This window comes from Enterococcus aquimarinus (genome assembly GCF_001885765.1).
GTDB classification, from domain to species: domain Bacteria; phylum Bacillota; class Bacilli; order Lactobacillales; family Enterococcaceae; genus Enterococcus_I; species Enterococcus_I aquimarinus.
This window is the reverse complement of record NZ_JXKD01000004.1, coordinates 1-57,671: the sequence shown is the minus strand read 5'-3', so window position 1 is coordinate 57,671 and position 57,671 is coordinate 1. Positions and strand designations below refer to the sequence as shown.

Annotated in this window: 49 protein-coding genes, 1 pseudogene and 2 other annotated features (1 of these 52 running past the window's edge); of the genes and pseudogenes, 6 read left to right on the top strand and 44 right to left on the bottom strand. The window is 38.3% G+C overall.

The window, feature by feature from the left end; genetic code table 11:
- On the bottom strand, nt 1–659 hold the start of the coding sequence (locus tag RU93_RS04260; protein WP_071874372.1) for a DUF1846 domain-containing protein. Its footprint begins 859 nt before the window's first position; only the first 659 of its 1,518 coding nucleotides appear in the window; its start codon is at nt 657–659; the stop codon falls past the left edge of the window.
- Nucleotides 660–996: 337 nt separating this feature from the next.
- On the opposite strand from RU93_RS04260, the gene RU93_RS04255 reads away from it, so the two are divergent.
- Nucleotides 997–1,416: a DUF2871 domain-containing protein gene (locus RU93_RS04255; protein ID WP_071874371.1), complete on the top strand. Its 420-nt coding sequence runs from the start codon at nt 997–999 to the stop codon at nt 1,414–1,416.
- Nucleotides 1,417–1,549: 133 nt separating this feature from the next.
- On the opposite strand, the gene RU93_RS04250 is transcribed toward RU93_RS04255, so the two are convergent.
- From RU93_RS04250 to metE, 7 genes are all read right to left on the bottom strand, one after another.
- Nucleotides 1,550–3,733: an alpha-galactosidase gene (locus tag RU93_RS04250; protein WP_071874370.1), complete on the bottom strand. Its 2,184-nt coding sequence runs from the start codon at nt 3,731–3,733 to the stop codon at nt 1,550–1,552.
- A 42-nt stretch (nt 3,734–3,775) separates the two neighbouring features.
- Nucleotides 3,776–4,600 (bottom strand): carbohydrate ABC transporter permease, encoded by an 825-nt coding sequence (locus tag RU93_RS04245; RefSeq protein ID WP_071874369.1) that lies wholly within the window; start codon nt 4,598–4,600, stop codon nt 3,776–3,778.
- A 14-nt stretch (nt 4,601–4,614) separates the two neighbouring features.
- Nucleotides 4,615–5,487, bottom strand: a complete 873-nt coding sequence (locus RU93_RS04240; RefSeq protein ID WP_071874368.1) for a carbohydrate ABC transporter permease — start codon at nt 5,485–5,487, stop codon at nt 4,615–4,617.
- A gap of 19 nt (nt 5,488–5,506) precedes the next feature.
- Entirely contained in the window at nt 5,507–6,754 is a 1,248-nt protein-coding gene (locus tag RU93_RS04235) for an ABC transporter substrate-binding protein (protein ID WP_071874367.1), read from the bottom strand.
- Between the two features lie 130 nt (nt 6,755–6,884).
- Nucleotides 6,885–7,913, bottom strand: coding sequence for a LacI family DNA-binding transcriptional regulator (locus RU93_RS04230; RefSeq protein ID WP_071874366.1), 1,029 nt, complete (start codon nt 7,911–7,913; stop codon nt 6,885–6,887).
- A 284-nt stretch (nt 7,914–8,197) separates the two neighbouring features.
- On the bottom strand, nt 8,198–9,058 hold the full coding sequence (gene metF, locus RU93_RS04225) for a methylenetetrahydrofolate reductase [NAD(P)H] (protein ID WP_071874365.1): 861 nt from the start codon (nt 9,056–9,058) through the stop codon (nt 8,198–8,200).
- Nucleotides 9,059–9,061: 3 nt separating this feature from the next.
- The gene (gene metE / locus RU93_RS04220) at nt 9,062–11,308 is read right to left on the bottom strand and encodes a 5-methyltetrahydropteroyltriglutamate--homocysteine S-methyltransferase (protein ID WP_071874364.1); all 2,247 of its coding nucleotides are present in this window, start codon (nt 11,306–11,308) and stop codon (nt 9,062–9,064) included.
- A 133-nt stretch (nt 11,309–11,441) separates the two neighbouring features.
- Between metE and RU93_RS04215 the strand changes: the two genes are divergently transcribed.
- Nucleotides 11,442–12,371 carry a LysR family transcriptional regulator gene (locus RU93_RS04215; protein ID WP_071874363.1) on the top strand — a complete coding sequence of 310 codons (930 nt, stop codon included), beginning with the start codon at nt 11,442–11,444 and terminating at the stop codon, nt 12,369–12,371.
- 33 nt (nt 12,372–12,404) lie between these two features.
- Here the strand turns inward: RU93_RS04215 and trpA are convergent, their stop codons facing one another.
- The 13 genes from trpA to RU93_RS04160 all read right to left on the bottom strand — a co-directional run bounded on the left by trpA (nt 12,405) and on the right by RU93_RS04160 (nt 24,443).
- Nucleotides 12,405–13,184 carry a tryptophan synthase subunit alpha gene (gene trpA, locus RU93_RS04210; protein ID WP_071874362.1) on the bottom strand — a complete coding sequence of 260 codons (780 nt, stop codon included), beginning with the start codon at nt 13,182–13,184 and terminating at the stop codon, nt 12,405–12,407.
- Complete coding sequence (trpB, locus tag RU93_RS04205) at nt 13,174–14,376, bottom strand: tryptophan synthase subunit beta (RefSeq protein WP_071874361.1); 1,203 nt, start codon at nt 14,374–14,376, stop codon at nt 13,174–13,176. Before trpB ends, trpA begins: the two co-directional genes overlap by 11 nt.
- A 2-nt stretch (nt 14,377–14,378) precedes the next feature.
- Complete coding sequence (locus RU93_RS04200) at nt 14,379–15,002, bottom strand: phosphoribosylanthranilate isomerase (protein WP_071874360.1); 624 nt, start codon at nt 15,000–15,002, stop codon at nt 14,379–14,381.
- Nucleotides 14,999–15,757, bottom strand: coding sequence for an indole-3-glycerol phosphate synthase TrpC (trpC, locus tag RU93_RS04195; RefSeq protein ID WP_071874359.1), 759 nt, complete (start codon nt 15,755–15,757; stop codon nt 14,999–15,001). The genes RU93_RS04200 and trpC overlap by 4 nt, the downstream gene beginning before the upstream one ends.
- Before the next feature lie 11 nt (nt 15,758–15,768).
- Nucleotides 15,769–16,773, bottom strand: coding sequence for an anthranilate phosphoribosyltransferase (gene trpD / locus RU93_RS04190; protein ID WP_071874358.1), 1,005 nt, complete (start codon nt 16,771–16,773; stop codon nt 15,769–15,771).
- Complete coding sequence (locus RU93_RS04185; protein WP_071874357.1) at nt 16,770–17,339, bottom strand: anthranilate synthase component II; 570 nt, start codon at nt 17,337–17,339, stop codon at nt 16,770–16,772. Before RU93_RS04185 ends, trpD begins: the two co-directional genes overlap by 4 nt.
- The gene (gene trpE, locus RU93_RS04180; protein WP_071874356.1) at nt 17,336–18,724 is read right to left on the bottom strand and encodes an anthranilate synthase component I; all 1,389 of its coding nucleotides are present in this window, start codon (nt 18,722–18,724) and stop codon (nt 17,336–17,338) included. Before trpE ends, RU93_RS04185 begins: the two co-directional genes overlap by 4 nt.
- Nucleotides 18,725–18,784: 60 nt before the next feature.
- Nucleotides 18,785–19,025: a binding site (T-box leader), on the bottom strand.
- A 61-nt stretch (nt 19,026–19,086) separates the two neighbouring features.
- Nucleotides 19,087–19,320: a binding site (T-box leader), on the bottom strand.
- Nucleotides 19,321–19,397: 77 nt separating this feature from the next.
- Nucleotides 19,398–20,387 carry an LLM class flavin-dependent oxidoreductase gene (locus tag RU93_RS04175; protein WP_071874355.1) on the bottom strand — a complete coding sequence of 330 codons (990 nt, stop codon included), beginning with the start codon at nt 20,385–20,387 and terminating at the stop codon, nt 19,398–19,400.
- A 26-nt stretch (nt 20,388–20,413) separates the two neighbouring features.
- Nucleotides 20,414–20,575 carry a hypothetical protein gene (locus RU93_RS12060; RefSeq protein ID WP_169818087.1) on the bottom strand — a complete coding sequence of 54 codons (162 nt, stop codon included), beginning with the start codon at nt 20,573–20,575 and terminating at the stop codon, nt 20,414–20,416.
- A gap of 80 nt (nt 20,576–20,655) precedes the next feature.
- Entirely contained in the window at nt 20,656–20,829 is a 174-nt protein-coding gene (locus RU93_RS12155) for a hypothetical protein (protein WP_211272553.1), read from the bottom strand.
- A 1,051-nt stretch (nt 20,830–21,880) separates the two neighbouring features.
- Nucleotides 21,881–22,852, bottom strand: a complete 972-nt coding sequence (locus RU93_RS04170; protein WP_071874354.1) for a diaminopimelate dehydrogenase — start codon at nt 22,850–22,852, stop codon at nt 21,881–21,883.
- Nucleotides 22,853–23,055: 203 nt separating this feature from the next.
- A complete protein-coding gene (locus RU93_RS04165) occupies nt 23,056–23,526 on the bottom strand; it encodes a YehS family protein (protein ID WP_071874353.1) in 471 nt (156 codons plus the stop codon).
- Between the two features lie 77 nt (nt 23,527–23,603).
- Nucleotides 23,604–24,443, bottom strand: a complete 840-nt coding sequence (locus RU93_RS04160; RefSeq protein ID WP_071874352.1) for an alpha/beta hydrolase — start codon at nt 24,441–24,443, stop codon at nt 23,604–23,606.
- 196 nt (nt 24,444–24,639) lie between these two features.
- On the opposite strand from RU93_RS04160, the gene RU93_RS04155 reads away from it, so the two are divergent.
- Together RU93_RS04155 and RU93_RS04150 are read left to right on the top strand one after the other, a co-directional pair.
- Nucleotides 24,640–26,292 (top strand): phosphoenolpyruvate carboxykinase (ATP), encoded by a 1,653-nt coding sequence (locus tag RU93_RS04155; protein WP_071874351.1) that lies wholly within the window; start codon nt 24,640–24,642, stop codon nt 26,290–26,292.
- Between the two features lie 139 nt (nt 26,293–26,431).
- Entirely contained in the window at nt 26,432–27,139 is a 708-nt protein-coding gene (locus tag RU93_RS04150; protein WP_071874350.1) for a pseudouridine synthase, read from the top strand.
- 125 nt (nt 27,140–27,264) lie between these two features.
- Here RU93_RS04150 and RU93_RS04145 read toward each other — a convergent pair.
- Together RU93_RS04145 and truA are read right to left on the bottom strand one after the other, a co-directional pair.
- A pseudogene (locus RU93_RS04145) lies at nt 27,265–28,044 on the bottom strand (family 1 glycosylhydrolase); the annotation flags it as partial.
- Nucleotides 28,045–28,422: 378 nt separating this feature from the next.
- The gene (gene truA / locus RU93_RS04140; protein WP_071874349.1) at nt 28,423–29,166 is read right to left on the bottom strand and encodes a tRNA pseudouridine(38-40) synthase TruA; all 744 of its coding nucleotides are present in this window, start codon (nt 29,164–29,166) and stop codon (nt 28,423–28,425) included.
- Nucleotides 29,167–29,417: 251 nt separating this feature from the next.
- On the opposite strand from truA, the gene RU93_RS12055 reads away from it, so the two are divergent.
- Nucleotides 29,418–29,564: a hypothetical protein gene (locus RU93_RS12055; protein WP_169818086.1), complete on the top strand. Its 147-nt coding sequence runs from the start codon at nt 29,418–29,420 to the stop codon at nt 29,562–29,564.
- 486 nt (nt 29,565–30,050) lie between these two features.
- Here the strand turns inward: RU93_RS12055 and RU93_RS04135 are convergent, their stop codons facing one another.
- The 19 genes from RU93_RS04135 to heR form a co-directional block, all read right to left on the bottom strand.
- A complete protein-coding gene (locus RU93_RS04135; RefSeq protein ID WP_071874348.1) occupies nt 30,051–30,821 on the bottom strand; it encodes an ABC transporter permease in 771 nt (256 codons plus the stop codon).
- Nucleotides 30,814–31,749: an ABC transporter ATP-binding protein gene (locus RU93_RS04130; RefSeq protein WP_071874347.1), complete on the bottom strand. Its 936-nt coding sequence runs from the start codon at nt 31,747–31,749 to the stop codon at nt 30,814–30,816. Before RU93_RS04130 ends, RU93_RS04135 begins: the two co-directional genes overlap by 8 nt.
- Nucleotides 31,750–32,089: 340 nt before the next feature.
- Complete coding sequence (locus RU93_RS04125) at nt 32,090–32,560, bottom strand: GNAT family N-acetyltransferase (RefSeq protein ID WP_071874346.1); 471 nt, start codon at nt 32,558–32,560, stop codon at nt 32,090–32,092.
- Between the two features lie 89 nt (nt 32,561–32,649).
- A complete protein-coding gene (locus RU93_RS04120; RefSeq protein WP_071874345.1) occupies nt 32,650–35,739 on the bottom strand; it encodes a hypothetical protein in 3,090 nt (1,029 codons plus the stop codon).
- Complete coding sequence (locus RU93_RS04115) at nt 35,736–37,154, bottom strand: glycosyltransferase family 2 protein (protein WP_071874344.1); 1,419 nt, start codon at nt 37,152–37,154, stop codon at nt 35,736–35,738. The genes RU93_RS04120 and RU93_RS04115 overlap by 4 nt, the downstream gene beginning before the upstream one ends.
- A complete protein-coding gene (locus tag RU93_RS04110; protein ID WP_211272552.1) occupies nt 37,151–38,155 on the bottom strand; it encodes a HEAT repeat domain-containing protein in 1,005 nt (334 codons plus the stop codon). The genes RU93_RS04115 and RU93_RS04110 overlap by 4 nt, the downstream gene beginning before the upstream one ends.
- A gap of 41 nt (nt 38,156–38,196) precedes the next feature.
- On the bottom strand, nt 38,197–39,066 hold the full coding sequence (locus RU93_RS04105; protein WP_071874342.1) for a response regulator: 870 nt from the start codon (nt 39,064–39,066) through the stop codon (nt 38,197–38,199).
- A gap of 141 nt (nt 39,067–39,207) precedes the next feature.
- Complete coding sequence (locus RU93_RS04100) at nt 39,208–39,699, bottom strand: cupin domain-containing protein (protein ID WP_071874341.1); 492 nt, start codon at nt 39,697–39,699, stop codon at nt 39,208–39,210.
- A gap of 45 nt (nt 39,700–39,744) precedes the next feature.
- Nucleotides 39,745–40,857, bottom strand: coding sequence for a YcjF family protein (locus tag RU93_RS04095; protein ID WP_071874340.1), 1,113 nt, complete (start codon nt 40,855–40,857; stop codon nt 39,745–39,747).
- A 266-nt stretch (nt 40,858–41,123) separates the two neighbouring features.
- Entirely contained in the window at nt 41,124–42,650 is a 1,527-nt protein-coding gene (locus tag RU93_RS04090) for a flavocytochrome c (RefSeq protein WP_071874339.1), read from the bottom strand.
- Nucleotides 42,651–42,827: 177 nt separating this feature from the next.
- Nucleotides 42,828–43,787: a beta-glucanase gene (gene bglS / locus RU93_RS12345; RefSeq protein ID WP_071874338.1), complete on the bottom strand. Its 960-nt coding sequence runs from the start codon at nt 43,785–43,787 to the stop codon at nt 42,828–42,830.
- 235 nt (nt 43,788–44,022) lie between these two features.
- Nucleotides 44,023–46,176 carry a glycoside hydrolase family 3 N-terminal domain-containing protein gene (locus RU93_RS04080; RefSeq protein ID WP_071874337.1) on the bottom strand — a complete coding sequence of 718 codons (2,154 nt, stop codon included), beginning with the start codon at nt 46,174–46,176 and terminating at the stop codon, nt 44,023–44,025.
- A gap of 31 nt (nt 46,177–46,207) precedes the next feature.
- The gene (locus tag RU93_RS04075) at nt 46,208–46,795 is read right to left on the bottom strand and encodes a YesL family protein (RefSeq protein WP_071874336.1); all 588 of its coding nucleotides are present in this window, start codon (nt 46,793–46,795) and stop codon (nt 46,208–46,210) included.
- 45 nt (nt 46,796–46,840) lie between these two features.
- Nucleotides 46,841–48,499, bottom strand: a complete 1,659-nt coding sequence (locus RU93_RS04070; RefSeq protein ID WP_245785366.1) for a type 2 periplasmic-binding domain-containing protein — start codon at nt 48,497–48,499, stop codon at nt 46,841–46,843.
- 78 nt (nt 48,500–48,577) lie between these two features.
- Complete coding sequence (locus RU93_RS04065; RefSeq protein ID WP_071874334.1) at nt 48,578–49,456, bottom strand: carbohydrate ABC transporter permease; 879 nt, start codon at nt 49,454–49,456, stop codon at nt 48,578–48,580.
- 20 nt (nt 49,457–49,476) lie between these two features.
- Nucleotides 49,477–50,403 (bottom strand): ABC transporter permease, encoded by a 927-nt coding sequence (locus RU93_RS04060; protein ID WP_071874333.1) that lies wholly within the window; start codon nt 50,401–50,403, stop codon nt 49,477–49,479.
- A complete protein-coding gene (locus RU93_RS04055) occupies nt 50,404–51,354 on the bottom strand; it encodes an ROK family protein (protein WP_071874332.1) in 951 nt (316 codons plus the stop codon).
- Nucleotides 51,355–51,369: 15 nt separating this feature from the next.
- Nucleotides 51,370–52,380 carry a LacI family DNA-binding transcriptional regulator gene (locus RU93_RS04050; RefSeq protein WP_071874331.1) on the bottom strand — a complete coding sequence of 337 codons (1,011 nt, stop codon included), beginning with the start codon at nt 52,378–52,380 and terminating at the stop codon, nt 51,370–51,372.
- A gap of 406 nt (nt 52,381–52,786) precedes the next feature.
- A complete protein-coding gene (gene heR / locus RU93_RS04045) occupies nt 52,787–53,578 on the bottom strand; it encodes a heliorhodopsin HeR (protein ID WP_071874330.1) in 792 nt (263 codons plus the stop codon).
- A 288-nt stretch (nt 53,579–53,866) separates the two neighbouring features.
- On the opposite strand from heR, the gene gloA reads away from it, so the two are divergent.
- The gene (gloA, locus tag RU93_RS04040; protein WP_071874329.1) at nt 53,867–54,247 is read left to right on the top strand and encodes a lactoylglutathione lyase; all 381 of its coding nucleotides are present in this window, start codon (nt 53,867–53,869) and stop codon (nt 54,245–54,247) included.
- 88 nt (nt 54,248–54,335) lie between these two features.
- On the opposite strand, the gene RU93_RS12050 is transcribed toward gloA, so the two are convergent.
- Together RU93_RS12050 and RU93_RS04035 are read right to left on the bottom strand one after the other, a co-directional pair.
- A complete protein-coding gene (locus RU93_RS12050; RefSeq protein ID WP_169818084.1) occupies nt 54,336–54,491 on the bottom strand; it encodes a hypothetical protein in 156 nt (51 codons plus the stop codon).
- A gap of 4 nt (nt 54,492–54,495) precedes the next feature.
- On the bottom strand, nt 54,496–57,483 hold the full coding sequence (locus RU93_RS04035; protein ID WP_071874494.1) for an HsdR family type I site-specific deoxyribonuclease: 2,988 nt from the start codon (nt 57,481–57,483) through the stop codon (nt 54,496–54,498).
- Nucleotides 57,484–57,671: the final 188 nt, after the last annotated feature.

The following is a 57,671-nucleotide window of genomic DNA, read 5'->3' as shown; positions in this document are numbered from 1 at the left end:
AGTGGGTGTTTTAATGGGATATTCCAAACAGGGAATGTCTCAAACTTCGAATAACCACCTGTATGTCCATAACGACTCTCGTGATACAGTTGATTCAAACAAGTTGCAAGTTTGCCACTGCCAGCTCCTGGTCCCGTTACAACCACAATTGGTTTCGTTGTTGGAATGTAATCATTTTGTCCAAATCCTTCGTCACTCACGATTTGATCGACATTCACAGGATAGCCTTCAATCTCACGATGCGTATACACTTTCATCCCACGTTGCTCTAATTTATTAATAAAAATTTTCGTTGAGGGTTGACCACGATAGCGGGTAATTACTACGCTATTGACGGCTAGTTCGTAATCACTCAATTCATCAATTAAACGCATAATATCCATGTCGTATGTAATCCCATAATCCCCACGAATTTTGTTACGTTCAATATCACCTGAATAGACACAAATGATAATTTCTGTTTGATCTTTTAGTTTATGTAATAACTTAATTTTTGCATCTTGATCAAAGCCCGGCAATACTCGTTTCGCATGCATATCACCAATGAGTTTCCCTCCAAATTCAAGATACAACTTATCATAATGATTCACACGCTCTAAAATATACTTCGATTGCTCTTCGATATATTTTTTTGGATCAAAACCGATTTTCTTTACCATTTTCCACATACCCCTCATCTATATTGAAAACAAAAGAAATGCTCTTGTACTATTCAAACAGAAAAAACCAAAATTGACAACTAATAAATGAAGGATCTGAAAAAAAATTCTGAAAAGATTACATCAAGGATAATTGAAAGCGAATCCTTTTTTGTGAGGAAGAAATCACGGCATTGCATCCTCTTTTGATTGTTGCACGAGACTAGACAAGAAAGACAAGATATGCTAGATTTAATGAGTAGTGACAAAATGTCACTTTAGTCTTAATCACTCGTATGAACTTCTTATACGAACCGATTAAAGCAACCGAAATTGGATGATAGAGAGGGTTATTTAATTGAAAAAAATCGCGCAAGCCAGTATGTCGTACACTATTTTAGGACTCGTGTCAGGTATTTTTTACCGTGAGTTCACCAAGATGAATGAGTTTACCGGAGTGACACAACTCAGTGTTTTACACACCCATTTATTAGTATTAGGTATGTTCTTTTTCTTAATTGTTCTATTGTTAGAAAAAGCCTTCCATCTCTCCAAAGAAAAAAACTTTAAAAAATTCTATATCCTGTATAACAGTGGTCTTGGATTAACGGTTTTAATGATGATCATCCGAGGTAGCATGCAAGTGTTAGGAAAAGGTGAACACGCAGCGATTAGTGGTATGGCTGGACTAGGACACATCATTTTAAGTATCGGACTGTTCTTCTTCTTCCAAAGCTTATTATCTGCGGTAAAAAAAGCCGAAGCAATCGAACAATAATTGATACAGCATTGAGTAACAAATGACTTTTCAAAAAAGATTTATCCTGCGATGAATCTTTTTAAACAAAATCAAAAGCGATAGCAAGACTGCCTAAACAGTCTTGCTATCGCTTTTGTGTTGATGTGCTTTTTTACTTCGCTTTTAAAATAAAGGCTTGTGTTGCATAGTCACCATGTAATTTCGGATCGATGTACATGCCGATATTCATTAACGCATCACCTGAAATCACGTGATTCGCAATTTGATATTCTAGTGTTTCATCTAAATGTGCTAACTTCAATGTGACATAAGGTGCTGAAGCTTCGACAAGAACGCGGAAATAAAAGACAATGGCTTCTTTTTTATCTTTTGAGACAAACATCCAAGCCACTTCATTTTCTTCATACGGACTTTTCAGACGAACGAAATCTCCAAATTGCAGTAATTGACGGTGTTCTTTATAGAAGTCAACTTGTTTCACAATTAAGGCTTTTTCTTCCTCGGATAGCGTCGTTAAATCAAGTTCATAGCCTAAGACACCAGACATTGCGACATTGCCGCGAATATCCAGGCTTGTTTCACGTCCCGTTTGATGATTTGGAATCGCCGAAACATGTGCGCCCATTGTTGAGATCGGATAAACAAGACTCGTACTATACTGAATCTTCAAGCGTGCAATTGGATCGGTATTATCACTTGTCCATGTTTGTGGCATGTAATAAAGCATTCCCGCGTCATAGCGACCGCCACCACCTGAACAACTTTCAAATAATATGTGTGGATATGCTTGGGTTAATTTCTCCATGAATTCATATAATCCTAAAATATAGCGATGAGAGACTTCTCCTTGCATCTCAGGATCTAGCAACAGAGAATAAACTTCCGTCATATTCCGGTTCATATCCCATTTAATATAATCAATCGGCACACGATCTAAGATGGCTGTCATTTGTTGATAGATATGGTCTCTGACATCCGCACGCGAGAAATCTAAGACATGCTGTTGACGACTCAATGAACGCGGTCGTCCTGGAACACTTAACACCCAATCAGGATGCGCTCGGTGTAAATCACTATCTTTGGAAATCATTTCAGGCTCAAACCACAAGCCGAATTTCATGCCTTTATCGTGAACATATTGGGCAATCCCTTCTAATCCTTGTTCAAGCTTGCCTTCAAACTCATACCAATCACCTAACGAACGATGGTCATCTTTACGTTCACCAAACCATCCATCATCTAAGACAAACATCTCAATTCCTAACGCTTGTGCTTCATCAACAATACCGTGAATTTTAGCATCGTCAAAATCAAAATACGTTGCTTCCCAGTTATTAATTAAAACGGGACGTTCTTTTAATTGATGTTCTCCACGAATGAGATGATGATTGAATAAATCATGGTATGTTTTTGACATTTGATTTAACCCTTGATTACTGTACACATTCACGACTTCTGGTGAGTGGAAGCTTTCACCTGCTGGTAATTGCCATGCAAAGTTAAAAGGATTCATGCCCATCACTACCCGCGTTTGACTATAGTTGTCTTTTTCAATAACGGTTTGATGGTTTCCGCTATAAACCAAACAAAATCCATAGGCTTCCCCTTGAAATTCGGTTGTTGTTGGTTCGACAAGTGTCACAAATGGGTTTTGATGATGGCTACTAGAACCTCGTTTACTATCCAAGACTTTCGTTCCAATTTCAATCTTTTCTCTGGTTAATTGACGTTCTCTTCCCCAAGCGCCATTCAAATGAATCAATTCAAATGAACGATTCGGAAAATCGAGTGCTTGACTCGCTAATTGATTGATTTCAACCGTCTCTGCGCTATCGTTAATTAACGTTGTGGATCTGATCACGGTTGCGTAATCTTGATAAATCGTATAGTTCAATTTCAAGCGTAACTTGGCTACGTCATCTTTTAAGGTAATGATTAAGGTTTCAGCTTCCGTCTCTTGATTCGTATATAAATGGGGCAATCCTTCAATCGTACATTTCCCTTGGACAATTTCGAAAGAGTCATAACGAAAATCAGTTATTCGACTACCATCTTTCAACTTGAAATTATAGGCCGGTTCACGAAAATCACCAAAGCCATAACCTGGGTATTCTAACATGACCGTATCTAACGAAAAAGTATCGTGGTCAGCTGCTTCTGGATAGGGACCAAAGGAGCGCATATCGCGCACATACTGGTAGTGACCTGAATAATGGTTAATTTTTTTTCCGAAGTAAAGATGCGCTAAATACCCATGTTCTTCCACTTCAATTAAGTAACTAATTTGATTATTACACAGATGAAACACTTGTTGTTCCTTATTAAATGTAATCATTTTATAGACTCACTTTCATTTATTTTTCGATTTGATAAGCGATTATTTAACCGATCCATTCGTCATCCCTGAAATAATGTTACGTTGGAAAACTAAGTAAACAGAGAGAATGACAATAATTCCGACGACATAAGAAGCAAATGATGGTCCATAATCACTGAAGTACTGCCCTTGATAGTTATATTGGAAGAGCGGTAATGTCCAGTTCGAATCATCTTTATTCAATAACAATAACGGGAGTAAAAAGTCGTTCCAAATCCATAATGCATTGATAATTAAAGTCGTCGCATGCATTGGTTTCATTAAAGGAAACATAATTTGGAAATACATCCGGAATTTGCCACAACCATCAATTTCAGCAGCTTCGTCCAGGTCAACCGGAATAGCTGTTTTAATGTAACCAACGTATAAAAATAAGGTTTGTGGCACAGCGTAAGCTAAGTATAAAATAATCAATCCTGTAATATTTGATAGTCCTAATTTTGTCATCATCGATGTAATCGGAATCATAATAACTTGGAAAGGAACAAAGATACCAAGAATTAAAAACGAATACATTAACGCAAAGGCTTTTTTCTTAGAAATGTTTCTGGCAATTGAGAATGCCGCCATTGGGACAAAAAAAGTAATGAGCGCAATGGATACTACGGTAATGAGCGTCGAATTCCAAAAATATTGGCCAATCCCATCTGAAATGAGTCGTTGAAAATTATCGGTTGTAAATGGATTCGGAAGTCCGAAAAAGTTCCCCGTAATTTGATTTGTTTCTTTAAATGAGCTGATCACCGTTAAATATAAAGGAACAAAAATCACAACAAAACCGACACTTAAAAATAAGTAATTAAAAAATGAACCTTTTTGTTTCATGTTATTTTCTCCCCTTACACTTCAAAACGTTTAGACAAACGTATTTGGATAATCGAAATGACGGCAATCACTAGGAATAAGACCACGGCAATCGCATTGGCATACCCATATTGATTACTCTTGAACGCATAATTATAGACTAATAAACCGAGTGTCGTTGTTTTATCACTTGGTCCACCACCTGTTAAAGCAAAAATCAAGTCAAAAGCTGTTAAGCCAGATTTTAGTGCCATAATAAATACCATGCTCAATGAAGGTAGTAAATAAGGCAATTCGATATGACGAAACTTCTGACGATTCGTTGCACCATCGATTGAAGCAGCTTCCAAAATTTCTTCTGGAATACTTTGTAAGCCCGCTAAAAAGATGACAATTGGCATCGCTACTCCTTGCCAAAGTGCGACGAACAAGACGCCCCAAAAGACTGTTTTCTCGTTCGCAATCAGGTTTTGTTCTAAAAAGCCAATCCCTAATTTCTCTCCTAATTGAGGTAAGCCGTAGTTAAATACTTGTTTAAAAATCAGTCCTAGTGTCACGGTACTTAGAACGGCTGGAAAGAAATACGCTGTTCTGAAAAAACCGACACCTTTGATTTTGCGATTTAAAAAACGTGCCACCATGATCCCAATTAAAACCTCACCCACAATCAAACCAATGGTGAAGATAACGGTAAAACTGACCGACTTCATAAATCGCTGATCACTTAAAATGGCTTGATAGTTTTGAAAACCGATTAAGTCATAATTATTCGTTAAGCCCGTCCAGTTAGTAAAACTATAATAAAATCCTTGTGCCATTGGTGCGTAGAAAAAAATCAATTGTAAGGCGATAGGAACTAGGACGAATAAATACGCCCAGTTCCGATTGAGTACACTACCTTTTTTCATTATAATCCCCTCTTACTATCTACTTCATTGTGTCAAAGAAGTTATTTAAGTTTGTTGCTAACTGTTCTCTATCTTGATTGTTCACATATTCAACGGTTAAATGATGGAATGTTTCTTCTGATGTCCATTCTTTTTGTAACCACACGATTTGTTGATCCGTGAAGACATATTGAGTAACGCCTTCTGTTTCTGGGAAGCGGCCTTCTGTTTCTACTGCCGTCACTGAAGTTGGTGCGCCGTCAACATCGTAATATTTTTGCATTGCTGCTTTTGTCGTCATATATTCCACAAAGGTATTCGCTGCTTCTTTGTTTTCTGAGCTTTCAGAAATCGATAGTGCTAAGTCTGCCGCCCCAACAGTCATCGCTTCATCAGCGGATTGACCAGGATAAGCAAACATGCCAATTTCAAAACTTGGGCTTTGATTTTTAATTGCTGGCAATGCCCAAATGCCGTTCGGGAAGATTAACGCTTCTTCTTTCGCAAATGTTGCTACCGCGTCATCATACGTTGCGCCATTCGCATTTTTTTGACCCGTTCCGTTTAATAAGTCTAATTGATCCGCTACTTTATCAAAGTCTGCATTACCGACTTGAATGCCGCCTTTAGGACTGCGAACGAGTGCATCGTTTGCCCCTTCAAAACCGCCATTCACTGTTCCCCAAGCTAATTGATGGTAGCCATTTAGCGTCCAAGCATCTGCTTGTGTTAATGATAAAGCAAAAGGAACTTCGTCTTTATCTTGGATTGTTTGCACAAGTGTTTCAAATTCTGCCCAAGTGGTCGGTGTTTCTAATCCAAGTTCTTCAAATTTATCTTTATTATAGAAGAATCCCCAAGCATTACTTGTTAGAGGGACTGAATAAATTTTGTCGTTAATCGCGTAGGTTTCGCCCGCGCCTTCGGATAAATTAGTTAAATATTCTTTCTCGGTTAAATCTGCGAAAACATCATTTTTTGCCCATTCTTGAAAATCCGCATTTTGTGGGAAGACGTTAATCACATCAGGTGCATCACCACTTGAAATCCGTGTTTTTAAAACAGTACCCGCATCCGGTACATTGGTAAATTTGACTTTAATATCTGGATTTTCTTTTTCAAAATCATCGATAATTTCTTGTAATGTGGCTTGCATTTCTTTCTTTTGACTAAAAAATTCAATTTCTGTCTTGCCATCATCTGCCGAGTTGCCGTTGCCGCATGCCCCTAGTAAAAGTGTCACTCCAAACATCGCCATTGCATAAGTCATTTTTTTGTTGATTTTCATTTGTATTTCCCCCTCATAATGTGTTAGCGTTTTCTTTGATAGTTATATCATAATGTTAACCAGTTAAAATGTCAACTATTTTAGTTAAATAAAAGTAAACATTTTTGGTTAACACTTTCTGAACTGTTAACTATAAAGAACGAACTTCTTTCTCGCTCTCACGCACAATCATTTCATACGATACAATGACATGAACCGGTATCTTTTTATCTTCTGTTAGCATCTCCTTGGCTAAGCTAACAGCTAATTTACCAATTTCTTCTGTATGAATACTCACTGTACTTAACGATGGCGTTAAATACTCTGCAACTTCAATATTATCAAAGCTAACAATCGAGACATCCTCTGGTATGCGAATATTATTTTTTTTCAAGGCGCGGTAAACACCTACTGCAATCGGATCATTCCCTACCATAATGGCACTCGGTAAAGACTGCGCTTGTGCTTGAATTAATTCTTCGCCTGCTTTCATGCCATCTAACGTACTCCAACCATTTAAGTAAACGTGTACATAATCATCCAAGCCTTTTTCGCGCATCCACCACTCATAGGCTAGTTGTCGTTGATCTTCCTCGCACTCATAGCGTGTTCCTTTGGCATCAAGTAAGATTCGCTTGCCCCCAATAAACGCAATATTGCGATGTCCTTGTTGATATAAGCGATCTAAGTGGGCATAGGTCGCCGCTTGAAAGTTCGTGTAAATCGCATCCACTTGTGGATCCGTTTGGGGATCGTCAATCACGATTAACTTCGGATTCAGTTGTTTCACTAAGGCGGTCACTTCCGGTAAAACTTGTCCAATCATTAAAACTGCCCCACATTTTTTAAGTTCCTCTTCGTCTAATGGCGTTTCACTCAAACGGATTGTTTGTTTAATCGCAATTTTACGTGCCTCCGCCGCCATTTGAATTCCTCGCCGAATCCGACGAAAATATGGATCTTCGAGTTCATCGCTTTCGGAAACCGTTGTGATGATGATAATACTGTCTTTCATCTTTGTGTTTGATACTTTCTTTTTATAATTTAAAAATGCTACGGCTTCAGCGATCTTTTCTTTTGTTTCATCCGTCACGGATAACGTTGGATCTTCATTTAAAACGCGCGAAACGGTTGCAATCGATACACCCGCTCTTTTTGCTACATCTCTAATTCCAGCCATGATTTCACCTTTCCTTTAAGTGTTTACTAAAATTTAACCACATAAACTAGTAAAAAGCAATTCCATTAGCGAATTCTTTTCAGCCTTTCGTTCGAATTTTATCAAAAGAATGGCTCGTTTGAATTATTCACAAGGAATGGTGACGAAAATGTTACTAAATCAATCGGAAAGGCATCCGTTCACTCATTTTTATTTCGAGTGATGTTTTTACTTCGCACGCGATAGCCTCGATCCCACAAAAAAACAAGAAACATTCGCCTTATCAAAAGCGAACATTTCTTGTTTCATCCAACTCGTACTTTATTCTCGCCAAAAAGAGAATGCGTATTTTCGACAATGCGTTGAGCGATTTGAGCATCATTCATCGTATACAAATGAATTCCTGAAACATCTTGTGTCACAAGATCGACAATTTGATCCACCGCATAAGCGAGTCCTGCATCACGCAACGCAATCGGATTGTGTTCATATTTTTCTAAGATGGCCAAGAATTTACGTGGCAATTGCGTTTGGGTTGTCTTAAGCAAACGCAACGCTTGATTACGATTGACGATTGGCATAATCCCTGCCAAAATCGGCACATCAATTCCTGCTAAATAGCACGACTCTTGGAAACGATAGAACAACTCATTGTCTAAGAAAAGTTGGGTAATCAACTGCGTACAACCGGCATCGACTTTTTTCTTTAAGTTTTGAATATCTGTAATCCGACTACTGGATTCGGGATGCATCTCTGGATAACAGGCCCCCGTTAGTTGAAACTGAGGGGCTTGCTCCTTAATGTAACGAGTCAGTTCGTCGGCATATTTAAAATCAGCTTTTGGAACTACATCCGTTAAGATATCGCCACGTAAAGCTAAAACTTGGTGAATCCCCAACTGGTCCAGCTGCTGCAACACTTCATCGACTTCCTCTTTTGACAAATAGGTTGCCGGTAAATGAGCAATGGTTGGAATATGCAATTCTTGATGGATGTAACTCGCCACTTTAACCGTGGTATCTGCCACATGATTCGTTCCATTGCTACACGTCACACTAATAAACGCTGGTTGTAACTGTTGCAACTCCTTTAATGTCTGGGTTAATTTATTTACTCCGATTGTGGTATTCGGAGGAAAAACCTCAAAAGATAAGCCTTGAAGCATTGACTACAGCCCCTTTCTAATCTCTTTCACTGCTTCCGTCATGTTGGCTAAACTTGCCCGGGTTTCTGGCACTCCACGAGTTTTTAAGCCACAGTCTGGATTAATCCAAACTTTTTCTAATGGTACTTTCGTTAAAATCGTCTCAATGGTTTGCGTAATCTCTTCCACAGATGGTACTCGCGGTGAGTGAATATCATAAACGCCTGGTCCGACTTGGGTTTTAAAGTTTTGGCGTTGTAATTCATCAAGAATCGCTAAATTGGAACGTGAAGCTTCAAAAGAAATCACATCGGCATCCATTTGATCAATCGCTGAAATGATATCCGTGAACTCGCTATAACACATATGCGTATGGATTTGCGTCTTCGCTTGGACTTTATTATGCACTAAGCGAAATGCGGGAATGGCCCACTCTAAATACTCCTCGTACCAATCGGTTTTTCTAAGTGGTAATTTTTCACGTAACGCCGCTTCATCAATTTGAATCATTTGAATGCCATTTGCTTCTAAATCAAGGACTTCTTCTTGAATCGCAAACGCAATTTGCAAGGTAGACTCTCTCAAAGAAATATCTTCTCGAGGGAACGACCAGTTTAAGATTGTTACCGGACCTGTCAGCATGCCTTTGACAATTTTATCCGTCTGACTTTGCGCATATTGCGACCATTTGACAGTAATGGCTTGTTCTCGTACAACGTCACCCCAAATGATTGGTGGCTTCACTCCACGAGTCCCATAAGATTGTACCCATCCATTTTGACTAAATAAGTAACCCGATAAGTTTTGACCAAAGTATTCCACCATGTCATTGCGCTCAAATTCTCCATGGACTAAGATATCTAAATCAATCGATGTTTGCCATGCCAACCAGTCGTCAATCTGGGCTGCGATATAATTATCGTAAGCTTCTTGGGTGATTTCTTGGCGAGTAAATTTCGCACGGGTTTGTTTAACCTCTTTCGTTTGTGGGAAAGAACCAATCGTCGTTGTTGGTAAAACAGGTAGGTTAAATTGTGCTTTTTGTAAGACTTCACGCTCAGCAAAAGCTGGCGTACGAGTGAAATCTTTTTCTGTTAAGTTTGCAATTTTTTGACTTAATGCTTTATTTTTTACAAATCGTTCTTTCGTGAATAAGGCTTGGTTGGCTGCTAATTCATCTTGCCCATTACCAGCCAGAATCGCATTTAATTCCAAAAGTTCTGTTAATTTTTCTTTTGCAAAAGCGAAATGCTCTTTGATTTCAGCTGGGAAAGTTTCATTTTCTGTTGTAAAAGGCACATGAAGTAAGGAGCATGACGTCGATAACACCACATTTTTCACGTCTAATTCGGTTAATAGATCCAATGTTGTTTGATAGTTATTGCGCCAAATATTTTTCCCGTTGACCACTCCTGCAACTAAGATTTTGTCTTTAGGAAATCCTTTTTGAACAAGTGCTTTATTTTGAATCCCTTCAATAAAATCTAAACCAATTCCAGCAAAAGGAAGTGCAATGAGTGTCTCGTAAATATCACGAACATCGCCAAAATATGTTTGTAATAAGACTTTGATGGTCTCGTCAGCTAACAAACTTTGATAAATCCCTTCAAATTCAGCAATTTCATCCGACGTTAAATCTTTGACTAAAGCCGGTTCATCTAGTTGAATCCACTCAGCTCCTAGCGTTGTTAAGCGAGTGAAGACTGCTTTGTATGCTACAACGAAAGCCTCGATAACCGCTTGGCGATTCACCCCTTCATCCAGTTCACTGAGATGCAGTAAGGAATAAGGACCTAAAATCACCGGTCTCGTTTCGATTCCTAACTCTTTTGCTTCAACATACTCATCGAAGATTTTTGTGCCGACTAATTGAATGTCTGTGTTTAGTTCAATTTTTGGTGCAATGTAATGATAGTTCGTATTGAACCATTTTTTCATCGGTCGTGCTTTGATGTCGCCCTTTTCTCCTTGGTAGCCACGCGCCAAAGCAAAATATTTATCTAAATCGGATAATTCAATCGTCGCTAATACTTCAGGGACTAAATTCAGTAAAAAGGCGGTATCTAATGTCGTATCATAAAAAGAAAAGTCATTACTTGGAATCGTATCAACTCCGCTGTCTTTTATTAAGTTCCAATGTTTTTGACGTAAGCTTTTCCCAAACGCTTCTAATTCTTCTGCGTTCATTTCATGACGGAAATATTTTTCAGTCGTATATTTTAATTCACGTTGTTCGCCGATTCTTGGAAAACCGATAATCGTTGTTGTCATAAGTTATTCCCCCTTGAGTTGTTAGGTAATAATCTATCACGCTTTTTGATTTCCCGATAATTGTAAAAAACAGGACCTGGCTATAGCTTTAAACTATACCTTCTGCTATAGTATGAAAAAAAGGAGGGTTTTCATGCGCTTAGAACAGTTACTCTACTTAGAAAAAATTGTCGAAAAAGGTTCCATTAACGAAGCAGCCAAAGAATTATTTTTAACGCAACCAAGTATTTCCAATGCCATTAAAGAACTTGAAAGTGAAATGGGCGTCCAACTTCTCTTACGTAATCCACGAGGCGTCACCTTAACCGAAGAAGGACGGGAATTCTTAGCTTATAGTCGACAAATCCTTGATCAAGTCAATTTATTAGAAGAAAAATATAAAAATAAACAATTGCGTAAACAAGCATTTTCCGTTTCTGCCCAACATTATGCATTCGTTGTGCATGCGTTCGTCGAACTCATTCATAGTGTGGATACCGATGAATATAGTTTTACGTTACGAGAAACAGAAACTGAAAATATTTTTAATGACTTAACTAGTTTTCGGAGTGAACTCGGCATTTTGTATTTAAATTCCTTTAACAAACAAGTGATGACCAAACTCTTTAAAGAAAAAAATCTCGTCTTTACGCCCCTTTTTGATGCGAAACCCCATGTTTTTGTCAGTCGCGACAATCCTTTAACACAAAAAAAATCCCTGACATTAGAAGATCTGGAAGACTATCCTTATCTTTCCTATGAGCAAGGAGAAAATAATTCCTTCTACTTTTCAGAAGAAATTTTAAGCACGTTAGTTCGTAAAATGAACGTCCAAGTCAGCGACCGTGCGACGATTTTTAATTTAATGGTGGGACTGAATGGGTATACGATTAGTTCCGGTATTATTAGTAGTGAGTTAAACGACGATAAAATTGTCGCCATCCCTTTAGAGTACGATGATACGATTACGCTCGGTTGGTTGACACAAAAACAAAAAGAGCTCAGTCCGATTGCGCGGTCGTATTTAACGATGTTGAAGAATCATATTAAAGGTTTTGGGTTTGAGATCTATGGGGAGGAATAAAAAAAGCGAACAACGAATCGTTCGCTTTTTTTGCTATTCATTCTTCCCTGTCAGTTCTGCCACCAGTCTACCTGTTGCTTCCACGCCCTCTTCGGCTAAAGAAGCAACGAGTTTTGAGCCAACAATTGTCCCATCGCAAAATTCATTAAATCGTTGCACTTGCTCGCGCGTTGAAACGCCAAAGCCTGCTAGAACAGGAATGGAACTCATTTGCGTAATAAAGGCTAAGTGTTCATTTAACGAATCCCGATACGTTTGACCAATGCCGGTTGTCCCATTGACTGTCACGGCATAAATAAAGCCTTCGCCAACCTCGACTAATTTTTGCATCCGTTCTTTCGTACTTGTTAAGGTCACTAACTGAATCAAAGCGATATCTGTCTGCGCTAGTTTCGGCAAAATTAGTTCGCGATGTTCATAAGGGACGTCAGGAATAATCAATCCTTTCACATCGGTCTTCTCTAAATCAACCAACAACTTTTCTAACCCGTAATGAAAAAATGAATTCGCGTAGCCCATTAAAACAATTGGAACCGGCGAATGTATGACTTGTAATTTTTCGATAATTTTTTGGAACGTGACATTATGCTTAAAGGCTTCTAACGCGGCCTTCTGGATAATCGGACCGTCCGCCACAGGATCAGAAAAAGGAATTCCAAGTTCGATTGCCGTAGCACCATTTTCAGCTAACGTCTTGATTTCGTCTTCTAAGCGTTCCAGTCCATTTCCCCCAGCCACAATATACGGCACAAAAATTTTCTGTCCGGCTGCTTTTTTTTCTTGTAAATAGACGGTTAAACTTTTATCGACCATTCGTCTCGGCCTCCATTTTTTCTTTTATTTGTTGAACATCCTTATCACCACGTCCAGAAAGGCAGACTACGATAATTTGTTCTTTATCCATCGTTGGTGCGAGTTTGGTTACCTGCGCTAAAGCATGAGAACTTTCCAAAGCCGGAATAATACCTTCGGTTTGCGACAGTAGATGGAACGCTTCTAAGGCTTCCTCATCGGTCACTGCCACGTACTCTGCTCGTTTGACTTGTGCTAAATAAGAATGTTCGGGTCCGACACCGGGATAATCCAGACCTGCTGAAATCGAATACGGTTCAATGACTTGCCCGTCCTCATCTTGTAGTAAATGCATACGAGCCCCATGGAGTACGCCAACTTCTCCTTTTGTCATCGTCGCCGCATGTTCATCCGTTTCTACACCCATTCCACCGGCTTCGACACCAATTAAGCGAACCGATTCGTCATTGATAAAAGGATAAAAAAGACCAATCGCGTTACTACCACCCCCAATACAAGCCATCGCAACGTCTGGTAAACGGCCTTCTTTTGCTAGAATTTGTTGGCGGGCTTCTTTGCCAATCACGCTTTGAAAATCCCGGACCATTTCAGGAAATGGATGAGGTCCTAGCGCGGATCCTAAAATATAATGCGTATCTTCCACATTGGCGACCCAGTAACGCAAGGCTTCATTGACCGCATCCTTTAACGTGTTATTTCCCGCTGTCACACTTTCGACTTTTGAACCAAGTAATTCCATCCGAAAGACATTCAAGGCTTGGCGTTTGACATCCAGTGCGCCCATAAAAATAGTACATTCCATACCGAATAAAGCCGCAGCAGTAGCGGTCGCAACCCCATGTTGTCCCGCACCTGTTTCAGCAATAATTTTCTTTTTCCCCATCTTCTTTGCCAGTAACACTTGACCTAACGCATTGTTGATTTTATGGGCTCCGGTATGATTTAAATCTTCTCTTTTTAGATAAATTTTAGCCCCGCCGAGTTTTTTTGTTAATTGTTCGGCGAAATAAAGTGGTGTTTCTCTTCCGACATAATCGCTTAAGTAAGCGGCTAATTCTTTTTGAAACGCTTCGTCTTCTTTTGAATCTTCGTACGCGGCCGTCAATTCTTTTAAGGCAAACATGAGTGTTTCAGGAACAAATTGTCCGCCAAAATCACCGTAAAAGCCTTTTTCATCTGGTTGTTGATACATCTTTATTGCTCCTTCACTGCCTTGATAAAGGCTTTTATTTTCGTTACATCTTTCACGCCATCTGTTTCCACACTGCTTGAGACATCAACTGCAAAGGGTTCAAAGAATTGAATCGCTTCTGTCACATTGGCTTGGGTTAATCCTCCGGCAATAAAAAATGGTTTTTTCTTTAATTGTTTTTGACTTTCTGAACTGATTTTTTGCCAATCGAAAGTCTTGCCGTTGCCCCCTGCATAGGTTTCATTCGTAATCGGGGCATCCAGTAGGTAAAAATCAGCGGTACTACTAGCGAGTAAGGAGGGGAGTTCAGGACTTTGACCATCGAAACTTTGAATCACAGGGATAGAGATGCGCGACACGATTTCTGGGAACAACTCTCCATGAATTTGGACCAAATCAAGTTTCGCGATCCGAATGACGGCTTCCAGTTCCTTCAAACTTGGCGAAACAAATACACCCACTATCTTGACTTTCTCGGGTACATTTCGGGTGATGGCTCGAACTTTCTCAGGTGTGATGTTTCGTTTGCTTTTGGCAAAAACAAAGCCCAGGTAATCTGCCCCCGCCTGAACCGTTTCATCGACCGTGACTTGATCCATTAAGCCACAAATTTTCACCTTCGTCATACGCGACTCACTTGTAGCGCTTGTGCTACTTCTTTCGCCTTTTCAGCGCGCATTAGCGTTTCTCCGACTAACACTGCGTCATAGGCTTTGGCTACTCGGGCTACATCATCCGCGGTTTTAAATCCTGATTCGCTAATATATAAAATTTCGCTTGGTTCTGGGGCTAACGTTTCACTTGTTGCAATTGAAACGTCAAAAGTTTTTAAACTCCGATTATTGACCCCAATGATTGTTGCGCCTAACGCTTGAGCAATCGCTAATTCCTCCCCGTCATGCGTCTCAACTAAGACTTCTAAATCGAGCGCTCGCGCTGCACGATACAGTTCAGTTAATTTTTCTTTTGTTAACGCCGCTACAATTAATAAAATCATGCTTGCTCCAGCATTCTTAGCACGAATCAGCTGCTTTTGATCAATAATAAAATCTTTACAAAGCAAAGGAACATCGACCACTTCACTGACCGATTTCAAATCTTCGATGCTTCCTTTGAAAAAGACTTCATCGGTCAAAACGGAAATTCCGCTCACACCGGCTGTTTGATACTTCTTCGCCTGTGCTAAAATATCGATTTCGGTATTAATATTCCCTTTTGATGGAGAGGCTCGTTTAATTTCACCGAGTAAATGGACTTTTTCTGGACTCTTTTTAACCGTTTCATAAAATGAAGGTCGTGTCTTCACTTGCTTTACTTCTTCTAACGGCATGTTTTCTACTTCAATTGCTTTTTCAGCAAGGATTTTCTCTAAAAAATTCATGCGACTTCCTCCTATTTTTGCGCTTGGATAAGGGCTTCTAATTTATTGAACGCCGCTCCCGTAGCTAGGCATTCTCTGGCTAGAGTAAAACCATCAGCGAGACTCGTTACTTTGCCATTCGCATAAAAGCCCAATCCGGCATTTAACACGACAGTCTCTAGATAAGGAGAGGGTTGGTTTTTTAAGACATTGCGTAAAATTTCAGCGTTTTCTTTGGGACTCCCACCGGTAATGGCACTCATCGGTGTTGGGCTAAAGCCATATTCTTCTGGCACTAATTTAAATTCGTGTACTTGACCGTTTCGGAGCATCGCGCACTGCGTTGTACCCGATAAATTAGCTTCGTCCATCCCACCTGCACCATGAATGACGATTGCTTGTTTACGCCCTAAATTTCCTAACGTTAAGGCCGTCTCGACTAGAGTTTCTCCTGCGTAAGTGCCCATCAATTGGGTTTCTAATGGTACGGGATTAATCAGCGGACCAATTAAATTAAAAATAGTCGGTGTTGCCAATTCCTGCCGAATTTTCATGACGGCTCTCATGCTCGGATGCATAGCTGGAGCAAACAAAAATGCAATCCCAACCTGATTGAGTAGCGCGCCTAGTTCTTCTGGTGTCGCGTCTAAACGAATCCCTAATACTTCTAACGTATCTGCACTTCCTGAACGACTAGAAATACTACGATTGCCATGTTTGGCCATCACAATGCCACCTGCTGCTAAGACAAAAGCCGCTGTCGTTGAAATGTTAAAACTGTTGGAGTGATCGCCACCCGTTCCACAATTATCCATGGAATTGAGGGGAGCGTTCGTAATCGTTACCGCGTTTTTTTGCATGACTTGCGCTAACGCTGAAAGTTCGGCAACATTGACGCCGTTATACTTTAAAGCAACAAGGAATGCACCTAATTGACCTTCAGACAGTTGGCCATTAAAAATCGTTTCTGCTATCGCGGCCATTTCCTCAAATGATAAGTGTTCGCCTCTATATAATTGTTCAAATATTTTTTTCATTGACTCTCCTCCACAATCTCGATAAATCGCTGAATGAACGCTTGGCCCTTTGGTGTTCCTAATGATTCGGGATGAAATTGTAATCCAAACACCGGAAATTCTTTGTGTTGAATCGCCATAATTGCATCGGGCGTCTCCGCAACTTGTTCTAGTACTTCGTGTGGAAACGTCTTTGGATCAATCACTAAAGAATGATAACGCATAACTTGTAATTCGCCCTCTAACGCCTGGAAGACTCCCATCGGACGATACGTCACCAGCGATTGTTTGCCGTGCATGATGTTCGCAGCTTTCGTAATCGTTCCCCCAAAGACTTCCCCAATCGCTTGATGGCCTAAACAAATCCCTAAAATCGGAGTTGTTTGATAAAATCTTTCGATGATTGCTTTTAGAAAACCCGCCTCTGCTGGATGGCCCGGTCCGGCCGATAGGACAATCCCGCGAGCCTCTTTTGCGACTTCGAATAACGTCGGATCATCATTTCTTAGGACGATGATTGGTTGGTCTTTAAATTGCTGCACTAAATTAAAGGTAAACGAATCATAATTATCTACGACTAAAATCATTTCTTTCCCACCTCCAAGAGGGCTTTGGCTTTTTGTAACGTCTCAAAATATTCAGAAGTCGGATCGGAATCATAGACGATTCCGGCTCCTGCTTGTACGTACGCCATTTGGTCTTTTAAAACGAGAGTCCGAATCCCAATCGCAAAATCCGCTTGATTGTCTTGCGAAAAATACCCGACTGCCCCCGCATATACCCCTCGACGAACCGGTTCCCATTGATAAATGCGCGTCATTGCGCGAATTTTTGGCGCTCCACTCACGGTTCCTGCTGGCAACGTCGCTTTTAAGGCGTCCATTGCACTTAAGCCTTTTTTCAACCGGCCTTCAACGAGAGATACAATATGCATCACATAACGATATTTTTCAATCACCATATAAAGCGGCACCGTCACACTCCCAATCTCAGCAATTTGACCGATATCGTTTCGTCCTAAATCAATCAACATCAAATGCTCTGCTCGTTCTTTTTCATCATTTAGTAATTCTTCTGCCAAACGATTATCTTCTGCTTTAGTGGCGCCCCGTTTTCTGGTCCCGGCAATCGGATTCGTCGAGACTTTCTCTCCTTTGACTTGTACGAGACTTTCTGGTGATGTCCCAATGACTTTGGTGGTTTCGTTAAAATCTAAATAATATAAGTAGGCAGAAGGATTCGACAAACGTAATTTCCGGTAATAATCAAAAGGACTTTGTTTAAAACGAGCTCGTAGGCGTTGAGAAGGCACAACTTGGAAGAGATCACCCGCTGTGATTAAGTCTTTGGCTTCTTGAACGACCGCTTCAAACGCTTCTTGCGTAAAATTACTCGTAAAATGTAACGTTTCATCGGCTAACGGTGCTTGTTCTTTGGGCGTTGGCGTCCCTAATTCTCTAGCTAACATTTCGAGTTGACTCTCTAACTCCGCTTCACCACAATCACTATATGTATTCTCAACGACCAAGGTCATTTCTTCTGTCTGATGATCGAAAATCACGAAGCGTTCAAACAATAATAAATCGAGTGCCGGAATCGCTAGTTCATCGGGTGGCAATGTTCCAATGTCTTCATAACAAGCAATCACATCATAGCCCACGTAGCCAATCGCTCCTCCTTGAAAAGGTAAGTCTTCGAGTAACGCCGTCTCTTTTAAGACATATCGTTCAATTTCCTTCAACGGATCGGTTGTCTGATACGTTTTGCTCGTACCAGTTAATTGATTGCTAACTATAAAAGTCCCTTCTTGATATTGCAGTTCTAACACAGGATCATAGGCAATAATCGAATAGCGACTCGTCTCTTTTTCTCGAGGGATACTTTCTAGTAAACATTTATTTTTTCCTCGAATTCGTAAAAAAGCCGAAACTGGCGTGACACAATCACCATTCATTTTTTTGATTTTCCTCATCTGTACACACTCCCTCAATGTAATAAAAAAAGCCCTCAAACACATGCTTAAAAGCATGTGTTTGAGGGCGAAAATACGCGGTACCACCTCAATTCATAACAACCAAAAGGCTCTTATGATCTCTATCGACTGTCTATCAACAATCTTTCTCTATAACGGGAGTTCCCGGAAATCCCCTACTTTTCTTTCAAGGATTCTTCTACCAAGCCCATTCACCAAAGCGGATGTATCTGCTTCTCACCAAACGCAGACTCTCTACAACATCGCATTCTTTGACTACTCTTCTTAGTTATGATTTCTTTCTATTATTATTGAAATATTATTGAAAAAAAACACCCTCAACCATGCTAAATATCCGCATGGTTGAGGGCGATGAATTCACGGTGCCACCTCAATGAATGAAAGTTTCTCTCTCATTTTCTCTCTCAAGTATCACATAATACTCTTCCTCGTTAACGGGAGTTCCCGGAAAAAACCTACTATTTTCAGTCTTTCAGCACAAAAGTCCATTTCGCTCTATTGACTTACCGATTCTCACCACCATCAGCTCTCTGCAAAGTCTATCTAAAGTTACTTCTCTTTTGTATCGCTTTTTATTTGATTTGAAATCATATTACATGAGAATAAAATGAAAGTCAACGATAAAGATTCATTTAATTTTAATGTAAGGGACTTATGAAAGCAAACCAAATTCTTTTGCCAAGGACTGATACGTCTTTAAGCGAGACGTTCTCGAATAATGAATCGCTACAATCATCGCTTCTTGAATACCATATTTTTGTTCATTTTGTCTTAAGGTTTCAGCCACTTCTTTCGTTGTACCGACTATCATCCGACGACGATTGGCTTCTATACGCATTTTATCCATCTCACTGTAAGGTCGACTTAAAGCTTCTTCCGGAGAGACTAGCGGACCTGAAATTCCTTTTTCGATATTCAAAAACATTAAATCCAAACTAGCCGCTTCAAATTCAGCCTCTTCTTTCGAATCTGCCGTAATCGTCGCATAGCCCACATTCATTTGGGGTTTTTCCATAAAATAGGAAGGTGTGAAATGGTGACGATACTGTTCAAAAATGGTCGTCTCCAATTGTCCACCGATAAAGTGCGCATAAGAATACCCCATTCCTAATTCTGCAGCTTGGCGAGCACTATTCCCACTCGACCCAAGTAACCACGCTTCCGGTAAAGAGGATGCGATTGGGCCGGCAAACGCTTGAGTATTCGGATGCTTTTGATTCATGTATTGCAATGTTTCTTCGATTTTTTCATAGATATTGTCTAGTTCGGGTCTTTTCCCTTGAGACAACGCCAACATGGCACCGTAATCGCCCCCAGGAGCTCGACCAATTCCCAGATCAATCCGATGCGGATGCAACGTCGCTAACGTATTAAAAACTTCCGCAACTTTATATGGCGCATAATGCATTAACATGACGCCACCTGTCCCGACACGAATATTTTTGGTAACAGAAGCAATATGCGCGACGACGATTTCAGGGGCAGTACTTGCCAGGCCACGACTCGAATGATGTTCGGAATACCAAATCCGGTGATACTCTAATTCATCTACTGCTTTTGCCAAGGCCACTGTTTGAGCGAGTGCTTGCTCAGCAGTCTCACCTTTTGCAATAATCCCTTGGTCTAATACACTTAATTTCATCAAGTAAACATCCTTTCTATATTCTATTAGTAAAAATCTTTCTCTTTTTTATAGTAATATGCCAAACTAACTAAATAAAATACTCCTAAAATAATAGACAACCACTTTTTTTCAGTACTATAAGGTAAAAGATAGAGTACTATAAACAAAGGAATTACTATGGCGGTTACTTTCCCAGACTTTTTCATTTTTATCCACCCCAATATGTTTCATTGATAGTATTAATAAGTTTGGTTCTCTTACTATCAGAATAATAATTTACTTTTGTTCATTGTCCATTTATAGCTTCATATCCAACAAGTGTTTTAGCTACTATGTTTCTAAGTTTCGAAACTGACCAGATATGAGCTTTTTGATCTTTAAGTAATTGACCTACATCATATAGTGCTAAGTCAATTTTTACAAGACTCCCCAGAATTAGAGCAATCATACTTACTACCATAAATTCTATAATTCTAGTTATCTTTGTGCCAAGACAGGCCTTATCTCTAGCACAAGAACTGTAAGTAAAATTAGCGTATCCTAATTTTTGGTAGTTTTCTATGGTACTAGGAATCTCACAATAAAATCTGCTGAAGAGCTCTCCTAGTAAGTGAGATATCTCTTATAAGGCTATTTGATTAGATAAAATTTCTTCATATAGATTATTTACATTTTCAGATATGTCATTTGCATATAATACAGATACCTGTCTGGTTGGTAAAATTAATGATGATAACATGATCACGAACAACCTTATTGTTGTAATAATTTTATTCGTGATTACATTTGAATTCCTTCTTTCTACCACTTTATTTTTTTAGCGTATTAATCTTAACACAAAGAGATTGTTTATGATCAATTTCACCCTGAACGGTTGAAATTGATGCCTGAATGGTCAAATATACTTTTATAGCTTCAGAAAACACCAGACAAATGTGCAGTTTAGCAATCTGATTGTATCCTTCAAAAGTCCTCTAAGGTAACACAGTACACGACCATTTTTTACTAACCGAATGAAAATTGGCTGTATAACTTTTAGTGTTGATGACTAAAATTCGTATTATTCCTCAACATTTTTTTCGGATAGATTATTTTTTTTGATGATAGACTCATCGCTTAAACATTATCTTTTATCATTTCTTTCATTGTTTGACGAAATAGCCATCAAAAAGAGTTGAAATACTAGCGGACCTGAGAAAAACATCCTGTGTCAGCTGCGTCAAAAGACGAAATGTGAATTACTCTAGGTTTGTGCTTTAGCACTTACCTAGAGTTTGAAGCTTTCGAGCTGAGAGACTACAGGCTCGATGCGGTCTCGCAGCCCCCACACAAGGCGATTTTTCATAGGGTAGCGCGAAATGTCATCCACATTATTTGGTGAAGAGCCTGAAAATTTCAAAAAAAACCAATCAATCTTTCTAACGCTTGAAATTTTAACCTTTCTTTAAATACAAAAAACGACAATCCCCTTTTAATTAAATTTGGAGGATTGCCATTTTTATAGGTGATTTTTACAATAACTCTTTACGAAGTGTTTCCACATCGATTGGTGATAAATATTTTGGTGCAATGTCTAAGACGGTAAAGGCACCAAATTGTTTTTCGTTTGCTAAGCGAACAGCCGCTCTGGCATACGCTACTAAGACACTCGCAGTAAACTCAGGATTACTTTCCAAATCTAAACGATATTCAATGACTTGTTTCGTATTCTCATGCGTAGTTCCAGTATGTAACACGGTCCCACCATGAGGAGCTGCTTTATGATCACGATTCAGTTCTTCTTGAGAAATAAAATGAACCGTTGTGTCGTAATCCGAAAAGTAGTTGGGCATCGTCACGATTTCTTCCGTAATTTTTTCCTCATCGGCGCCTTCTTCTAAGACCACAAAACACTCACGTAAATGTTTATCACGCGTGGTTAAGGTTAGTTTTTCGCCGGCTTTTAATCGTTCAATGATTTCCGTATTCGGAATGGTATATTGCGTCGCATCTGCAATTCCCTCAATTCTTCTTAACGCATCTGAGTGGCCCTGGCTCACGCCTTTCCCCCAAAACGTATACGTTTCGCCTTGTGGTAAAATCGCTTGCGCATATAAACGGTTTAAACTAAATAAACCTGGATCCCAACCAGTGGAAATCACTGATACTGTGTGATTTTCTTTTGCCACTTGATCGACTGCCGCAAAATGTTCTGGTATTTTCGCGTGTGTATCAAAACTATCGACCGTATTAAAGTGTTGCGTGATTTCTGGTGTCTGAACGGGTAAATCTGTTGCGGAACCACCGCATAAGATACAGACATCAATCTCATTTTTTTTCGCTACTAAGTCCTGCATATGATAAGCTGTTGCACCGTCTGTTTCAACGGTTTCCGGTGCTCTTCTTGTAAACACACCGACTAACTCCATATCTGGGTTTTGTTTCAGCGAACGCTCAACGCCACGTCCTAAATTTCCGTAACCGACAATTGCAACTTTTATCATGGTATCACTCCTTTTTATTGATAGTAAAAGTATACTACAGGAGAGAGGAAAAAATAAATGTAAAGTAGGAATATCTGCATTTTTTTCAGTAAATAAAATAAATTTTTCCAACAAAACGCAAAGAGCGCTAAAAAAGTAGAAACTCTACCTTTCTAGCACTCTTTCCTTGCTTCTTGAAATCCTAAAGAATGAAGATATTACGATTAGTCGCGATAACGCAGCATTAAGCCCTTTAAGAAATTACGTGCATAGCGATCTCCACACGGTTTGTAGTTGCGATGTCCCTCTTTGCGTAAAATAGCACTCAACTCACCTTTAGAGACTCGAACTCCTGCTTCATCTAGCAGATTCAACATATCATCACTTGTCAAAGAGAGTGCGATTTTCAATTTTTTCAGCAATAAATTGTTGGCATTTCCTTTGTGCAGTTCAAAAATCGGCTCTTCGTTGCCTTCGCGAGGACCACGTTGCGAAATAATCATCCCGTTTAAGAAGCGTTCAAAATTCTCATCGGTTAATTCTATCTCGTAATTTTCTTCATCTTTCTTCTTCAACATCTCGCGTACTTCTTCTTTTGTGACAGTCACGCCACCAAATTCGAAAATTTTAATCATATCAATATCTCGAATATCCAGTGCGTAGCGCAAACGCGTTAAGCGGTCATTATGGTTCATCATTAACACCTTCCATTTCTCATTCACCGTATTATACCAAACTTTTTAGCTAATGACATGAATGGAAGCAACTATTCTTATGATTCTCCCGTCACATTCCCACTGTTGAGACTTGCTTTTTTTTCATCCAGTGGTAACCAGTCTAAAAAGCGTTTTAAATACGTATCCCAAAAATCCCAGTCATGGCCACCCTTATCTTCAATATAGGTCAGAGGGACTACACGACTCGTTAAAAATTCATGGAAATTTCGAACAGAATCTAGTAAAAAGTCTTCTGTTCCAATTGGCAAATAAATTTGAGGGATTGCTTGTTTTTGACGGATTAATTCATCGACTAAAAATTCGTAATCTTTGTCACTATTTTTAATGGATTTGATGCCACCAAAAACATGATCATAAAAACCGGGATTAAACAAGCCACTTCCGGCAGTCGCTGGTTCTTCGGATAGTAGTTGATCTAAAAAGACCGCTGGCGAAAAAGCACCGATATGACTAAATGTTTCGTGATATTTCAAGCCATTCACCAATGCACCATAGCCCCCCATTGAAAGCCCTGCGATGAACGTGTCTTCTTTTTTGTGAGAAAGTGGAAACAGGTTACGGGTGAATTCGACCAGTTCTTCTGCAATAAAGCGACCATAGAACTCGCCATTTTGGGGTTTATCGACATAAAATTGATTTTCGCCTGATGGCATAATGACAGCTAAATTATTGTCTTCGGCCCATCGTTGAATCCGCGTTCCTGAAATATAATCGGTATGATTTCCCAAGGCGCCATGGAGTAAATACAAGGTTTTTAAGCGACCTTGAGTAGTCCCATCTGCTTTTGAAGAGACATTTTCGACAGGAATAATGGCTGTGAAAGTAACCGTTCTAACTAATGTTTTCGAAACAAAATTCACTTCAACTAATGACATATTCTTTCCTACTTTCTTTTTATGAGTAGTCCTCGCCAGCATTTCATGGAACGAAAGACTCACTACGCGTTATGCGAAGTTGTTGATATTCTTATTATACACGATAATCGAAAGGGTTCTCAAACGTGATTTCCATTGATTTATGCTAAAATAAAGAAAATAATGTGGTTTTTTTTAAGAAAGCGAGGTGCGAAAAATGAGTACCATCAAGCAATTTAAGCGAACAGCGATCAAAAAGAATCATCCCCTCTTATCCAGTATCAAGTCAATCATCGAAACTGCTTTTTATGGCAATAATGTGGTGCCAATTTCGTTAGTAAGTGACGCCTATCACTTAGCGCGAAAAAGTCCAAGTGTGATCGTGACGGATTTACCTGTTGAAGGAGCACTGGCCTTAGACTTGCCCGAAGATGCGAAGATTCTGGTCCATAATGATGGCGCGATCGTTGGGCGGACAGCTGCAGCCAGACGAGTGATTGGGCAACCGGGAGTCGATGAAAAAAAGTATAGCGCTCTTTTACGCGAAGCCATTTTTGAAGGGGCGAATAAATACTATTACCGCGGGGATGTCGTCGTCGGTTTGAATGAAAATTTTATGGTGGCGGCACATCTTTTAGTTCCTATCGGTTATGAAGCAAATTTTTATGCTTATTTGTTGAATTTTCAACCGTTCAATGCACGATACCAACAACGTTATCAACAGTCCCAACCATACAACGAGAATGATTTGTATCTTTATTGCGATCCAGATTGGCGCCATCCTGATTATCCACTCGGTCTGACGTTATTTGATCCCAAGCGAAATGTCGCTGCAATTTTAGGATTACGTTATTTCGGAGAACTCAAAAAAGCGACCTTGACATTAGCTTGGGCCACGGCTCATCGCAATGGCTATCTTGCATGCCACGGTGGTGTAAAACAATTTCAACTCGCAAATAAAACCTATACAATGGCTACTTACGGACTTTCTGGTTCAGGAAAATCAACGATTACGTTAGCTTCTCATGGGCAAAAGTATCACGTTACAGTACTCCATGACGATGCATTCATCATTGATCAAGAAACCGGTGCAACCACGGCATTGGAACCTACCTATTTTGATAAAACGCAAGACTACCCGATGGATAGCGAACAGGTAAAATACTTGCTGACTTGTCAAAACGTTGGTGTCACGTTAGATGAACATCATCAAAAAGTACTCGTTACCGAGGATATTCGGAACAATAATGGCCGCGCGATGAAATCACGCTTCGCGACACCCAATCGGGTCGATCATTTGACACAATCGCTCGACGCCGTTTATTGGATTATGAAAGATGAGAGCCTCCCACCTGTTATTCGTATTGACGATCCCATGTTAGCTGCGGTTTTTGGTGCGACTTTAGCAACGCAACGCTCAAGTGCTGAAAATGTCGCCGACCATGTTGATTTACAAGCACTAGTCATTGAACCCTTTGCCAATCCTTTCCGCTGTTATCCGTTAGCAGAAGATTATCTTCATTTTAAACAGCTCTTTACTAAGCAAAAAACAACTTGCTATATCCTAAACACCGGTTCCTTCAACGGTTATAATATCCCTCCAAATGTAACGCTCGAAATGATTGAAAAAATCATCGATGAAACAGCCGGCTTCACCCCTTTTGGACCAGTGAAGGGCCTAAGTTATTCGCCAGTACCTTGGTATCAACCTGATTTTGATTCACCTGTCTATCGCCAACAGTTTATCACCGCGATGAAACGGCGCCTCGCTTTCATCCAAGAAATGAATACCAAAAATAATGGCTATGACGCTTTACCAGAAGAAACCATGGTAAGAATTCAACAGATTCTTTTAGAACTAACAACCTAAAATAAAACAAAGATGAAAATACTCAATAAAAAAATAAGCAAAGTCTTCATTCCTTTTTTCCCTATTTTTACTCTTGATTTCCCTTTGAGATTCAGTATAGTTAGGAGGACAACTAATTCTGAAATAAAGGAAGTGACGTATGCGAATTAATAAATATATTAGTGAAGCAGGTAAAGCATCACGGCGCGGGGCGGATAAATTAATTAACGAAGGCCGCGTATTGATTAATGGAAAGAAAGCAACGATTGGAAGCCAAGTCGAGCCTGGAGACCAGGTACTCGTCGATGGAGCCGAGCTATACGTTGCGCGAAATAATGTCTACATCGCACTTAACAAACCGGTTGGGATTACAAGTACGACTGAAAAAAACGTACGTGGGAATATTGCAGACTTAGTCAATCATACACCGCGTGTTTATAATATTGGACGTTTAGACAAGGACTCTGAAGGGTTAATTTTACTCACAAACGATGGCGATATTGTCAATGAGATTCTACGTCCTGAAGGTCGACATGAAAAAGAGTATGTCGTTTCCGTTGATCGTCCGATTACCCCTGACTTTCTAAAAGCGATGGCCAGTGGTGTGAAGATTTTAGGGACAACGACCTTACCATGTGAAGTCGAACAATTATCAAAATACGACTTTAAAATCATCCTCACTCAAGGCTTAAACCGTCAAATTCGCCGAATGTGTGAAGAACTGGGCTATAACGTCTACCGTCTACAACGGTTGCGCATTATGAACATCCAATTAGGGAACTTACCCGTTGGACAATGGCGTTATTTATCAAAGAAAGAAAAAGAAGCACTGTTTAGAGAATTAAACTACGAACCTAGAGAGTGGTAAACCAAAAAAAAACATTCAGAAGAACACGTGAATCCGTGTTTCTCCTGAATGTTTTTTTTTGTTTTATAACTCTTCACCGTTGCTTGCGATAACTTTTTTGTACCAATCAAATGATTTTTTCTTCGTTTGCGATCTGCTTTCTTCGCAGCCCATACATCTTCTGGTTTACAGCTGCAAGCATAATTAGTTCCAGCAGCTAACATACAACCCACTTGATTTTCTGGGTCTACTTCATGCGCGATTTTCGTCGCAATCGCACTTGCTAATAATTCGTGGTCGGCAGCTTGATATTTTACTTGTTCTTTATTATCATCCTCTTCAAAGTACAACCCTGCACCCATGAATGGTGCATGTAAAATCATGTTGATTTCATTAAATGTTAACCAATATTTGACTAGTCCTTTATAACGATTAAAGATCACACGACTAAGGTTTTCATAAAAGCCAACTAGCTTACGGTTACGCCATGCGCCATATTGCTCCACCAAGTGCATTGGACAATCAAAGTGTATAATCGTTACGAGTGGTTCAATCCCATATTTACGACATTCAAGAAAAATATTCTCGTAAAATGCTAACCCTTCTTCATTCGGTTCTTGTTCATACCCTTTAGGAAAAATACGACTCCAAGCAATTGAAAGACGGTACGTTTTAAAGCCCATCTCACCGGACAACGCAATATTCTCTTTGTAACGATGATACATATGGATTCCTTCCTTTGCAGGATAATAATGTTCTTCGTCAAACGTAAACATTTTCTTTTCTCCTGTAATGACACGGAAGCGATCCTTTCCAGTTGGCGCTAAATCGACGTTCGCTAATCCGCGGCCATCTTGATCATCCCCACCTTCACATTGATTGGCAGCTGTTGCGCCACCCCATAAAAAATCTTTTCTAAATCCCATTTATTATTCTCCTCTCAAACGACTGTTTAATCATTTAACTTGACGAATTGCCAAGCAACTTCTCATTCTCTCTTTTAAAAAATCCGATCGATCATTTCAACTTTCGAGTTGTATCGTTTACGATGCATTCCTCCTCCTTCCTTATCGTGGATAAAGAAAAAACCTAAATTGACGAAAGCTCCACTAAAACCTGAAGCAACGTCGCCTCCTGTTTTAACTGACCTTTTATCAATTTAGGTTTTGCCTGCCGAACAGTCACAATCCTTTTAAACTTGAATTTAATATTACATAAGAACGAATTGATGTAAACGTTAACTTTTGAGGTAAAAAAAACCGACTCTCTATCAAAGAAAATCGGCTATCCTCTCATTTGATGGATTAGTTATAATACACTTCATCTAAAAATAGTCCTTGCGCGGGTACCGTCATGCCGGCATCTGCTCTGACTTTTTTAGCGAATACTTCATCAATCGCGCTTAATGGTAATTTACCTGCTCCGATTTCTAAAATGGTGCCCATCATAATGCGAACCATGTTGTACAAGAAACCTTCGCCCACAAACGTAAAGTGTAATAAATCGCCTTCGCGGTCAATCGAAATTTCGTCAATTGTGCGGACAGTTGATTTTTTTGATTTTTTCAGGGATGAAAAACCAATGAAATCATGCGTCCCAATTAGTTTTTGGCAGGCTTGTTGCATTTTTTCCATATCCAAATCTTCTGGATAATAAAAACTATGGAATCCTTCAAAAGCGGATGGAATCATGTTATCCCAAACGTAGTAACTATATTTTTTCGCTTTTGCATTGTAACGTGCGTGGAAACGATCGGGTACTTCTTCGACTTTTTTTGCGATAATATCCCGCGGTAAATAACGATTTAGCAGCTCAGTCATCTTCGCTAATGACATCTCGTTTTCTGTTTTAAAGTTGGCCACTTGTCCTCGCGCGTGGGCGCCTGCATCTGTACGACCCGAACCAATGATTTCAATCTCATCTTCTTCTAAGATCTGTTTTAGGACTCCTTCGATTTTCCCTTGGATCGTTTTGTCAGAATCCCCAAGTCTTTGCCAACCCAAGTAACGGCGACCATCGTATTCAATCGTTAATTTAATATTTCTCATTCTGTGATATCTCCTCTTATTTTCAACATGTCGTGCTAAACTGTACAACAAAAAAAATCTTATATTCTCGCTACTCGAACCTTCTTGCTTACTAATTAATTGTAACAAGAATCATTTAAATTAACAATTACGACTCCCGCTATTTGTCATGAAATCTTCATCCGATACATTTATTTGATGCATAATAAAGAAATAAGAACGTGGATTATCACTCATTCGCACTCATCACGATTAAAGGAGGACACGCATTCATGATTGAAAATAATCGTGCCATTCGAATCAGCTTTCATTTCATTGAATACATCGTTACTGTTTTTTTAGCACTCGTCGTTTATCAAGCTTTATTCAAAACCATTTTAACGAAGCAAATTCACTTTTTCTTTTATATCCTCTATTAGGCGTTTAGTGCGTATGTTGTTTTATTTTTTGGTTGTATAACTTTCTAGTGTTGATAACTGATGTCCGTATCTTTCTCCAACACTTTATTTAGGATAGTTTATTATTAGCGATGACGGGATTATCATTAAACTATTTTCTTTTATCATTTCTTTCAAATATTGACAAAATAAGCACCAAAAAGATATTAGACACTAGCGGATCGCAGAAAAACGATTTGTGTCAGCTGCGTCAAAAGACGAAATGTGAATTACTCTAGGTTTGTGCTTGAGCACTTACCTAGAGTTTGAAGCTTTCGAGCTGAGAGACTACAGGCTCGATGCGGTCTCGCAGCTCCTCACACAAGGCGATTTTTCGTAGGGGAGCGCGAGATTCCATCAACACCATTTAGTGAAGAGCCTATTTTTTTAACAATCTTTTCTACGTTAATACTAGAAGAAGTTTCGTTTAATAGGTAATAGGACAAAAAAGAGTTCTTCGTTACAAGGTTAACTTCTTAATCCACGACCACGTTCGATTAATTGCCAACAAATCGTATAAAGAACGACAATAAAACCAATCAAGATCGTCATGGAACTAATAATTGAAACATCCGTTATTCCTAAAAAGCCATACCGAAAACCTGAAATCATGTAAACGATTGGATTGATTTTGGAAACAGCTTGCCAAAAAGGCGGTAACATCGAGATTGCATAAAAGACGCCACCTAAATAAGTTAATGGTTGCAAGACAAAAGTCGGAACGATTGAGACATCATCATAACTTTGAGCAAAGACGCCATTTAATAACCCAGCGAGTGAAAATAATATGCCTGTCATCAGTAATGTCGCAACAACAATGCCCCACGAATAGACATTCAGCGGCACGAAAAACAATGAGATGACCGTAACTAACGTACCTACTAAGATACTCCGGCCTAAACCGCCAATCACAAAGCCCCAGATGATCACATGCGTTGGGACAGGAGCAATCAATAATTCTTCAATATTTTTTTGGAACTTTTGTGAGAAGAAAGAGGATGCGACATTCGAATACGAACTTGTAATGACAGACATCATAATCAAGCCTGGCACGATAAATTCCATATACGAAAAGCCGTCCATTTCACCAATTCGACCCCCAATTAAATTGCCAAAGATCACGAAATACATGGACGTTGTGATGACTGGTGGTACTAACGTTTGGACCCAAATCCGTAAATAACGATTGGTTTCCTTAATTGCTAAACTTTTTAATGCAGTAAAATAAAGATTAAACATGACTAGCCCCCACTTGCTCTTTCTCTTCTGTAATTTTCAAAAATAACTCTTCTAAACGATTTGATTTATTACGCATGGACAATACTTTTATGCCCTGGGCAATCAATTGGTCAAAAATCGCATTGATCCCTTGATCGCGTTCGACCTCTACTACCAACGTCAACTCATCTTCTAAATAAGAAGGATAACCGGTAATGACCGGTGCCACTTGGGAGGGTGCTAAATCAAAAATGAACGTTTCGTATTGTAATTTTGCGAGTAATTTCTTCATACTTGTATTCTCAATCATTCGTCCTGATTGAATAATCCCGATATTACGGCATAACATTTCGGCTTCTTCTAAATAATGAGTTGTTAAGATAATCGTCGTGCCGTGTTCATTTAATTCTCGTAAGAATTCCCACATGTCACGGCGTAATTCGATGTCGACTCCGGCAGTCGGTTCATCTAAAATTAATAGCTTCGGTTCATGCATCAACGCACGTGCAATCATCAGACGACGCTTCATCCCACCTGATAACATCCGTGCGCGGACATGGCGTTTTTCCCACAGATTCGATTGTTTCAAATATTTCTCACTCCGCTTGAGTGCTTCTTTCCGTGGGACACCGTAATAGCCTGCTTGGTTCACCACAATTTGTTCGACCGTTTCAAAAGGGTTAAAGTTAAACTCTTGTGGAACTAGCCCAATTTGTTGTTTGGCTTGAACCAATTGCGTATCAATATCATAACCAAAAACTTTCACTTGACCTGCTGTTTTGTTCACGAGCGAGGTCACAATGCCAATGGTGGTAGACTTTCCTGCGCCGTTTGGGCCTAAAAGGGCATAGAAGTCCCCTTCTTCGACTGTTAAATCAATCCCTTTTAAGGCTTCCATTCCCGTCGCGTAAACTTTTTTTAAATCGGTTATTTCGAGTGCATGGGTCATTTCATTCGTATCTCCTTTTTCAATAGCATTCCTGTCATTTCTCCTTTTCAATCATAAAGGATAGCGCCTTTTGATACAAGCATCGCGCCTGATAATCATCGTTATCTCTTCAAAATCTTTGCTGCCCCTCACCCTCTTACAATCATCAAAAAAATGAAACAAGCAGTGACAAAAGTCGTAGCCTGTTTCATTTATACAAATATTTCGTGGGTATTTAGACAACATTCGATGATTCTTTCGAAACACTTCGCTACAAGCTCGCAATTAAAAGAATCAAGTGTGAGCCTGTAGCGCCGCTAACTTCTAAGAATAACACGACTTTTATCATCTCTGATGTTGCTTACAAACGTTTCAGATACCACTTGTCACACGCGTAGTGAGGTGTTTCAACGAGTGGTGAGGATAAGGCAATAAAGCCGTTTTTTTGATAAAATTGATTCGCAGCTTCCATATTGCTAAAGGTTTCCAGATAACACTCCTCATAAAACTGTTTGGCAAATGCGAGCGCGATTCCGAGTAATTGACTAGCAATTCCCGTTCCTCTGGCTTCTTTGAAAGCATACATTTTTTGTAATTCGCACACATTCGGTTTGCTTTCAACAGGACCGATTCCGCATCCTGCAACAATATCGCCGGCCATTTCCACTACCCAATAGCACGATTTTTCTGGTTGATAAACTTCTGAGAACACACCTAATTGCGGATCTGACCAAGCACAACCTTCTTTATCAGCCTCAAATTCGATTAAACATGTCCGAATGAGGTGCTCGACTGCTTGGTTATCTTTTTCTTGTATTTCTCGAATGAGCATCTCTTTCACCTCATCTTTTATTTTCTTAGTGCCAACACCTCAAAAGTAGGCATGATGGCTACACGTTGAAAAATACTGCTTCATCATTCTTATTCGTATTCGGCAAATAATTGTTGAATGATAGGATACGACGCCTTTAAACGTTCCGTTGATTGAGGAATATCCCATGGTTGCCACTCATACGTTACTAAGCTTTTCGGTGGTGCTTGTCCTTCAAAATAAACACCAATGCCAATCCCTTTAATCACTTCATCTACTTTTTCATTCGCCGAAATAAAATCTCCTAGGAATTTCTTTTGACTTGGATCTGTCGCACCAATCAATAACCATGGTAACCGAATTTCAAGCGTATCACCTTGCCAATGATAATCGGTTAAAGAATCGAAATCGACAGCAGTCGGATCAGACGTTCCTTCACGCAATAGCCCTGTTTCATATGATGAAAATGGAATTTTCTTTTGACTATCAGGTAACGTCAACGCTTTATTTAAGACAAAATCAATCGTAGAAAATTGCCCACTATCTTTTTGCGGATTCGGCATTCGGTCGGGCATCAGTGACAATTTTTTCGCATACAGATAATTAAAATAGTCATAATAGACATCTTGCACGATCCGCGATTCGCCTTGTTGATTTAGTTTCACCAAATATTCAACCGGTGCGGGGAACTGATCGCCCGTCTCGCGATCTGAGGTATTCCCTTGGTTAGCCACTGTATCCAGTAGAATCCGGACATTTTCTTTTTCTAATTGCTTACTTTTAATGGTTAAATACAGATACGTTTCATCGCTCTTGACATGCAAGGTAAGATCTTCTGTCGTCAACAGAGGTTCATCTTCTTGCCACTCATCCGTCTTGCCATCGATTTGGACGAGATTGCGATCAAATGAAAGAATCCCAAAACGTTGTTCGTTCGTTTGGACGTTCGACCAATAAGGCCTTCTATCCGGATCATCATAATCGACCGTATTCCATGTTCGTTTAAACCATTCATCTTGCCAAGAAAAAATCAAACCGCCCATTAAATCTTCTGCCATAATATCTTCAAAAAGATGACGAATGACTTCTCCTTGTTTTTGTTCACTATTAAAGCCTTGATCAAATCCATAGGCATTCTCATGTGTTTTTCCACGTGAAGCTGGAAGACCAAATTCGGCAATTAAAATCGGCATCCGGTGTGCGTTATGGAGCTCGTGTAAATAGCCTGCGTAACTATTTTTTTCTCCACGATGATCGACATAATTCAAATAAGCCTCATCGTAATTTAAAAAATCAGGATAATACGGATAGACATGATACGATGCAAATTGACCCAGATCATTCATCGCTTCTTTGGTATAAATGACGTTCGGATTGACACTGACTAAGTCTTCTTCCGTATTCGGTTCATCTGCGTGCCTTAATAAATCGGTCGTAATCCAATTCGTAAAACTCATCGGTGTCAACCAATGATACGTGTCATATTGATAGGTGACTAACGCATCCATTTGTTCGGCAAGCCAATGTTCAAATGGTTGTGCTTCTTTCGTCTCAAAATAGTTCCCCTGATACTCGCCAATTCCCGCGTGTACTTGATTGGTATTTTCGACCATGTTAGGGTACCATTCGATTCCAATAATCCAAGCTGAAATATACTGTGAGACATCGGTGTCATACATCCCATGTGCATGTCCTGGGACGTATGGCACGTAACGATTGCCATGCACGACATCGACAAGACGTTCAATTTCTTCTTTAAAAGCCGTTAATGTCGGTTCCGCGTATGCATCGAGCGTTTCTTCTAAGGCTTCTTCTTCAATCCAAATGCCATGCATGACATATAACGGTTTTTCTCTCCCTGCATTAAAATGCTCTAGCGCTCGGTAAAATCCCGGTGGTTGCAAGGTATACACTCGGATCGTATTGCTGTTCATTTCAGTAATTTGTTCGAACCAACGATAATATTCTTCTTCTGTAATGGCTGCTTCACCTGGGAAATAGCCTGGTTTTCCCATTCCGATGTTCACACCTTTAATCGTTAACGGTTGCCACGCATCTTCTTGCCAGACTTCAAATTGTTCCCCATTAATTCGAGCATTATAAGAACCATCTGGTGAGGCATACGCTTTTTGTTTTTCTTGTGCGGTTAAGGGAGGTGACTCTTTTGTTTCATGTTGCGAAAAAATAGCCTGCATCAACGGGACATAAAGCCGCCAGTAAAGCGCGTCCGAACCAAACCATTTCCCAAGCTGATAGAGCTGAGCAATTCCCGACATCTGATAAACGGACGGAACATTCGTCGCTTCACTAAAATTACCCGCAAAATAGTAACTTGTATGATGATTGCGGGTCCGTTGTGTGATTGCTGCAAGGTTCAACGGGATATCCTGTTCTGCTACCATTTTTTCTCCTGCTTCCGTTAAATGAAAGTCGAAGGTGGCGACTGTTTCAGTACCGTAATTTGCACTTACTAAATCAAACCAACCCTCGTAATCCGTCGTCGCTGAAAAACCTAATTGTGCTTGTCCTTCATCGCTCATCTTCACCTGAATACTAGCATCATGTAAGAGCTCCTTCTCGGTTAATACGAGATAAGCTTCATCTTTTTCATGATATAAAATAATCCCTGGCCCTTCATAGGACCATTCTTCTTCACTTTTATTCGTGATCCATTCTGGAATTTCAGCGTTCTTTTGTGGATTGAGTTCTTCAAAAGAACGCCCAATCCAACCACTCCAAGTCACACCTAAATAGGCTGTCATCTCATCACTGACTTGTTGCGTTGTAGTAGAGCCAAAACTATGGTGCTCGGCAATAAAAGTACTTTTGTTTTCTTGTTCAAAGTGTTTGACAAACGCTTGCCATTCTTCTTCTGTGAGACCACTTTTACTTGATTTCGTCGCTTGCATCGGACCATCCGTATCGACTAAATAAAGAAAATCAGCCTTCTCATAACTCTTTTGTAAAGCAGTTCCTTCTAACAAAGTTGTTGACGCATCAATGTCCTTGGTTGATTGTAAACGATCGATTTTTTCATAATCCAGTACCCAATCAATCCCCTGATGTTCGACTTTTGAGACATCCACTGTTTTATCGATAATGGCTACCTTCATGTCGTGAGTCGGTTTTATGAACCACAACACAAGGGGAAGCAAGAGTAAGAATAAGACGACGCCCATTGCTACATATAATCGCTTCATGGTTTCATCTCTCCTTTATTCAACCCCACTCGTTCCATATTTCCCCATACTCGTTTTCCACGGATGAAGTTGAACGTTCCTTCTAGTCGCCAAATTAGCGTTAATGGACGGTACCAAAATAACTCTGAAAATGCCCCAAGTGTCATGCGCAATAATTCTTTGTTCGAGGTAAACGATGCTAAACTCCACATTTCAAATAAAATCGAAGCGAGCGTAAAGCCGGTACCATATAACACAAATAAGAGGGCTAATAACAACGCATACTCGTAATAAAGTCCCCCCGTAAAATAAGCATAAATCACGTATAAATAACCACCCAGTTCAATGAAAGGACTTAAACCTTCGACAATTAAAAAATAAGGCATCGCGACCATGCCAATTCGCCCATACTTAGGGTTAAAAAGCATGACTTTATGGCGCCATAAACTTTCTAGTAATCCTTGATGCCATCGCCGCCGTTGTTTTCTTAAAATGCTGAGTCGTTCTGGGGCTTCTGTCCAACAAACAGGATCAGAGACAAATTCAATGCGTTTTTTCACTTTTTCTTCACGAAGCAACCGTTGTAACCGGACAACGAGTTCCATATCCTCCCCGATTGTGTGAACGGCGTAACCGCCTGCCTTAATCACCCATTCTTTCGAAAAAACACTAAAAGCACCGGAAATGATGAGCACCATATTACTTTGACTTAACGCAATTCTTCCCATTAAAAACGCACGTAAATATTCTATCACTTGCATCACAACTACCAGTTTGGTCGACAGTTCTTGATGTTGGATATGCCCGAGTTCCATCGTACCACCATTGGCAATCCGGACATTTCCCCCAGAAGCAATCACATCCCCTCCTGATAACATAATCGGTTTCATAATCCGCAATAACGAATTTTCATCTAATATTGAATCCCCATCTAATGAACAAAAATAGGGATAGCTTGAAACGTTAATGCCCACATTTAATGCATCGGCTTTGCCACCATTTTCTTTGTCAATTAAGTAGCAATCCGGGTATAATTCCGACGTGTAGATACCTCTAATCGGCTTCGTTTCAATCGATTTTCGGACAATTTTGTTAATCGGTATCATTTTCAACTCTCTCAACGTTTTTTCAAGCGTTTGATCGCTTGAACCGTCATTGACAATGATAATCTCTGTTTGTGGATAGCGTAAACTAAAGAGAGAACGGACCGTATCGACAACCCCCATCTCTTCGTTATACACGGGAACAATTATCGAGACTGGTTTGGTATAAAAAACATCGACAAACACGTCATCAAAGTTCTCTTTTTCTAATCCTTGTTTTTTGCGCAAGTAAAGGGTCGCCTTCACGAGCATCCATGAATACGTCACAATGACAAAAAGCATATAAAAGAGGATGACGCCTCCAAAAAAAAGCATGAGATACTGTTTAATCATTGCTTATTTCCCTCCTTTAGCTTTAAGATTTCACTCGCCATCTCCACGGCGTAGCGATCATTACTTTCTTTGATAAACCATTTCGTGTACATTTTTCCTTGTTCACTGGTACAAAGCGAAATAGCTGCTTGTCTGCGCACATGCCAATTTTCATCATGAAGCCCCTGTTCCAGAAATCTTTTCGTGGCTTCAAACGGAATGGCACTTAGACTCTTCATCGCATACATCCGTTCGACAAACGAAGGCGATGCCACAAACGGTTCAAGGGTTTCTAAAGACACCACTCCACCCATTTCAGACAGTAATTTTAACCCTCCGATTCGAAGTTCTTCCCACTCACTTTGTAGTAACTGTTCGGCTGCCTGTAACATTTGCGGGTCGCGCAACTGAATAAAGACCTCAATCAAGGCTTGTTGCGCAAGTGGAGGGATGCCCTCTAATTGTGCAAACAATGCGAAGCGTTCCTTGTTTTTTAACATCATAAATAATTGCTTATACTCACTACTGGTCATTTGTTGTTTCGGATTCACGATCTCTTCGAACACCGAGGCATGCGCATACAAGATGACTAATTTGATAATTTCAAACCGTTCTTCTTTCGAAACATTCCCCTTGAGCAACTGACGACACTCTGGTAACAAGGATGTCAGTCCAAACATACCAATATATCGTAAGGCGTTCATTCGCACACTCCATAAATGACTACGTAATTGTTTCTTGTAGCGCGCCGCAAGATATTGCTCGGTAAATTCCGAAATACGTGTATGGATTTCGACATCTTTTGCTAAACGAAAATACCGACTGCCGATTGTTTCAACCGCTCGATACGACCCTTCATTTTTGGGAATCATCTCTGTTGTGACGGCTGCACCATGTAGCACATATTGAAGCCACGAAGATTCTTGTGTTTCAAGATAGGTGGCGAATTGTTTTTGTTGTTTGACGATTTTAACGTTATTCAACACGAGATAAAGATACATCAATAATAGAAAGAGAAACACAAGGCACACAAGGATTGCCACTATTTGGATAGCACTCTTCATTACCATAGGCTTTCAAACATCCTTTTTAGTTGAGCTGAAAACAACTTAAGATTAAAGGGTTTTACTAAATAATAGTCGACCCCTTTTTCGTAGGCATCAATCATCGCACTTTCAGCATTTCGATTCGTCATCATATAAATGACAAATTTCTTGTCATTTGGCATTGATCGTAACGAAGCTAAAATATCGAGTCCCGTTTTACGTGGTAAGACATCATTCATAATGACAATATGATTATGCGGAGACTGATAAAAATCGGAACTCAAAAAATCTTCGCCATCCACAAACGTTCGAATTTCTTTATCTAATGAAGATAATGGTAAATTCTGCACGACCTCTTTAATAATTCGATTCATTAACGGATCACTTTCAATAATACTCACTTTTACTTGTTCTCTTTTGGCTTGCCGATAATCCGGAATGTAGACCAGCTCCTGTGTTTCCGACATTTGGCCCAATGCCGTTTGGGCGGTTGTCAAAATCTGTTCAAAGGTAATGTCTGCTTGCCGAATTTCGGTAATACTTGCTTTAAACGAAATCTTTTCTGCTTCTAATGTGAAAAAACGCTCACTTGCTTGGTATTCATTTGATAAGCGTTCCAATAAACGATACGCTTCATTTTCTTTACTCCCTAATAATAAAATCCCAATCCAACCCATTGTTGGTACTTCAAAGATCACATCGGTTTGTCGCACATGTTCACTTAAGAATTGCGTAAAGTCTGCTTGATAGACTTCGGGTAACGCTTGCATTTTCTGATTGTGGTAAGGTGCAATGAAAATCACCGTTGTTGGCATTCTTAGCCGAACCGCATTTGATTGCCAAATACGATAAAAGGGTTCGAGCACTTGATAATTGATAATAGGCATTAATGAATCACTCCTTCGACTTCGTTCTTAAAATAAAAAGATACTTTTAAACATAAAAGGCTAACATAAAGGAACGTCCTGCACCTCGTATTTAGCCTTCATTTGTACTATTTTCAGTAAAAAAGGGTTCTTAAAAGCGCCTTAAAAATCCAATGAATCAAAAGCGAGTTGCTCAATGATATCCCCATGTTCGGGATAGTCTGCTAATAACTCTGATTTCGTAAATAATTTGAAATCATCAAAGGTAAAACCAGGAGAGACCATGCAACTCACAAGGGCATATTGATCTCCTTCATTGACCGATGAACCAAATATAGATCCTTTTGGCACCACGTATTGTAACACGTCTCCTTGCTCGATATTCAAGCCAACAGAAGTCGTTTTGTAAGAACCATCGGGCAATAATTCATGCACCTTTAAGGACGATCCGTAATGAAAATACCAGACTTCATCCGCTGTTAATTGGTGAAAATGCGAAGGACTTTCTTCCGTTAATAAAAAATAGATATTCGTATAAACCGGTCGATTCTTTTCTTCAAACCAATCCTTTGAATCGGGTAACTCTTTATAATAACCGCCTTCCGGGTGTGGTAATAGTCCTAATTGATCAATCCAATACTGTTTGTCTAACATGCTTTATAGACTCCTTACTTTGCTTTTTTATCGTTTCTATAAGGCTTAATGTTTCAAGCCTTTGAATTTTTTAAGATAATTCGAAAAAATATCGGTAAACATTGTTTCTAACTGGTCGGCTGGAAGTTCAGACAAATCAATTTTTCCAGAAATCGTTAATTCCATTAGCTGAATATACGATTGTCCTAAAGCCGTCGTAATCAAGGAGGCCACTCCTCCAGAAATCATCCCTCCGACAAGCGTTCCGACTCCCGGCATCATTTTAAATAAACTACTCACAGCCGTTTTTCCACCGGTGGTCGCTGCTAAAATCCCAATGATACTTGCAAAAACAGTTTCTAAGCGATTTTTCTTAATATCAATCCCATAGATTGTCGTAATTTTGGCTAACATCGCCATTTGGGTCGCGATAATCAACGGAGCATCGGCAACGGGTATCGGAATAAACCCTTCACCAAAAGAAGTAGCGACGCTTGCTTTTACGACTAAATTTGACTTTTTTCTCTTTAAGGCCAACGATCCTTTTTGCGCATTCACAAAGGAATTTTGGATGGAAGCAGGCAGCAATTCGCACGTCTCTTCTACGAGTTCTTTAATACCAAAAGACGGTACAAATTCACTGTCTTTTGCTAGCACTTGAACGACCGAATGAATCTTTGGTCTTAATGCTCGAATCGTCGCTTCTAACTGCGTTGCTGCTTCTTTTGAGAAGACTTTCGTTAAGACTAAAATCACTGGAATTCCTAACGCCGCAATATCATTAATAAAGTTTTCTTCAATGTCTTCAAAGCGATCACTTGGCGCCGAAACACAGTACCACATACAATGAATATCGTCATCCGGAACAGCATTTTTCCGTTTTTCTTTCGCTAATTTTTTAATTTCTTTAATTGTTCGTTTTTGAACTGTCTTGTCTAACTCAAACCCAACGGTATCATAAATTTTAATTGGAATACCTGGTTTTTCAATCAACTGGATCTCTTTTGTCACAGGACGGCCCATCCCTGTTTGAGCTAAATCTGCTCGAAAGGCTGCATTAATTAATGTCGATTTCCCGACACCGCTTTTTCCTGCAATCAAAATATTGACATGTTGCAACTTATTTTCTTCATTTTTCACTTGCTTCATCGCTTGATTTATTAAGTCATTGTAATCCATCGTTTGCTCCTGCCTTTCTTTCGTACTCGCAACTCTAAATTCAGCGGGACTCTTTCTTCTATTGTACCTTAACTCGCCGCCATTTTTCACTTTTTATCGTTTAAAAATGAAAGAAAACGTGCGAAAATCCTTTGAAATCACAAAAAAAATAGAACCATCATCGATCAAAATGACGGTTCTAGTTCTTTATGTATGGAGCTTTATCTTCACTCTCATCAGCACGTCTGTGATTCCTCATGACGAGTTTTGTTGTAGCCTAAAGTCAATTAGTTATTCGCGTATTTCGCAGCTTGTACACCTGCTTGGCGACCAAAGACCATAATATCAGCCACAGCGTTTCCGCCGATACGGTTTTGACCATGAATTCCACCGGTTACTTCACCTGCAGCATACAATCCAGGGATAACACTACCGTCTTCTTTTAAGACTTGCGTATCAACATTAATTTGTACGCCACCCATTGTGTGGTGGATTCCAGGTGCAATTTTAATCGCATAAAACGGACCTGTTGTCAAATCGTAGTCCATCGCTGTTTCTCTACCGAACTCTGGATCTTTTTGTTCTTTAACGTTGTTGTTCCAAGTATCCAAGGTTGCTTTTAAGGTTGCAGGATCGATGTCAATTTGTTGTGCTAATTCTTCAATTGTATCAGCTTTAATCGTTGCACCTTCTGATTCGTAGTACTCCACTTGTTTCGCACGTTTTGCTAATTCATTGTCAAAAATTAAGTAAGCATATTGTTCTGGTAAAGCTGTTTCAGCTGCTGAAACGTTGTCGCGTGTTTCTAATTCATTCACGAAACGTTCGCCTTGTTGGTTTACTAAAATCGCACCTTCTCCACGAACGGTTTCACTGATTAACATGCCTGAATCTTGGACAACAGTCGGGTGTACTTGGATTTGATCCATATCCACTGTTGCACCGCCTAATTGTTCAATCATTTTGATTCCGTCACCAGTACTACTTGCAGCCGTTGTACTCACGTATCCTTTTAAATCTGGACGAAACGATTCAATCATCTCATGGTTTGAACCATAGCCACCGGTTGTAACCACAACTGCATCACTTGTAATTGTTTTTGTTTCGCCTTCAATAATGATTTCTACGCCAGATACTTTTCCATCTGTTTCATTAATTTTAGTCACTTCTGAGTTGACAAACAATGGAATCGATTGCTCCGTAATATTGCGGATTAAACCGTCTACTAAGTAAGTTCCGACAGAAGATCCATCAGCTGGACGGTGGATCCGTTTCACGCTTGCCCCACCACTATAACTAATATTGTTCAAAGTAATGCCCATTGAATCTAACCAATCAATTGCAGAAGCAGAATTATCCACTAGGTAGTGTAATAATTCTTGGTTGTTCGTGCCTTTACCACCGGTTAATGTGTCTTCAAAGAATAGCTCATTGCTATCTTCAATCCCTAATTCTTCTTGGAATTTTGTTTCTGAAGCGTTCATTCCGCCAGAAGATTTCATTGTATTTCCACCCGCTACAGGTGCTTTTTCAAAAATGACAGGATTCATTCCTGCATCTTTTGCTGAAAGTGCCGCAGCCATCCCAGCACCACCAGCTCCCACAATCACAATATCATATGTTTCTTGTAATTCTGTTGGATTGGTGTATTCATACACAGAAGCACTGCTGACTACTTCAGAACTCGCTTGCGTTTCTTTCGTCTGACTTGAACTTGATGCCTCTGACGTTGAACTTGTTTCAGCGCCGCAAGCACTTAAAATTAATGTCGATACCAAACCAAATGCTAATGTCTTCACAAAACTTTTTTTCATAATAATCCCCCTAAATATTAATCCGCTTGCTAATATACTACAAAAAAAGAGGGATATCAATAACTTTGTGATTTTTTTATCTTATTTTCATCATTTTGATTTTTTCCATTTGTTTTAAATTGAATATTATCACCGCGCAATTATCCACTTATTACACACAAATATCATAGACAGTTATCATTTTTTTCGCTTATTTAATTTAAAATAGATAGCGCTACCTATGCCTATAAACAAGCCCAATCCACCAACTATCCCCCAGTATGATTTTTCGTTTTTTTCGTGTGTTTTTTTATCATCATTACTACTCACCGGATTGTCAGTTTGTTTTGTTTCGGTTTTATCTGCTTCAGTCATTTTATATTGTGTAATCCGGAACCAATCGTACTTCGCTATTAGGGGTACATTCCCATCAAATTCATTTAACCAAGAATCAACGCCAATTCCTGGCCAGACATTCATCATAACTTTACTCGGTGTAGTGGGAATATTCTCAGTTGCTGTATGAATTTCTTTGCCATCTACAAACCATGTAATAGAATCTGGTAACCATTCAAATGCATACGTATGGTATTCCTCTGAAGCATCGAATCCCAATTCATAAGAATACTCATGTTCCCCCTCTCCATTAGTAAAATAATTAAATTGAACACTAGTTGTGTCTTTACCTAAAAATTCAATATCAATTTCATCCCAAGGATTATCTTCAGATGGCCCCGTATATGTAAAAAACGATGAAACAACGCCATCATTTTTGATAGGCTTCATCCTAACTTCATATAGTCCATAATGATAGTTATCATTTGATCGATACTCTCCACCAGAATATAATGGATTAGCGTTTTCACCATCCAAATCAATCAAAAGATTCATTTTTTGGTCTTCAAAGAAAACATTATTTGCTCTCCATGTATTATTAAACATTTCGCCATTTGACCAACCGTCTGCTTTATGCATTCGATCATCTTCTGCATTTAAGTCAAACTCATATATCATTGGATTTTCTTTTGTAATCATTTTATTCCCTTCTTGGATATCACTTTCTAATGTATTATTATCATCAACCGCTTTAACCTCTTGCGTAGAAAAAATAATAAACAAAAATAAACTTAATACGACTAATAAACTTTTCCTTATCATTGTGACACTCCTATTTCATTTGAATTTTTAAAAATCAATTTTCTTTATAACTAATTGATTTTTTTCACTCCTCATCTCAATTAAAAAGTCCAAACTACAAACTAATTGATGAAAAACATCTCATGTATTCCATTCTCATCACAAAATGCTCTCTATCTCTTTAATATCAACCAGAAAATGGGAAGGTTACACTAATAAAGTCATGAGATAGATTATTTCTTTCTTTATTTTCCCTTCATGCTTCATATTTAAATCCACCAATTTTTGGCGCCTGTGAACTATTTCCTACAAAAACGTCAAACCATCCGTCATCCAACACCCATTCAAGTTCCATATTATAATAGGATAAATCTTCAGGTGATATGTCAAAATAAATCGTTTTCTGTTCTCCTGGCTTCAAATATACTTTTTCAAATCCATTTAACTCTTTAACAGGTCGAACGACTTGTCCAATAAGATCACGAATATAAAGTTGAACAACTTCAGCACCCGAAACTTCACCTGTATTTGTAACGTTTACTTTCACAGTTGCTACAATATCATCATTTCTCTCTGGAATCTCTAATTGGCTCTGTAATGAAAATTGTGTATAAGAAAGTCCATATCCGAACGGATAAAGAGGATCATTGGGGATGTCCAAATACTTCGAAATATACTTTTCATTTTGACGTTCTGGTATTAGAGGATTACCTGTATTCATATGATTATAAGTAATGGGGATTTGGCCGGTTGAATAGGGGAAAGTCATAGGTAATTTTCCTGAAGGATTTTTATGGCCAGTTAATATATTGGTTATGGCATGTCCAGCTTGAGTTCCTAAAAACCAAGCCTCAATCATACCTTTTGAATATTTTTCAACTTCTCTTAAATCGAGGGGACGTCCGTTAAACAAAACGGTGACTATTTGATTATTCTCTTTTTCTATTGTTTGAAGTAACTCAATCTGACTCCTATGAAGCTCAATCGACCCTTTACTAGCAGCTTCTCCACTTTCTTCTGAACTTTCGCCGAGCGCTAAAATAACTACCTCATTATTTTTTGCCGCTTGCACTGCTTGTTTTTTTTCTTCCTCACTTATATGATTTACTGAAGATATTGGAATTACTTCGATTTGTTCATATTCTTTTGACAGTCCTGTTGCTAAACTTACCGCTTGCAATGGATCGCCATAACCTGACCAAGCACCTAAAACATCTTGAGTGACAGCCTTAGGTCCAATCAAAGCAATTTTTTTTGATTTTGTAACGGGTAAAATATTGTCCGTATTTTTTAGTAATACAATTGATTCTTCACTGATTTCTAATGCTCTCTTTTGAATTTCTTTACCCATTATGAACTCATCATTTATCTCTAATGCACCACGATACGGATCTAAGAACAATCCTAAATCTTTCTTTAAGGATAAAACTCGTAATACAGCTGAATCTAGCAGTTCCATTGAAACGTTCCCTGAGGATATTTCTGACTCTAGATAATCATAATAACTATTTGTCATCATATCGATATCACATCCAGCTCTAAGTGCCATGCTACTAGCTTGCGCTTTATTTTCTGCTACACCATGCGTTACCAGCTGTGCAATGGCTCCCCAGTCCGCGATGACTGTTCCTTCAAATTCAAGTTGTTTTCGCAATAATTTTTTTAAGACATATTCGTTTCCTGTAGATGGGATCCCTTTAATTGGATTAAAAGAGGTCATGACCATTTTGACGTCTTGATCTATTGCTGCTTTAAATGATGGTAAGTAGTGTTGATACAATTCTAAATCGTCAATCGATACATGATTATATTCGCGTCCAGCTTCTACAGCCCCGTATCCCACAAAATGTTTTACACATGCGGCGATACGTTGGAAATTTTCAGAGAGCTCACCTTTTTCTCCTTGATATCCTCTAACAAAGGCTTTTGAGAATTCAGAATTCAAATAACTATCCTCGCCTGTTCCTTCCATTACACGTCCCCATCGTGGATCACGCATCATATCAACCATGGGGGAAAAGGTTAAATGAACTCCTGATATTTGACATTCTTTAGCAGATAATTCTGCCATTTCTTCCGCTACTTGGCGATTCCAAGAAGATGCTAGAGCCAGTGGAATCGGGAAAATTGTATGAATACCATGAATGACATCTGCCATAAAAATCAAAGGAATTCCTAATCTATTTTTTTCCAAATAGGCTTTTTGAATACTGATTATTTCTTCCCTATCATAAGAACCTAAAACGGAACCTACTTCATAAATATCCTCACCTTCAATTTCATAATCGCCCATTAAGCCTGTAATAATTCCTGTTCCATCGACTTCGCTAAAAAATGATGGGGTTACTTGAACGAGTTGCCCAATTTTTTCCTTGATTGTCATTTTATTTAGAAGTTCTTGAATATCCATTGATAACTCTCCTAACCAAATTCGTGATTACTTATAACACAATTGCTTCTTGAATTTTATTTATACTAGAGGAAAATATTCTTTGTACAACATAAAAAATCGCCCCTAAACCAAAAAATAAAACACTATTGTTAAAAAACATTTCGCTAATATATAGAACAATGCCCGTTGCAGATAACATAATAAATAATTTCGGGAAGCTTATTATTGTAAGAAAAAAAGAATTTCTAAATATAAAAAAATAATTTTTCTCTTTTGTCTGATTTTGAAAAAAATAAATTCCTAAATTATACATGACTAAAAAACTAGAAGAAATAATTATTAACAAACTAGCTAATAATGTTCTATTTTGAAGCCCTGTAATTAATGAAATAATGGTAAAGAAAGTAAATACATTAAATAACCCTAAAGGAATAGTCGTCAATAGACTCTTTTTAAAGTGAGTTAGGTATTTCCTTACAACAGATACATCATTTCCGCTCAATGTATACAAAAGAGCGGAAATGGATGCTGGAATCGTAATAATTAATAAACTTGTAAGCAAAAATAGTAAATTAGCTAATACTACTTTGTAAATAATAATGGTTGCACGATAAAATTTACTTTCAATTCCAAACAAAACATCCACTCCCTCACTTAATTTTTGTCATTGTATTTTATTACGTTATTTCAATCTCTCAATATTTTGTTCTATTTTCTCATTACGATATTTCACAATTTCTTCCCATCCATTATCATTTCTTCCTTGTAAGAATTCATCCCAAATTGCTTTTCCTTCTTCCTCAGACTTCGCTTGAATTACATTCACCATTGCTTGAACACGTTCCGTATTAACTTTTGTTAAGTTACGAGCTAAACTACCAGTTTTAGGATCGATATCTTCTAATTCAAATCGTGGTGCTAATTTATCAGCAGCCCAATCAACCATTTGTCTAATCGACGCTGCTGGTTTTTGACCCATTTCAATTGCAAAGTTGTCATTTGCGACTTGCCAGTATGATCCTAGACCGACTTCTTTGTCAAATGTTGCAATATCTGTATTTCTAAGTTCTTCCGTTTCGTCAGTAAGTACAGCTAAACCATCTTCTAAATTATACGTTTCACCCTCGATGCCAAAGGCGCTAACCATTGTTCCATACTCACTTGCTAAATAGGTGATTAGTTCAATCGCTTTTTGCGGTTCCTTTGTACTGGTTGTAATAAAGGTTTGGGTCCATCCCCCAATATTACCGCCAGAGAACGTAGGATCTTCTCCTTTAGAATTCTTAGGTCCGTCAACGGCGATATACATTTCTTTCCCATCATTACGAGTATTGTTTTCAGACATTACTTCGTTAATCCCTTTTGTATTAGAGTGTAAATATGCAAAATATTTCCCTTGAGCTAATTTTTCTTTCATAATATTATCATTATCGGAAAATTGGTCATTACTAATCAGCTCATCATTGTAAGCTTTACGGAATACTTCTAACCAAGCAATATATTCAGAATCACTATCGCGATCATTTGCTTTGTCATCGACCATCAAAGGAATATTCAAGAAGTCTTGTAATACCCAACTAAGTGCTCCATCCGCTCCGTTAGCAATATCTAGTGCAGTTAAACCAAACGGAACTAAATCTGATCCATCATCTACTTTTGGTTGAACTTCTTTCGCTTTCTTCAATGCATTAATAAATCCTTCTGGCGTCGACATATCAGGTGATCCAATTGCTTCGTAAATATCTTTTCTTACAATAAATACTTGATCCCCTTGTACACCACCTGTTTCATAATCAGCTGTGGTAGTTGAAAAGCTTGGATAGCCATAGACATTCCCATCTTCTAATGTATACCATTTTAACGTTTCAGGCTTTGCAGCATGTTCTAAAAAATATGGATCGTATTTTTCTGCTAGTAAATTCAAAGGTAACGTGAATTTGGCAGCTTCTTCTGCTGCAGAAAGATTGCGATCAAAAGTCATTAAATCAGGTAAATCTTCTCCTGCTAACATCGTATTCATCTTTTCGTCATTTCCGTTAACGAATTCAACGTCAATATTCATATCTTCTTTGATTTTACGTGAAACAACATCTAATCCCCAATCAGAACGAGCATACCAATCAAAATTGACATACCATTTCAATTTCGCGGGAGTATCTGTGTCTGATTGCCAACTCGGCACATCGGGATCTGGTGTAAAACGGGGCTCTGGTGTACTTGCCATTGCTTTTTCTCCCTTAGAAACATCATTCCCGCCCGAACTACTACCACCGTTTCCACAAGCTGCTAATAGTGTAGCGCTTAACAGTACTGTCAAACCTACAAAATATTTTTTCTTCATCATTTTCTCTCCTCAAATTATATATTTAGAAGCTTAAACGCTTCTTAAAACTTAATTTTAGTAATCCATTCTTCTAACTTATTCTTTGATTGATCCTAAAGTCATTCCTTGAATAAAGTATTTTTGAAGGAAAGGATAGATAACAATAACAGGAACCGTGGTACAGACCATTGTAGCTAACTGTAATGATTGAGATGTCGTTTGCCGAACAACTCGTGCTCCTGTTGCAACTCCTGCTGATAAATTTTCAGAAACGATACGGTACAATAACATTTGTAACGGATAAAGATTTCTATTTTCAATAAAAATGTTAGCTGTCATATAGTCATTCCATTGATATACCCCATGAAATAGTGCAATCGTTGCTAATACTGGAAGTGATAGCGGTAACACAATTTTGATAAATATCGTAAAAGGATTCGCTCCGTCCATCATTGCTGATTCTTCTAGTGAATAAGGAATGCTTCTAAAGAAATTCATTAGAATGATCATATCGTAGAATGAAAATGCAACGGGTATAATGTATACCCAGAAATTATTAATTAATCCTAAATTTTTAAATAATAAGAAAGTCGGAATCAATCCTCCTGAGACAAACATTGCTAAAATGCCTGTTCTTATATAAAAATCTCTAAACACTAAATCTTTACGAGAAATACCATACGCCACACAAGCCGTAAACGCAGTATGTACGAAGACACCGATAACTGTTTTTAATACTGAAATAACAAATGCTCTATAAATAGACTTATCTTCAAAAACGGTTAGATAACTCTCTATAGAAAATTTTCGTGGCCAAAAATAAATACCTCCTCGAATCGCATCTTTCGCGTCATTAAATGAGAGAGCCAAAATATTCCATAAAGGTAAGGCAATAATCGCGATAAAGAATATCATAAAAATGACATTGAACAGATTAAACAATTGCTCATCTTTTGAAAAGTTTTTACTTAACATCAATATTTTCTCCTTTCATACTAGAATACTGACTGATCTGATATTCTCTTTGTAATTGTATGACTACCAACAACTAAAATTAATGAAACAACAGAAACGAGTAGACCGACTGCGGTTGCATAAGAAAAATCGCCTTGCTGGATACCCATTTTAAAGACATAGGAGTTTAAAACCTCACTAGTTTGATAGTTCACTGGATTTTGTAATACTAAGGTTTGATCCAAATTAGAGCCTAGAAGACCACCTACGGATAGAACGAGTGTTAAAGCAATAATATGTCTAATCGAAGGAATCGTAATTTTAATAATTTGTTGAAATTTAGTTGCACCATCCATTCTAGCGGCTTCATATAATGCTGGATTTATTCCTGTTAGTGCTGCAATATATAATATGGTATTCCAACCAATTTCTTTCCAGATATCAGAAATCACAGCAATTGCCCAATATTTATTGGGATCTGTTAGAAAGCGAATTGGTTTATCTATAACTCCCATTGAACTTAATATATTATTAACTAAGCCTACATCAGACAACCAACTGATAAACATCCCACCTAAAATTACCCAAGAGAGAAAGTGAGGCAAGTATGAAATTGTTTGTACTAGTTTTTTTAATCTTACATTAACAATTTCATGAATCATGACTGCTAAAATAATTGCACCTGGAAACCCAAATAATAGTTTAAAAAAACTAATAACGAGCGTATTTCTCATTACCATCCAGAAAACATCATCGGTCAAAAATTCTTGAAAATATTGGAATCCAACCCACGGAGATCCGAATATACCATCAAAAACTGAGAAATCTTTGAAAGCAATAATAATTCCATACATGGGAATATAATTGAACAGTATCATAAATAATACCCCTGGAATTACCATCATTTGATAGAACCTTTGTTGATAGAATTTCTTCCAAATCGCCTGATCACGGAATTTTTTTAACATTTATTTACTCATCTCCTTGTTTAACTGTTCTTGCGCTATTTTCACTTGGTATACCGCCCCTAATATTCCTGCATCATTTTTTAATTTAGTAGCCACTACGGAGGGGAGTCCTTTTCCAATCAAAAAACTCATACTTTGATGCTTTTTTTCTAACATAATTAGTCTTTTTTGAATTCGTTTAATAAAAATTTCATTCGAACTAATCGCACCACCAATTAAAATGATTTCGGGATCAAAGCAACCAATTAAATTCAGTATGCCAACTGCTAAATCATCTAGAAATTGATCAACCACTTCTATCGCTAATTGCTCTCCGTCTTCTTCCTTTTGAAAAATCTCACGTGCATCCGTTACCTCTTTTTCTTTTCGTTTTCTCGCCTGTATATTGTACTGATTAATCAATCCGCAGACTATTGCAGCTCTTTGAGTGATTGATTTTGTTTCGATATCCGTAATATCCTTGATACCATCAATAATCATCCAACCGAATTCGCCAGCCATACCGTTATGACCACGATATACTTGGTCATTAATCACGATTCCACCACCAACACCAGTACCTAAAATGACACATACGTAATTACGTTTATCACTTGCATTTCCTAACCATTTTTCTGCAATCGCTACTGCATTCGCATCATTTTCTATTTTCGTAAAAATACCTGTTCTCTCTTCTATTTCTTGTTTTAAGTTGAGACCAAAAAAGGATTGAATAGCTCCTGCCGTCAGTAAAAATCCATTTTCTTTTACGATTCCTGGCATGCTAATTCCTATACCTTTTACCCCTCCACTTGAACCGCTTACATATTCATCAACTATTATCGTTAAGTTCTGTAATAGTTCTTCTTTCTCAAAACCTGTTGCTATTGCTCCTTTATGGATAATATTTCCGTTTGAATCTACTAAACCATACTTAATACTCGTACCACCCACATCTATCCCAACATACATGCCCTTTTTCACTCCCTACTGGCTATATTCTTTTGTTGTATCTCTGATAATAAGTGTCCCTTTTACCTCAATAACTCGACCTTCTGTTTTTCTTTCCATCATCTCTAGAAGATGCGTAATTGCTTTCTTGCCTTGTTCTTTTGTCGAATTTCTTATTGTTGTCAATCCTGGTTTGAAGTATTTTAAAACCTCTGCATCATCAAAACCCATAATACTAAAATCTTCTGGCACGGAATAATTATTTTCAGACATCGCTTTTATGAATCCCACTGCACTCAAATCATTTGCCGCTAAAAAGGCTGACGGAAAAATTGTTGTAGGATTTTGGATGTATTTTAAAGTATTATGATAGGCATCTATTTCAACAAAATTTCCTTGAATTGTATTTTCTTCGTTATAAGTGATGCCTGATTTTGATAAAGCTGCTTTGAATCCTTGGAATCGTTGATCATTATCATAAATATCATCAACTCCATTAATATAACCGATATTTTTATGACCTAAATTCAGTAAATAATTACCGGCTAGATATCCTTTGTCAAAAGAATCAAATACGACACTTCCAACTCGTTTATCTGCTACAATTCTATTGATAAACACTGTTGATACACCATTCGAATTAATCGTTTCAATATCTTTTTGATCAAGTACATTTTCTACGACAATTGCCCCGTCGACAAAATTTCCCAGGATACTATTCATAATTACTGCTCTCTCATCCGAAACAATTACGTTTAGATTATAACCATGTTGCTTTGATTCATAAGCGATTTCATCAATAAGAGAGTTAAAATATGGACCACTAATTCTATTTGTATAAACGCCAATCATTTTAGTTTTCCCTGACTTCAGTTGTTTACCCATTAAATTCGGCACATAATTCATTTTTCTCGCAATATTTTCAATCGCTTCTCGTGTTTCATCGGTTACACCCTCTACTCTATTCAACGCTTTTGATACTGTTGAAATTGACACCCCCGCTTCTTTTGCAACGTCTTTAATCGTTACACGGTTCTTTTTTTCCATTATCTATCACTCCATACCTCGTATTAGGAAAACGTTTTTCTTACTGATATTTTGAATTATAGCATTCTTATTTTTCAGATACAACTATTATTTCAAAAAAATGAAAGCGCATAAACATTGCATTTAAAAGAATATATCTAAAAACCCTTATACTTCTAGTCATACAGCTGATTTTAGCTCGTTATATTTTTTATAGTTTTAAAGCAATAATAAAAACGTTTTTTATAAGGAGTTGAAATCTTATTGTTTTTGCAAACTACTTTTCTTATTTGTTTTATTCGACTATCAATTGTAATTTACCTTTGCTGTTGCAAAAAAAATGTTGAAAGAAAATCCCAAATGAGATTCTCAATCAACACTATCTAATCTTATAAAGAAATACGTCTGTCATACTCTCGCTTTTTCCCTAAGGTTGCATTGCTCCAAAAAGCACCAGCCATGCTAAGATGGATTTTGCAACGAGACTTAACACAATATAAATTCTTTCGCCGTAAATATAGTTCTCCCATTTCCCAACTTTTTTATACTGCAAAATCATATTCACTGGAAACGTGTTGAAAGCAACGAAATAGGTTCCCACAATCGCCCACACAAACCATGGGACTTGATCAAAATTACCGTTACCAAACATGTAGAGTAAGATGGCGATCCAAGGCGCAATCCCTGCGATTGAACCCCAGATAAAGGGTCCCCAGATGATATCATTTTTGCTTTTTCCTGAATTCATTTGTTCCATCACTAAGCCGAATAGATTCATCGTCGCATTGACAATAAAAATTAAGACGAGTGAGACGATATCGTAAATCCCAAACAAAGTGGAAATTAACACAATCATAATCGAAGAACTAATCGCATATTCGAACCAACGAAACTGATTAATTCCTTTTTCTAAATCGGCGTTGTATTTCTCATTGGTTTTTTTAGGAATCGAAATCAGTGCATGAGCGGCCGCAGAAATGAATAAAAAAGATGCGACTAAAATTCCAAAAGGTAAATCAAATAACACTTTTGACTCTAATTCTAGTGAACTTGTTGCTGGGTTGAAGGCTAAATAATTTTGCGTGATCTGAGGTGAAAATTCACCGATTTTTTGAATAACAGTCGTCGCTAAGAAAAGCATCGCGATTCCTTGTAGTAAATGCAGACCACCCATGATCAAATTGAACCTTCTTAACTTTGAATACGTGATTTCTTTCATGACATCCCACTCCTTTTCGTTTTAACGAAACGTCTATACGAGCATTGATTCTGCAATGTTTCTTTACATTTTTATTATACGCTATTTCTTCATTTTTCCATAAGAAAGCGTATTCATTTTATGCATAAATCTTTACCAGATGACTATTGTACGATTGCTTCAAATCAAGTGCTGTCTTTCTTACAACTCTTGAAAAAAACAGAGACAATTAACCGTTGAAGCGAAAAAACTGCGTATGCAAGGAATTCATGCTAGAATAAAGGTAATAAATGTTTGGAGGATGATTGAATGAACCAAGAACTTGTTGAAATTTGTCTGCGTGTGAGAGATATTGACGCTACTTTAGATTTTTATACGAACCTATTCAATTTTGAAGTGGCGAGCCGTCGAGAATTTCCTGAAAAGAAATTTGATTTAATTTATCTAAATTCTCCTGGATCTTCTGTCCAAATTGAACTCACTTATAACTATGATGCCGAACCTTATAACGTCGGAAATGGCTTCAGTCATTTAGGTGTAACGGTTAGTGACTTAGAGCAAATGCACGAAGTTTGTCAAGCGTCTGCTTACGAAACTGGTGAACTAAAAGGACTTTCTGGTGGCACCCCAACCTATTTCTTTGTGACCGACCCAGATGGTTATCGCATTGAAGTGAAACGAGCAAAATAACAATTGTAACTGTCCGTCTATTGGTGATTCTCAATAGACTGACAGTTTTTTTATTCCGTATAATCACAAGCCATTAATTTGAAAGAACTCAAGCGTAGTGTTGAATAATCGCCGTCAATGTACGTGCCGCATCTTTACCGGCTCGATTGTTATAATAATCAGAAAAGCGTTCATCCGAAAGATAACATTCCGCTAAAATTCTTCTTATAATCTCAATGATCACAATAGCAATCCCATTATCCAACTTTTTATAACTCTTCAAAAAAGCTCATCAAAGCATCTTCAAATTCAGAAGCGCCAAAGAAACCAATCTTTTCTTCCTCTTCAATATTATGAACAATATCAGAAAGGTTGGGATTATCTAGTAACGAATGACCTGGCAAGTATACCTCATAGGCTTCCATAATTCGATTACTATTTACATTTTGGTTTGCAGCCCAACGTCTGATTTTTAATTCTTGTCTTTCTGTTCGATATTTTTTACGGGTTGTCATTAAGGACTCAGTTGTAAAATGTTTTGTAATTTCACCTGTTTCTATATCAATTACAATCTCGTTAATTTCTTGGCGACTCTCATCATCCATTGGAACAATATGCTTTTGAATTGCTTTTTTATTTGAATCATCTGTCTTATCAATAAAATTATTTAATAGTTCGACAAGCTTGTCATAATCAATAATTTCTTCTGAGTATTTTTCAAGGGCCACTTGAATTTCTGTAATATCTGGACGCTTTTCTGGAGGTAATAATTCAACCACATCATTCATACGTGCTTGCAGTGCCCCTAATACTTCACTATTCTTTATATCTAATCGAACTATTTTCCCCGTAGATTCGCCATTATGATCCAATTCATCTATCTCAGAACCCAATTCATACCCTTGTCGAAGTAACCGCTGAATTTTACTTTGTGTTGACACAGCTAATCTAGAGAATTCCTCGCGTTCCATTTCAGAACGAGGAATTTGGCTGAAATCTGCACCTGCTAATTGTTTCAACCGACTCACTGCAGGGGCTAATTCTTTAATTTGGCTACTTTGTGTTTGAGCAAAAATACCATCATCAACTAACTTCTTATCGTCTTCACCGCTACTCTCATTTTCAGCTTCTTCTAAGGTGTCATTTCCGCCTTTAGTGTAGATGCGCAGTGCGTTTTCAACATACGCTTGCATCTCATCTCCTTTACGATAAAAGCGGACTTTCCCATAAGGTTTACTATTGCGATTAAACGTTCGATTCGTACGAGACATCGCTTGGATTAGCATCCCTTCTTTAAGCATCTTATCCATATAAATCATATTTAGATACTTTGAATCAAATCCTGTCAACAATTGATCAGAGACAATTACTAAGTCTAATCGATCTTCTTCTAGATCACGATTATAAGGATTTTTACGCGCCAATCGCTTCGTGATGTCTATTATGTACGAACGCTCTGGATCGTTAGCATTTAATATACTCGGCGTATTATATCTTTTGGTGTATTCATCTATTGCCTTCTTCAAACTTTCATTTTGTTCTTTAGTTCCTCGACTGTTAGTCTCATCTCGTGAAAAGGTCATTGCGACTCGTAAATTTGGCGCCATTTCTTTGAAGAGATTATAATATGCAACCACCGCTTGTTTGCCCGAAACTGCCAACATCGATTGGAAGACATTCTTTTCTTGAACCCCTGCCATAACTTCGCCACCTGAGTTTTTATCCCAATTTTTTAAGATATCTTCTACAACTTGACGTCTGTAAATCATACTGCTATAGATTTCTTTCTCATATTGTTTTTCGGTAAAATTAGGGTCTTGATTCGTAATTATATAATCAGGGCGATAGTAACTGACATCAAATCCCAATACATTGCCATCCCCGATCGCATCTTTAATCGTATAGCTATGGAGACGTTCACCAAAAATATCATGTGTTGAAATATCTCGCGAAGTATTTACATCATTTAAAGTATCACTATAAAAGTTAGGTGTTCCTGTAAAACCAAACCACGTTGTCTTTTTAAAGGCATTTTTGATTAGCTTTACCGATTCTCCACTTGCTGACCGGTGTGCTTCGTCCATAATAATGACATTCCAATCATTATTAACAAGACCTCTTTTGACAGCCTTTGTCAATCCCTGAACTGATATTAATAGTATTTTAGATGCGCCCTTATGATTCAACTCTCTTTTCAGTTCTCGACCATTCACTTTTTTGATACGGTTTTTAAAATGAGTATAAGCAAAATCTTTAAAATTTTCGAGTGTTTGATCAATTAAATCCACGCGATCAACTATAAATAGGACATTTTTTATGCGCGGTGCCGCAGCTAATAATTGTGCTACTTTAAAGGCTGTCACTGTTTTACCAGAACCTGTTGTATGCCAAATATAGCCACCTTCTTTTTTGATAAGTCCGCTTTGTTCCATCTCTTTCATTTTTTGTAATATTTTTCGCGTTGCTTGGATTTGATAACTACGCATAACCATTAAGTTATCGTTTGAAGCATCAGGAATCATATTTAATGTTACTAAACGATGCAATGCTGGAATACCCATGACTTGATGAGTGAACTCAAATGAATCTGTAATATCTTTTCCATCCTCATCTCGCCATCCGAAGACAAAAGTTTTATTGTAGTTCTCAAACGAATTCGGACGAGCCATATAACGTGCTGAATGTTGACTCATAATAAACTGAACCTGTACAAATGAAAATATCCCATTATACATCCCGTCACTGTGATATCCCTTAAGCTGTTCAAAGGCACTCCATTGATTTTGTAGGTGTTCGTCTTTTAATTCCAAATGAGCTATTGGCAGTCCATTTATTAAAAGCATCAAGTCAATAATTCTTTTAGTTGTCAGTGAGGTGGGTAATTCTTTGAAGTTCACTTGACTGACTACCTCGTAACGTGAGCGTCCACCTGCAATATCATCTTCATAAAATATTTCAATTTCTAAATTTGAACCATCATCCCTTGTTAGAGGGAGTGATCCTACACCACCAGCACCTACCAATAACAGTTGGGCATCATATGGCGTCTTAATTCGTTGTAACTCTTGCATGATTAAGCCAAACTCTATATCCGATAATTTTGTCCCATTTAATTTATGAGCATTCACTTCATCTAAAACATTTCGCCAATGTTCTTCTAACTTTTTAGTACTTACTCCTGATAAATCTTGACGATAAGTCCAACCTTCTGCTTCAAGCTTCTTTATTAGTGCTTTTTCAAATTTGTCCTCAGCCAACATATACACTTCCAATCATCACTAGTCGTTTGATTTCTACTTTATTAGTATCATATACAGATTATACGACAGATATTAGCAATAATTACCTTAATAATTAAAATCTTTTCTTTTTCTGGCTACTTATATTTCGGACGATTGGGAACAGCGTAAGTTGGGAGATTTATCTGAAATTGTTCGTGGAGCCT

Bases quoted from the DNA above. Each gene is read 5' to 3' on its own strand.
- RU93_RS04095 (WP_071874340.1), bottom strand. From the start codon at position 40,857: ATGGATTACAATGACTTAATAAATCAAGCGATGAAGCAAGTGAAAAAT.
- RU93_RS04230 (WP_071874366.1), bottom strand. From the start codon at position 7,913: ATGGCTGGAATTAGAGATGTAGCAAAAAGAGCGGGTGTATCGATTGCA.
- RU93_RS04150 (WP_071874350.1), top strand. From the start codon at position 26,432: ATGCGAATTAATAAATATATTAGTGAAGCAGGTAAAGCATCACGGCGC.
- trpE (WP_071874356.1), bottom strand. From the start codon at position 18,724: ATGAGGAAAATCAAAAAAATGAATGGTGATTGTGTCACGCCAGTTTCG.
- RU93_RS04115 (WP_071874344.1), bottom strand. From the start codon at position 37,154: ATGATTAAACAGTATCTCATGCTTTTTTTTGGAGGCGTCATCCTCTTT.
- RU93_RS04235 (WP_071874367.1), bottom strand. From the start codon at position 6,754: ATGAAAATCAACAAAAAAATGACTTATGCAATGGCGATGTTTGGAGTG.
- gloA (WP_071874329.1), top strand. From the start codon at position 53,867: ATGAACCAAGAACTTGTTGAAATTTGTCTGCGTGTGAGAGATATTGAC.
- RU93_RS04165 (WP_071874353.1), bottom strand. From the start codon at position 23,526: ATGAACCATAATGACCGCTTAACGCGTTTGCGCTACGCACTGGATATT.
- RU93_RS04055 (WP_071874332.1), bottom strand. From the start codon at position 51,354: ATGTATGTTGGGATAGATGTGGGTGGTACGAGTATTAAGTATGGTTTA.
- RU93_RS04215 (WP_071874363.1), top strand. From the start codon at position 11,442: ATGCGCTTAGAACAGTTACTCTACTTAGAAAAAATTGTCGAAAAAGGT.
- bglS (WP_071874338.1), bottom strand. From the start codon at position 43,787: ATGATAAGGAAAAGTTTATTAGTCGTATTAAGTTTATTTTTGTTTATT.
- RU93_RS04245 (WP_071874369.1), bottom strand. From the start codon at position 4,600: ATGAAACAAAAAGGTTCATTTTTTAATTACTTATTTTTAAGTGTCGGT.
- RU93_RS12060 (WP_169818087.1), bottom strand. From the start codon at position 20,575: ATGAAAAAGTCTGGGAAAGTAACCGCCATAGTAATTCCTTTGTTTATA.
- trpB (WP_071874361.1), bottom strand. From the start codon at position 14,376: ATGTATCAACAACCAGATGAAAAAGGCTTTTACGGTGATTTTGGCGGA.
- RU93_RS04080 (WP_071874337.1), bottom strand. From the start codon at position 46,176: ATGGATATTCAAGAACTTCTAAATAAAATGACAATCAAGGAAAAAATT.
- RU93_RS04065 (WP_071874334.1), bottom strand. From the start codon at position 49,456: ATGTTAAGTAAAAACTTTTCAAAAGATGAGCAATTGTTTAATCTGTTC.
- RU93_RS04250 (WP_071874370.1), bottom strand. From the start codon at position 3,733: ATGATTACATTTAATAAGGAACAACAAGTGTTTCATCTGTGTAATAAT.
- RU93_RS04060 (WP_071874333.1), bottom strand. From the start codon at position 50,403: ATGTTAAAAAAATTCCGTGATCAGGCGATTTGGAAGAAATTCTATCAA.
- trpD (WP_071874358.1), bottom strand. From the start codon at position 16,773: ATGAAAAAAATATTTGAACAATTATATAGAGGCGAACACTTATCATTT.
- RU93_RS04105 (WP_071874342.1), bottom strand. From the start codon at position 39,066: ATGCCTATTATCAATTATCAAGTGCTCGAACCCTTTTATCGTATTTGG.
- RU93_RS04125 (WP_071874346.1), bottom strand. From the start codon at position 32,560: ATGCTCATTCGAGAAATACAAGAAAAAGATAACCAAGCAGTCGAGCAC.
- metF (WP_071874365.1), bottom strand. From the start codon at position 9,058: ATGCTTCAAGGCTTATCTTTTGAGGTTTTTCCTCCGAATACCACAATC.
- RU93_RS04050 (WP_071874331.1), bottom strand. From the start codon at position 52,380: ATGGAAAAAAAGAACCGTGTAACGATTAAAGACGTTGCAAAAGAAGCG.
- RU93_RS04120 (WP_071874345.1), bottom strand. From the start codon at position 35,739: ATGAAGCGATTATATGTAGCAATGGGCGTCGTCTTATTCTTACTCTTG.
- trpA (WP_071874362.1), bottom strand. From the start codon at position 13,184: ATGGTCGATAAAAGTTTAACCGTCTATTTACAAGAAAAAAAAGCAGCC.
- metE (WP_071874364.1), bottom strand. From the start codon at position 11,308: ATGACAACAACGATTATCGGTTTTCCAAGAATCGGCGAACAACGTGAA.
- RU93_RS04185 (WP_071874357.1), bottom strand. From the start codon at position 17,339: ATGATTTTAGTCGTAGATAATTATGATTCGTTTACCTTTAATTTAGTG.
- RU93_RS04100 (WP_071874341.1), bottom strand. From the start codon at position 39,699: ATGTTAGACAAACAGTATTGGATTGATCAATTAGGACTATTACCACAC.
- RU93_RS04240 (WP_071874368.1), bottom strand. From the start codon at position 5,487: ATGAAAAAAGGTAGTGTACTCAATCGGAACTGGGCGTATTTATTCGTC.
- RU93_RS04175 (WP_071874355.1), bottom strand. From the start codon at position 20,387: ATGAAATTAAGTGTATTAGACCAAGGGATTATTGCAAAAGGTGAGACT.
- RU93_RS04155 (WP_071874351.1), top strand. From the start codon at position 24,640: ATGAGTACCATCAAGCAATTTAAGCGAACAGCGATCAAAAAGAATCAT.
- trpC (WP_071874359.1), bottom strand. From the start codon at position 15,757: ATGAATTTTTTAGAGAAAATCCTTGCTGAAAAAGCAATTGAAGTAGAA.
- truA (WP_071874349.1), bottom strand. From the start codon at position 29,166: ATGAGAAATATTAAATTAACGATTGAATACGATGGTCGCCGTTACTTG.
- RU93_RS04160 (WP_071874352.1), bottom strand. From the start codon at position 24,443: ATGTCATTAGTTGAAGTGAATTTTGTTTCGAAAACATTAGTTAGAACG.
- RU93_RS04170 (WP_071874354.1), bottom strand. From the start codon at position 22,852: ATGATAAAAGTTGCAATTGTCGGTTACGGAAATTTAGGACGTGGCGTT.
- RU93_RS04130 (WP_071874347.1), bottom strand. From the start codon at position 31,749: ATGACCCATGCACTCGAAATAACCGATTTAAAAAAAGTTTACGCGACG.
- RU93_RS04070 (WP_245785366.1), bottom strand. From the start codon at position 48,499: ATGAAGAAAAAATATTTTGTAGGTTTGACAGTACTGTTAAGCGCTACA.
- RU93_RS04090 (WP_071874339.1), bottom strand. From the start codon at position 42,650: ATGAAAAAAAGTTTTGTGAAGACATTAGCATTTGGTTTGGTATCGACA.
- RU93_RS12155 (WP_211272553.1), bottom strand. From the start codon at position 20,829: ATGGTAGTAAGTATGATTGCTCTAATTCTGGGGAGTCTTGTAAAAATT.
- RU93_RS04200 (WP_071874360.1), bottom strand. From the start codon at position 15,002: ATGACGAAGGTGAAAATTTGTGGCTTAATGGATCAAGTCACGGTCGAT.
- RU93_RS12055 (WP_169818086.1), top strand. From the start codon at position 29,418: ATGATTGAAAATAATCGTGCCATTCGAATCAGCTTTCATTTCATTGAA.
- RU93_RS04135 (WP_071874348.1), bottom strand. From the start codon at position 30,821: ATGTTTAATCTTTATTTTACTGCATTAAAAAGTTTAGCAATTAAGGAA.
- heR (WP_071874330.1), bottom strand. From the start codon at position 53,578: ATGAAAGAAATCACGTATTCAAAGTTAAGAAGGTTCAATTTGATCATG.